Genomic DNA, 56,687 nt, shown 5'->3' with positions numbered 1-56,687 from the left:
GGGTCACCCCGCCGGGCAACAGACCGAGGCCCTTGGTCACCACCCCGTGCTCCTCGCCGTACTCGAAGAGCACCTGCATGCCCACACAGATGCCGAGCACCGGCCGGCCCGCCGCGACCCGCTCGGCGATCACCGGGCCCGCGCCGAGCGCCTCGATGCCGGCCATGCACGCCGCGTACGCGCCCACGCCCGGCACCACCAGACCATCAGCGGCAGCCGCCGCGGCGAGGTCGTCGGTCACCCGCACGGCCGCCCCGGCCGCCGCCAACGCCCGCTCCGCCGACCGCAGGTTGCCCGAGCCGTAGTCCAGCACCACCACGTCACTCATCGTGCGCTCACCCGTCCCCCGGCAGCAGCCGCAGCACCCCGGCGACCGTGGCGAGCACCGCGAGCACAGCGGTGATCAGCACGGCGACCTTCGGCGCGCCCTGCCGGTACAACGACCAGGTGCCACCCACCAGCACCCCGGCCAGGATCAGCAACAACGTCGGCAACGCGCCACCCATTAGAGAGCACCCTTCGTGCTCGGAATCGCGCCCGCCGCCCGCGGGTCGATCGCGGTGGCCTCCCGCAGCGCCCGCGACACCGCCTTGAACTGCGCCTCCACCACGTGGTGCGCGTCCGGGTGACCACCCGGGCGGGCCGCCCGCAGCACGTCGACGTGCAGGGTGACCCGGGCCGCCTGACCGAACGACTCCCAGATGTGCCGGGTCATGCTTGTCGCGTACACCGGCCCGATGTACGGCGCGAGCAGCGGCTCGTCGTGCACCACGTACGGCCGGCCGGACAGGTCCACCGCGGCCCGCACCAGCACCTCGTCCATCGGCACCGTCGCCGACCCGTACCGCCGGATGCCCGCCTTGTCGCCCAGCGCCTGGTCGAACGCGGCGCCCAGAGCCAGCGCGGTGTCCTCCATCGTGTGGTGCGCGTCAATCTCCAGGTCACCCACGGTCTGCACGGTCAGGTCGAAGCCGCCGTGCCGGGCGATCTGGTGCAGCATGTGGTCGTAGAAGCCCACGCCGGTGCTGATCTCGGCCGTCCCGGTGCCGTCAAGGTCGATCTCGACGAGGACCTTGGTCTCCTTGGTGATCCGCTCCACCCGGGCGGTCCTGCTCATGTGTTGCCTTTCGGTCGCGACTGCGGGGCGCGCAAGCTCACAGTCTCCATCGCGCTAAGGAAAGCATCGGTCTCGGCGGGGGTGCCGGCTGTCACGCGCAGCCAGCCCGGCAGGCCGACGTCGCGGACCAGCACCCCCTGTTCCAGCAGGGCACGCCAGGCGGTCGCCTGGTCGCCACCCACCTCGAACAGCACGAAGTTGGCGTCGCTGTCGGCCACCCGAAGACCGCGCCCGCGCAGCGTCGTCACGATCCGGTCCCGCTGCACCATGATCGCGCTCACCGTACCGAGCAGGGCGTCGCGGTACGCGAGCGCCGCGCGGGCGGCGGCCTGGGTCAGCGCGGACAGGTGGTACGGCAACCGGACCAACTGCACCGCCTGGACCACCGCCGCGTCGGCCGCCAGGTAACCCAGCCGGCCGCCGGCGAACCCGAACGCCTTGCTCATCGTCCGGGTGACCACCAGCCGCGGATGCCCGGGCAGCACCGCGAGGGCGCTGACCGTGCCGGGCCGGGCGAACTCGGCGTACGCCTCGTCGACCACCACCATGCCCGGTGCCGCGTCGAGCACCGCGGCGACCACCGCGGGGTCCAGTGCGGTGCCGGTGGGGTTGTTCGGCGAGCAGAGGAAGACCACGTCGGGCCGGTGCTCGCGGACCTGGGCCACCGCCTCGTCGGCGGTCAGCCCGAAATCGACGCCGCGCCGCGCCGGCACCCACCGGGTGCCGGTGCCGAGCGCCAACAGCGGGTGCATCGAGTACGCCGGCACGAAGCCGAGCGCGGTGCGACCCGGGCCACCGAACGCCTGGAGCAGCTGCTGCTGGATCTCGTTGGAGCCGTTGGCCGCCCACACCTGCTCGACGGTGAGGTCGTGCCCGAGATAGTCGGCCAGGTCGGCGCGCAGCGCCACGGCGTCCCGGTCCGGATAGCGGTTCAGCTCGCGCAACTCGGCCGCGAGGGCCTTGCCGATCGCGTCGACCACCGGCTCCGGCACCGGGTAGGAGTTCTCATTGGTGTTGAGCCGCACCGGCACGTCCAGCTGCGGCGCCCCGTACGGGGTCAGCCCGCGCAGGTCGTCACGGATCGGCAGGTCGTCGAGGCTCGTCACGCCGGCCCTCCCGGGAAGCGGGCCTGAACGGCCTGGCCGTGCGCGGGCAGGTCCTCCACGTTGGCCAGGGTGACCACGTGCGGGGCCACCTCGCGCAGGGCGGCCTCGGTGTACTCGATCAGGTGCACACCGCGCAGGAAGGACTGCACCGACAGACCCGAGGAGTGCCGGGCACAGCCGCCGGTGGGCAGCACGTGGTTGGAGCCGGCGCAGTAGTCGCCGAGCGACACCGGCGACCAGGCGCCCACGAAGATCGCCCCGGCGTTACGCACCCGCAGCGCCCACTCCCGCGCGTCGGCCGTCTGGATCTCCAGGTGCTCGGCCGCGTACGCGTCGACCACCCGCAGCCCCGCCTCAAGATCGTCGACCAGCACGACGCCGCTCTGCTCACCGGTCAGCGCGGTGGTCACCCGCTCGGTGTGCTTGGTGGCCGGCACCTGCCGGGCCAGCTCCCGCTCGACCGCCTCGACCAGCGCCAGCGACGGGGTGACCAGCACGCTCGCGGCGAGCGGGTCGTGCTCGGCCTGGCTGATCAGGTCGGCGGCGACGTGCGCCGCCTCGGCGGTGTCGTCGGCCAGGATGGCGATCTCGGTGGGCCCGGCCTCGGCGTCGATGCCGACCACGCCGCGCAGCAGCCGCTTGGCGGCGGTCACCCAGATGTTGCCCGGGCCGGTGATCAGGTCGACCGGCTCGCACCGCAGCTCACCGGCCGGGTCGACCGCCGAGCCGTAGGCCAGCATCGCCACCGCCTGGGCGCCGCCCACCGCGTAGACCTCGTCGACGCCGAGCAGCGCGCACGCGGCGAGCACCCGGGGGTCGGGCAGGCCGTCGTTGTCCTTCTGCGGCGGGCTGACCACCACCAGCGAGCGCACACCGGCCGCCTGGGCCGGCACCACGTTCATCACGACGGTCGACGGGTACATGGCCAGCCCGCCGGGGACGTAGAGGCCGACCCGGTCGACGGGCAGCCACCGCTCGGTGACCGTGCCGCCCGGCACCACCTGGGTGGTGTGGTCGGTGCGCCGCTGGTCGTCGTGCACGCGACGGGCCCGGCTGATCGACTCCAGCAGGGCGGCGCGTACGGCCGGGTCGAGCACCCCCTCGGCCTCGGCGATCGCCTCGACCGGCACCCGCAGCACCTCCGGCGAGACACCGTCGAACCGTTCGCTTGCCTCCCGGATCGCCGGGTACCCATGCTCGCGGACCGCCTCCACGAGCGGCTTGATCCGCTCGACGGCCACGGACACGTCGAGCTGGGCACGGGGCAGCAGGCGGCGCGGGTCACCGAGGCCACCGCGCAGGTCGATCCGATTCAGCACGCTTGCGAGTCTAGGCGGCGGGCCGGCCGCCCACCCGAGCTGCCCGGTCGGCGGGACGGTGAGCCGGACCACGCCGTCGCGGGCGGTATTGGTTAGGCTCGACCACGTGACCGCACGGCTGCCGGTGTTTCCGCTCGCAACGGTGCTCTTTCCCGGGTTGGTGCTGCCACTGCACATCTTCGAGGAGCGCTACCGCGCCCTGGTCCGGCATCTGGTCGACCTGCCGGAGGGCGCGCCGCGCGAGTTCGGGGTGGTCGCCATCCAGGCCGGGTGGGAGGTCGCGGCCACCGGGCCCGGTGGCCGCCCGACGCCCGGCGTGGGCGAGGTCACCCTGCACGAGGTGGGCTGCACCGCCGAGCTGCGCCAGGTGACCGAGTTGGACGACGGCGGCTTCGACATCGTCACGGTGGGCCGACGCCGGTTTCGGATCGCCGAGGTCGACGAGGCCGCCGCGCCCTACCTGACCGCCGAGGTCGAGTGGCTGCCCGAGCCGGCCGGGCCGGACGAGGTGGCCGACCTGCTGGCGGCGCGGGTGATCTCGGTGTTCCGGCAGTATCTCGGGCTGATCCGCGCCGACCCGGAGGAGATCTCCGAGCAGCTGCCGGAGGACCCGACCGTGCTCTCCCACCTGGTGGCGGCCACCGCGGCACTGACCGTGGACGACCGGCAGCGGCTGCTGGCGATCGACGACACCGCGGCCCGGCTCCGCGCCGAACTGCGGCTGCTCAACCGCGAGGCGGCTCTGCTGCGCCAGGTGCGGGCGGTTCCGGTGCCGCTGGCGGAACTGGCGTCCCCGCCGACGCCCAACTGAGGGCCGCCGGGTCGGGCTCGGGCCGCAGCGACGGCCAGCGTGACCATCCGGCCAGCAGCGTGTACGTGACGGCGGCGCCGAACGCCGGCAGCAGCAGGTTGCCGTGCGGCACCGGCAGCACCCCGAGCAGCCAGTCGACCCCACCGGCGCGCAGATCGGCGGGTTTGGTGAAGGCCTGCCCGGCGGGGGCGGTGTCCAGCAGCCGGTCGTAGGTCCCCAGGCCGATCCGACGCCCCACCTGCCAGGCCACGGGCGCGGCGGCCAGCGAACCCAGCACCGCGCCGAGCAGCCCGACGGGGCCGCGCCAGCGCCGCAGCAGAAACCACACGGCAAGCGCCGCGAGCACCCCGAAGGCCAGCCCGACGAGGCTGAACCAGCCGTCCGCGGCGATCGGCTGCTCCGGCTGGGGCTCGGCGTAGATGGCGCCTCCGGCGGTCTTGAGCACCGGAGTGTCCGGCGCGAGCGCCGCCCAGAGCAGCCCGAGGGGCGCACCCAGCACGGCCAGCGCGAGCGCGGCGCCGAGCACCGTCGCCCCGATCCGGCCCGGTCGGCGCGGCGGGCCCACCGGGAGGGGGCCGATGAGCCCGTCGGTGTCCGGCGGCGTACCGCTCAGGCTCTGGTCCTGGGCGAGCGGTTCCGCGGACGCCGCGGGTACGGACGGCTCGTCGCCGGGCGGCGCGGGCCGATCGGATTCGGGACTGTCGGGGTTCACCCGATGATCCTCTCAGCTCGCCGCCTGGGCCGTGCACGGTCGTCGGCGCTCCCGCCGATGACGTGACCGGTCACCGGGCGAACGGCTCCGCCATGATCGCGGCGGCGCGCAGCCACGCCTGTCGGGTCTCCGGCTGGAGCTGGTGGTATTCGATCGACGACCCGGTCTCCAGCGCGGGGTCGTACGGCACCACGGCCACCGCCCGGGTGCGGGTGGCGAAGTGCCGTTCCAGGTCGTCCTGTAGGGGCGAGCGCCCCGGCGTCGGGCAGGAGATGAGGGTGACGGCGTTGTCGGCCAACTCGCCCATGCCCACCTCGTGCAGCAGGTCGAGCATCCAGTCGGCGCTGAACGCCGCGTCCTCCCGCGGCACGGTGGTCACCACCAGTTGGTCGGCGGCCTGCATCACGGTGCGCCAGTTGGGACTCTCCACGTTGTTGCCGGTGTCCACACAGACCACGTCGTGGGTACGCCGCAGCAACTCCAGCACCCGCTTGACGGTGAACTGGTCCAGCCGCTGGGCGAAGCGTGGGCTCTCCTCGCCGGCCAGCACGTCGTACGAGCCGTCGGAGGCGTGCCGCAGGTAGTCGTCCAGCCGCTCCAGCAGGGTCGAGCCCTCCAGGATCTCGATCTGGGCCAGGTCGCTGATCAGATGCCGGATGGTGCGGGCGTGTCGGGCGCTGCCGGCGCGCAGCCCGAGGGTGCCCCGCAGTTCGTTGTCGTCCCAGGCCAGCACGCCGCGCCCGCGAACGCTGCCGACGGTGGCGGCGGCGAGAACGGTGGCCGTGGTCTTGTGCACCCCGCCCTTGGGGTTGGCGAACGCGAACACCCGGGGCGTGCCCAGGTCGCGGCGGAGCACCCCGGTGGCGCGCTCCACCTCCTGGTCGACGCCCTGCGGGCGCCACTCGATGCGGGCCGGGTAACCGCGCTCGGCGAGCGCCGAGCCGACCGGCGGCGGGGTCACCGGCGGGGCAGGCGGCGGGACCGGCGCGGCGGGTGCCGGCGGGACCGGCGCCGACGCCGGATAGCCGGTGTCCGGCCGGTAACCGGTCTCCAGCAGCGCGTACCGGGACTCTGGTGGAGGCCCGCCCTGCCGGTAGCCGTTGTCCAGTAGCGCGTACCGCGACTCGACCGGCGCGTCCCGGCGCGGCTCCGGCTCAGCCGGGTAGTCCGGCTCGGTGCGGTAGCCCGGCTCGGCCCGGTAGGCGGGATCGGCCCGAAAGTCCGGCTCCGACCGGTAGGCGGGCTCGGACCGGTACGCCGGGTCGGACCGATAGGCGGGCTCGGCGCGGTAGTCCGGCTCCGCGCGGTAGCCGGGCTCGGGTCGGTAGGCGGGCTCGGCGCGATAGTCCGGCTCCGACCGGTAGGCGGGGTCCACCCGGTAGGTCGCCTCGGCCCGGTAACCGGGGTCCTGGCCGTACGTCAGCTCGGCCGGATGCCCGATGGCCGGTGCCCGCCCGGCGTAGCCGTTGGGTGCCGCGCGCCGCGGCAGGGGGTCCGGCGGCGGCTCGTCGGCCCGGCGGTCGGGCTCGGCCTGTTCCGCGGCGCGGCCACCCAGCCGGGCGCGGTCCAACAATGCCCGCCACCTCGGTGCTGGTTCGGCCGGCCGGCCCCAGCCGGTCTCACTGCCCTCCACGGCCCGCCCTCCCAGCGCCATCGATCTCCGTCTGACAGGCTACGAACGAAACCCTATTCGGACCACACCGGAGTACGCACACCACCCGACTCGGATCACGACGGGGAGGGCTCCAGCGGCCCGGCGCCGGTGACGTCCGGGGAGGTGGTGACGCTCGTGGGAGCCTGTTCGGTGGGCGCGACCGAGGACCGCTCCGGTGACGGAATCGTTACGACCGGTGCGGGTTCCGACGATTCGCCCACCGGCACCGGGAGCGCCGGCGTGATCGACTCGCCCGTCGGGGCCGGGGTCGGTGCCGGCCCGGTGTCGGCCGGCGGACGGACCACGTCGCGCTGCTCGGGCAGCGGCGCGGTGAAGACCGTGCGGTCCAGTCGGTACACCTCGGGGGCAGGGTCGACGGCCCGCACGGCCGGCCGGGACGCCACACCCCGCAGCACCTGCGGCGCCGCGCGCACCACCGCCGCGTAGACGCAGGCGCAGCCGGTGCGGTACGCCGACGCCTCGGCGCTCGCCACCTCGGCACTCGTGTGGTACCACTCGCGCAGTTCGCGGTCGGCGGCGTCGCCGTCGAGCGCGGCGGCCCTGGCCCGGTAGTCGGCGGCCTCGCCGTCCTTACGGGCGGCCACCTGCGCCATCCCGACCACCACGTCGTCCGGCACCCGCAGCGCGGGGATCTTGACGATCTCGGTCTGCCGGCCCGGCAGCGGCACCCGCCCGAAGACCGCCGAGACTCCGACGTCGCCGAGCACCTCGGCCAGTCGCTGCGGTGGCAGGTACGCGTCCAGCGTCACCAGGGCGTACGTCCCGTCGCCGGCGGCCGGTGCGGCCGAGGGCAGGGCCGCCAGGTCGGCCGCGGCGGAGCGCAGGTAGCCGGGGACGGAGTCGCCGTCGGACACCCCGACCCGGGTCACCTCGCCCACCGTCCGATCGCCCACCGGTCGATCGTCGGCAGCCCAGACGGCGGTGCCCAGCACCGCCGCCACGGACAGGACGGCGGCCCAGGTGAGCACGCTGGACCGCGCCGACCGGTCGGCCAGCCGGGCCACCGCACGGGTCAGCGGCGGCAGCAGCCGTTGGTCCAACTGCCGCAGCAGGTCGCCGGCGCGCACGGGCTGGATCCCCTCGTCGGGTGGGTGTCGGGCGGTCGCCGCTCAGTCACGAAGGATCTCAAGCGCACGTTCCAGGTCGTCAGGGTAGTCGCTGACGAACCGGACCTCGTCCCCCGTTCGGGGGTGCGAAAAGCTCAATTCGCGAGCGTGCAGCCACTGTCGGGCCAGACCCAGACGGGCCGAGAGGGTGGGATCGGCACCGTACGTGAGGTCACCCACGCACGGGTGCCGCAGGGTGGAGAAGTGCACCCGGATCTGGTGGGTCCGGCCGGTCTCCAACCGGACGTCGACGAGGCTGGCAGCCGGGAACGCCTCCAGCGTGTCGTAGTGGGTGATGCTCGGCTTGCCACCGGAGACCACCGCCCAGCGGTAGTCGTGGGTGGGGTGCCGGTCGATCGGCGCGTCGACGGTGCCCCGCAGCGGGTCCAGGTGGCCCTGCACCACCGCGTGGTAACCCTTGTCCACCTCGCGGTACTTGAAGGCCCGCTTCAACGACGTGTACGCCTGCTCGCTCTTGGCCACCACCATGATGCCGGTGGTGCCCACGTCGAGCCGGTGCACCACACCCTGCCGTTCGGCGGCACCGCTGGTGGAGATGCGGTGGCCGATCGCGGCGAGCGCGCCGATCACCGTCGGGCCGGTCCAGCCGGGGCTGGGGTGCGCGGCCACGCCGACCGGCTTGTCCACCACGACGATGTCGTCGTCGGCGTACACCACGCGCAGGCCGGGCACCGCCTGCGGCACCACGGTGGGCGGGGCGACCGGCGCGGGCAGCGTGACGTCCAGCCAGGAGCCGGCCTTGACCTTGTGCGAGTTGGGTCGGGCGGCGCCGTCGACCAGGGCATCCCCCGCGTCGACCAGGGCCGCGGCGGCGGTGCGGGACAGGCCGAACAACCGCGCCACCGCCTGGTCCAGGCGCATTCCGTCGAGGCCGTCGGGCACGGGCAGGGAACGGTGGTCGCCGCCAGCGGCGAACGCGGAGGTCATGCCCGCTCCTTCTGGTCGGCGCCCTCGGTGGCGGCGCTCGCATCGATCGGCTTGCCGTCCCGGCCGAGCCGCCGACCGTCGCGCTGACGGCCGGTCACCTCCAGCAGCACGGCCAGCACCACACCGCAGAACAACGAACTGTCAGCCACGTTGAACACCGGGAAGTACTCGCCGTATGGCCCGAAGACACTCACGAAGTCGACGACGTGCCCGTGCAGCGGTGCGGGCGCCCGGAAGATCCGGTCCGTGAGGTTGCCCAGCGCGCCGCCGAGCACGAGGCCCAGGGAGATCGCCCACGGCAGTGAGCGCAGCCGCAGCGCCATGAAGACGATCCAGCCGACCACGCCGATGGTGATCAGCGGAAACACCCAGGTGTAGTCCGAGCCGATGCTCCACGCGGCGCCGCTGTTGCGGGTCAGGCTCAGGTAGACCAGCCCGCCGAGCACCCGGACCGGCTCCCGGTCGGTCAACCCTGCCAGCGCGAGGTGCTTGGTGAGCAGATCGGTCAGCAGGGACACCAGGGCGACCCCGGTGAGGATCACGACGGCCCGGCGCCGGGCTCTGCCGCCACCCGGGTCGGTACGGCCGGGTTCCTCGGACGGTGCTGCGGTCATGCGCTCCCCATCGACAGTCTCGGCGGTGATCGCTCACCGTCTCATCGCAGATGGGGAACGGGGTCTCAGCGCCGCTCCGCCAACTGCTTGCACGTCACGCACAGGGTCGCCGACGGGAAGGCGGCGAGGCGCTCGACCGGGATCGGGTTGCCGCACCGCTCGCACCAGCCGTAACCACCCTCGTCGAGGCGCTCCAGGGCGCGCTCGACCTGTGTGATCCGTTCCAGGATGCTGTTGGCGAGAGAGATCTCCTGCTCCCGCTCGAACGTCTTGGTGCCGGTGTCGGCCTGGTCGTCCCCGGCCGAGTCGGTCAGCCGATCGCGCTGCAGCTCGGTGATCTCGCTCAGCGTCTGATCGTACTCGGCGCGAAGCTCGTCCCGCCGCGCCGCCAACGCCCCACGGATCTTCTCGGTCTCCGCCGCGCTGCGGGTGGCCTTGGCCACCGGCTTGCGGCCGGCGGTCCTGGTGTCGGCTGGCTTCGCCATGGGTCGCTCCCTCGGCCGCGGCGCCGCGTGGTCCGCAGCGCCTGGTCAGGGGGCGCCGACCAAGGCGTCCCCTATGTAGGAAAAGGGGCGCACGGCCACACTCGGCCGCGCACTCCGGAGGTTCGCAAGAATACGGAACGTACAGGCGTCCGACAACGTGCCGCACCGTCGCACCGCTCAACTGCCCCGAGCACTGCTTAACTGGGACAAAGGGAACGCTAGCAGATCAACGGACGGCCTCATCTCCGTACTCGCCAAACCACCGGGCCAACCGACCCCGCCGACTGACCGCCCGCAGCCGCTGTTCGGTGGCGTCGCGCACTCCACCGATGGCGACGATCAGCAGGCTGTCGCCGGTCTTGAGCCGGGTGTCCGGGCCGGGCACGAAACCCACCCCGTCGCGCAGCACCAGGGTGACCGAAGCGCCCACCGGCAGCCGCAGCTCGTCGACGTGCACGCCGGCCAGCCGCGACCCCGGCGGCACCTCTAGTTGCAGCAGATCCGCCCGCATCCGCTCCAGCGGCGCGGTCTCCACGTGGATCTCGGTGGCCTCGGCCGGCGCGGTGGTCCCCAGCCAGCGGGCGAACGGCCCCAGCGTGCTGGCCTGCACCAAGGTGAAGATCACCACCAGCACGAAGACCGCGTCGAAGAGGCGATCCGCGCCGGGCACCCGTTCGGAGAGCGGAATGGTGGCCAGCACGATCGGCACCGCACCCCGCAGCCCGGCCCAGGACAGGAAGGCCTGCTCGTGCAGGCCGACCCGGAACGGCAACGCCGACACGGCCACCGACAGCGGCCGGGCCAGCAGCACCAGCGCCAGCCCGGCGACCACCGCCGGCAGCACCGCCGCGTCCAACCGGCCCGGCGAGACCAGCAACCCGAGCAGCACGAACAGCCCGATCTGGGCCAGCCACGCCAACCCGTCGGCGAAGCCGAGAATCGCCTGCCGGTGCGAGAGCCGGGCATTGCCCAGCAGCACCCCGGCCACGTAGACGGCGAGGAACCCCGAGGCGTGCAGCACCGCGCCGGCGGCGTACGCCAGCACGGTGATTCCCACCGCCGCGATCGGGTACAGCCCGGCCGAGGGCAGGGCCGCCCGGCGCAGCGCCCAGGCGCCGGCGAGGCCCACCCCCACGCCCACCGCCGCACCGACAACCAGCTCGTAGCTGACCAGCCCGACCTCGTACCACCACGGATGCGCCCAGCCCTCGTGGGACAGCAGCACCACCAGCAGCACCACCGGAGCGTCGTTCATGCCGGACTCGGCCTCCAGCGTGGCCACCAGCCGGGGCGGCAGCCGCAGCCGACGCAGGGTGGCGAAGACGGCCGCCGCGTCGGTGGAGGACAGCACCGCGCCGTAGAGCAACGCCAGCCGCCAGTCCAACCCCAACAACAGGTGTACGGCGACACCGACCACCACGATGCTGACGACCACTCCGACCGTGGAGAGCGCGGAGGCCAAGCCGAGCACCGGCCGCAGCGTGCTCCACCGGGCGGTCAGGCCGCCCTCGGCGATGATGACGATGAGCGCGCAGAAACCGAGGGTCCGGGTCAGCTCGACGTCGTCGAAGCGGATGCCCAGCCCGCCCTCGCCGATCGCCACGCCGATCGCCAGATAGACGAGCAGGCTGGGCACCCCGAAGCGACTGGAGAGCCGGACCGCGCCAACGGCCACCAGCAGCACGGCCGCCCCGAGCAGCAGCGCGACATCCAGCCCGGGCGTCATGATTGCCTCGCCCGGGCGTTCCTCACCCGGCGGATCCGTCCCGCAGTCGGCGTAGCGCCTCGGACAGCTCCGGGCCGGGCCGGTCGACGAGGAAGAGCTTGTCCCGGCTGGCCGCGCCGGCACGCAGCGACACCGTGGCCTGCCGGACACCCAACGCGGTGGCGAGGGCACGGCGGGCCGCCTCGGTGGCCCGGCCGTCCACGGCCGGCGCGTGCACCGCGATCACCAGGGCGGGGCCGTGCGGGCCGTCGAAGCGGCCACCGACCCGGTCCCGGGAGGCGCCGGGCTTCACCCGCACCGCCACTGTGAGCGTGTCCTGCGGGGGCACCGGCGCGGCTTTCAGATCGGCCGGGCGTCGGCGAGCAGGGCGGTGGCCGGCGCGCAGTCCGCGCACGGCGTGAAGCCGAGCTCGACGGCCTCGGCGACCGGGAGAGTCTCCGGCAGTCGGCCGACGAGGTGCGGGCAGCCGGCAAGGTGATAGCGGGGGCGCCCGTCCACCACGTCGACGGGGCTGGGCAGCCGGGCCACCCGGGCCGCTTCGGCGGGGGTGATCGGTTGCTCGGCCGGCTCGTCGGCCAGCGAGTCGGCGACCGGAGCACCGGGCGTCTCGGCGGTGCGCGCCGTGAAGGGCGACGCCGGGCTGACGGGCGAGGAGCGCGACGGCGTGCCGTCGGCCGCGGGGCCGAACGGCGACTCGCGCTCGAACGGCGACGTGGGCTCGAACGGCGGGGCCGTGTCGAACGGCGCGTCGGGGTCGAACGGCGGCTCGGGTGGTTGCCGCCACCCGGTGCCGCCGTTACCGACCGTCGAAGGTACGTGCTGAACCGGCACGTCCGGCTCGACCAGCGGCGTCCCGTACGCGACACCCCGCCCGGACCGGCTGGCCGGGCGAGAGGTCGGGGGGATTCGCGGGCCGGGCCGACCCGGGTCCACCGTCGCGCGGTTGGCGGCAGCCTGGCGGGCGCCCACCACCAACGCCACGGCGGCCAGCAGGCTGGCCCCGATGGAGATGGTCAACATAATGCTGGAGCCACCGGCCAGGCCGAGCACCAGCAGCACCACAGCGACGAGGATGAGCAGAAGACTCGCAACTATCACGGCTCACCCCCGCCGCGTCGGACCCGTGAAGCAGGGCCGGCGACCGTCACCATCTGCGGACAGCGATCGCCGGCCGGTGCTCAGCGTCCAGATTCGAGGGCGCCGGAGCGCCCCCCGCCGTACGAACCGGCGAGACCCGCCGCGGCCAGCCCGTTGCCACCGGCGACCCGGCCCGCCTCGGAGCGGGTCATCTCGGCTTCGAGGCCCTGCCCGCGACCGTCGAGGTCCCGCAGCTGGCTCTCCAGGTACGCCTTGAGCCGGGTGCGGTACTCGCGCTCGAACTGCTTGAGCTCCTCGATGTGCTTCTGCAGCGCCGTGCGCTTGGCGTCCAGGCCGCCCATGGCCTCCTGGTGCCGCTGGCGGGCGTCCCGCTCCAGTGCGTCGGCCTTCGCGCGAGCCTCGCGGGTCACCTCCTCGGCCTTGCTGCGGGCCTCGGACAGGAGCTGGTCGGCCTCGCGACGCGCGTCGGACACGTGGTCGTCGGCGGTGCGCTGGGCCATCATCAGCACGCGCAGGGCCTGCTGCTCACCGTCACCGGTGACCGCGCCGGGACCGCCGGTCGCGCGGACCTGCTCCAGCTCGGCCTGCATCGCGCGGGCGGCCTGCTCGGCAGCGGACTTGTCGCGCTGCACCCGGTCCAGTTGGGCCTTGACGTCGTTGAGCTCCGCCGCCAGTCGGGCGTCGCCGCCGGGGCCGGCGGGGGCACCGCCACGGCCACCGCGCTCCACCTGGGCGCGCAGCTCGTTGTTCTCCTCGATGAGACGGGCGAGCTCGCGCTCGACCTCGTCCAGGAAGGCGTCGACCTCCTCCTCGTCATACCCCCGCTTGCCGATCGGCGGCTTTTTGAAGGCGACGTTGTGTACGTCGGCCGGGGTCAGCGGCATCGAAACTCCTCGGGTCAGTTGCGGCCGCGAAAGCGCGTCGGTCATCAGGCAGATGCCCTGATCGACGGCCCTAACACGAACTCCATCAGCACGAACAGGATAACCAGGAGCACAAGGGAGGCCAGGTCGATGCTCACGGTACCAATTCGCAGCGGAGGGATCACACGCCTCAACGCGTTGAGAGGGGGATCAGTGACGCTCCACACGGATTCCAGTCCGGCCGATGCGCCACGGCCCGGCTGCCATCGACGGCCGTACTGCAAGACGGCGCTCAACACGAACCGGGACAGAAGAACAAGCAGGAAGACATAAAGGACCAGATACAACACTTGCAGCAAGATCGACAACACGGTCAGCGACGTCCCTCGGGTCGGGCGGGGTCAACTCAGGCTGAAAAAACCGCCCTCAGCGATCTTGGCCTTGTCCTCCGCGGTGACCTGGACATTGGCCGGTGAGAGCAGGAACACCCGATTGGTCACGCGCTCGATCGTACCGCGCAGCCCGAAGGCCAGACCGGCGGCGAAGTCAACCAGACGGCGGGCATCGGCCTCATCCATCTCGGTGAGGTTGATGATCACCGGCACGCCATCGCGGAAGTGCTCACCGATGGTGCGCGCCTCCCGGTAGGTGGTCGGGTGCAGCGTGGTGATCTGGTAGCGCTGCTCCTCCTCGGGCGCGACGGCACGCTCGCGCGTCGTGGCCTGCGGCGCGAGAGCCAGATTGTCGCGCGTGTGGTAGGTCAGCGCGCCGGAACTCTCACCGGCCGACGACCGGGTGATCGACCGTACGCTGGACCGCTCGAGGCGCTCGGGACGCTCACCGTCACCACGGTCGGACTCGCCGGCCCGCCCGTTCGCCCGCTCGGAGAACCGACCCCGCTCGCTCGCCCGCGGCCGGGGAGCCGGTGGCTCCTCGGTGTCGTCGTCGTCCTCGTCGGCGAACTCCTCGGCGTACCGGCTCTGCCGGTACCGCGAATCACGGTAGCCACCCTTGTCGTAGCCACCGTCGTCGTAGGCCCGCTCGTCGTCTTCCTCGACCAGACCGAGCCAGACCCCCGCCTTGCGCAGTGCACCCATCCCGCGCCCTTCCGTCCGCCGTGCGGCACTCGCCCCCGTGCCATGTCGCCGGTCGCGAGTGGACAACCATGCCCATCGGACCGGAACGGCAATCCCCTGGCGCGCGATTCGCGTCGCACGCCACAACCCCCGACAAGGGGACGCCGTCCCTGAAACAACACTGATGTAATTTGCATGTCTCGCGGTCAGGCTACCGCAGCGTGGGACGCATTCCGAGCAACGCGCTACCGACGCGGACATGTGTCGCGCCATATCGGATCGCGATTTCCAGGTCGCCGCTCATTCCCGCGGACAACGCTGTCGCCCCTGGATGGACCGTCCGAAACGCCTCGGCCACCTCGGCCAGCCGGGCAAAGGCCCGCTCCGGCTGCCAGCCCAGCGGCGCGACCGCCATCAGGCCGGCCAGCCGCAGCGCCGGCGCGTCGGCCACCGCCTCGGCCACCGCCTCCAGCCCGACGCCCGGGTCGTCCGACCCGGGCAGTGCCCCACCGCGGGCCGGGTCGCCGTCGATGCTCACCTGCACCAGAGCGTCCAGCGGCCGTTCCCGGTCCGCCGCCGCCGAGGCCAGCGCCCGGGCCAGCCGCGCGCTGTCCACCGAATGCACGACGTCGGCGTACCGGACCACCGAGCGGGCCTTGTTCCGCTGCAGCTGGCCGATGAAGTGCCAGCGCGGGCTCACCCCGGCGGCGGCCACCTCGGCGGCCTTGCCGGCCGCCTCCTGGTCGCGGTTCTCCCCCATGTCGGTCACCCCGAGCCCGGCCAACGCCAGCACGTCGTCGGCCGGGTACGTCTTGGTCACCGCGATCATCGTGACCTCGGCGCGGTCCCGGCCCGCGTCCGCGCAGGCGTCGGCGATCCGGGCCCTCACCTGGGCCAGGCCGGCCGCGAGTTCGGCGCGCCGGTCCGGTCGTGCCATGGCTGAGCTGTCAGTCATCGGCGGTGCTCAGGACCCGTTCTTGAGGAAGTCGGGCACGTCCACGTCGTCGAAGAGCACGCGGCGCGGCGACTGGGTCGGCGCCGGCAGGGTGGCCGGCGGGGGCACCGGAGTGCTCTGCGGCGCCGGCTGGTTGGTGTTGGTCTTGCGGGTCGGCTCGGCCGCCTTGTACGCCGGCGTACCGCCGTCGAAGCCCGCCGCGATGACCGTCACACGGACCTCGTCGCCGAGCGCGTCGTCGATCACCGCACCGAAGATGATGTTGGCGTCCGGGTGGGCCGCGTCGGTGACCAGCTGGGCCGCGTCGTTGATCTCGAACAGGCCCAGGTCGGAGCCGCCGGCGATGGAGAGCAGCACGCCACGCGCGCCGTCCATGCTCTGCTCCAGCAGCGGGCTGGAGATGGCCGCCTCGGCCGCCTCGACCGCCCGGTTCTCCCCACGGGCGCTGCCGATGCCCATCAACGCGCTGCCCGCGCCGCTCATCACGCTCTTGACGTCGGCGAAGTCCAGGTTGATCAGACCCGGGGTGGTGATCAGGTCGGTGATGCCCTGCACACCGGAGAGCAGCACCTGGTCGGCGGTGCGGAACGCGTCCATCATGCTGATGCCGCGATCGCCGAGTGCCAACAGCCGGTCGTTCGGGATGACGATCAGGGTGTCGCACTGGTTGCGCAGCTCGTCTATCCCCGTCTCGGCCTGCACCTGGCGACGCTTGCCCTCGAAGGAGAACGGCCGGGTCACCACGCCGATGGTCAGCGCGCCGAGCTTGCGGGCGATGTTGGCCACCACGGGCGCGCCGCCGGTGCCGGTGCCGCCGCCCTCGCCGCAGGTCACGAAGACCATGTCGGCGCCCTTGAGCACCTCCTCGATCTCGTCGCGGTGGTCCTCGGCGGCGTTCTTGCCCACGTCCGGATTGGCCCCGGCGCCCAGCCCACGGGTCAGCTCCCGGCCGACGTCGAGTTTGACGTCGGCGTCACTCATCAGCAGCGCCTGGGCATCGGTGTTGATCGCGATGAACTCGACGCCCTTGAGCCCAACCTCGATCATCCGGTTGACGGCGTTGACCCCGCCGCCCCCGATGCCGACGACCTTGATGACCGCCAGGTAGTTGTGCGGAGGTGTCATCTCCGGTCCTTTCCCTTCGAGATTGGCTTCGGCCGACCGGGTACGGCGTGGCCAGCCCAGCGGCCGACGACAGCTGTCACCAGCGAGGGCCAGAGGTGAACCCTAACCCTCTACTAGAGGCTTACAGTTATGTCAACCACTGATCCTCTTCGGGGCAACGTAAGCGCCACCGCCCGATGAGCCAAGGACCTGACCGGCGTGTCGCCGCCGGAGCGCGACTCATCACGTCCCCGGATGCTCTCCGATCAGCGGAAGGTCACCACGTCCGGCGCGCTCACGTCGATCCGGTCGGCGTCCTCGTCGAGCAGCGCGGTAGCCACCCGGGCCTTGTCCGTACCCCTCGTCGCGTCACCCCAGACCACCGTGCGGTCCCCGCGCAGCCGCAGGCTGATCCGGGCCAGGCTCTCCACACTCACATCCACCAGTTCGGCGCGCAGCTGCGGGGTCAACGCCACCAGCACCTCCAGCGCGGCCCGGGTGCCCGGGTCGTCGGCGGCGGGCCGGGTCACCCGCACCAGCGGCAGGTCGGCAGGTCGGCGGGCCGCCGTCTGGAACGCCACGCCGCTGCGGTCGATCAGGGCGAACGCCTCCCCCTGCGGCACCGCCGCCACCGGGGTCCGTTCGGTCACCCGGACCACCAGCGCGCCCGGCCAGTCCCGGGTCACCGTGGCCCGCTCCACCGGCGCCAGCGCGCCGACCCGGCGCTCGGCGGCGGCCAGGTCAACCCGGGCCAGCGGCACCCCGTCGGGCACCCCCACCGCGTCGCGCACCTGCACCGCGGTGACCAGCTTCGCGCCCTCCACCGTCACCTCGCGGACCCCGAACAACCCGGTGCCGAGCACCGTCCAGGCGACCAGCCCGAGCAGCGCCAGCACCCCAGCGGCCACCGCCCACGGCAGCGCCGCGCGCATCCGGCGCTGCCGGGCGCGGGCCATGAACCGGCGGGTCGACGGCGGCACCGCGTCGCTGCCGGCCCGGACCAGCTGCCACCGCCGCACCGGCCCACGTCGCGGGGTGCCGCCCTCGGCGGCGCTGGTCCGCCCGCGGGCGGGGCCGGGGCTCATCCGGCCGGGGGCGCCGCGCCGTCCGGTGCGACGGTGCCGAGAGCCGCACCATCGCCACCGGCGGTGGACCCGCCGGGCACCGGCTGGCCGATCGCCACCGGATCGACTGTCGCCCTCGACGCGGAGCCGGAACTCCGCGCGCCCAGGGCGGCCAGCAACTCGTCACCCATCAGCGAGATCGGCGGGGCGCCCATGGTCACCACGACGTCCCCGGATCGGGCCCGGCGGGCCACCTCGACCGGCGCCGCCTCCCACGAGTCGACGAACACCTTCCGCTCGGCGGGCAACGCCACCGCCTCGATCAGCGCCGCCGACCCCTCACCGGGCTGACGCAGCTCGCCCGGCCCGAAGACCTCCAGCAGCACCACCTCGTCGGCAATGGCCAGCGCCTCGGCGATCTCCGCCTGCGAGTCCCGGGTCCGGTACAGCCGGTACGGCTGGAAGACCACGATCAGCCGCCCGTCCCCGGCCACCTCGCGCAGCGTCTGCATCGCCAGCGTCATCGAGGTCGGGTGGTAGGCGTACTCGTCGTAGACCAGCACGCCGTCCGCGACGCCCTTGCGCTCGAAGCGCCGCCGCACGCCGGGGAAGACCGCCAGCGCCGCCTCCGCGGCCTCCAGCGGCAGCTCCAGCAGGTACGCGGCCAGCACCGCCGAGGCGCTGTTCAGCCCCATGTGCCGGCCCGGCACCGGCAGCCGGAACTCGCCCAGCGACCGGCCGTCGATCGCGGCCAGGTAGCGCACTCCCCGCGCCGAGGAGACGATCTCGGTCAGCCGCAGGTCGGCGTCGTCGGCCGCGCCGTACGTGTGGACCCGGCGCCCCTCGGCGCGCAGCGTCGCGGCCAGCCGCCGACCACCCGGGTCGTCGGCACACGTGATGATGAACCCGTCCGGGTCGGTGAGCCGGGCGAACTCGACGAACGCCGCCTCCAGCGTCGCGTAGTCGCCGTAGGTGTTCAGGTGGTCCGCCTCGACGTTCGTGATGATCGAGACGTACGGGCGGTAGATGAGGAACGAGCGGTCACTCTCGTCCGCCTCGACCACGAAGTGCTCGCCGGTGCCGTGGTGGGCGCCCGAGCCGACCTCGGAGATCTCCCCGCCGATCACGAACGACGGGTCCACGCCGGCCTGCTGGAGCACCATCGTCACCATCGACGTGGTGGTGGTCTTGCCGTGCGTACCGGCCACCGCGATCGCACGGCGGCCCGTCATCGCCGCGGCGAGGGCTTCTGAGCGGTGCAGCACCCGCAGGCCGCGCCGACGCGCCTCGACCAGCTCCAGGTGGTCCTGCGGGATGGCCGAGGAGTAGACCACGGTGTCCACGCCGTCGAGGTTGGTCGCCTCGTGCGTCATGTGGATCGTCCCGCCCAGCGCCCGCAGGCCGGCCAGCGACGGCCACTCACGCAGCTCGCTGCCGGAGGTCGGGATGCCCCGGGTGAGGAAGAGCCGGGCCAGCCCGCTCATGCCGACGCCACCCACCCCGATCAGGTGGATGGTGCCCAGGTCCTCGGCGGTGAGTGTGCCGGCCGGGGTGAACTGCGCGGTCATCGGGCCACCGCCTCGACGACGAAGGAGCGCAGCGCCTCGTCACCGTCGCGCCGCCCGTACGCCGACGCGGCGGCGCCCATCGCGTACAGCCGCTGCGGGTCGCGGATCAGCGGAATGACGGCCCGCTCCAGCCAGTCCGGGGTGAGCTCGGCGTCGTCGACCAGCAGCCCTCCGCCGGCCTCGACCACCGGCAGCGCGTTGCGCTTCTGCTCCTGGTTGCTGTGCGGGTACGGCACGAAGATCGTGGGCAGCCCGATCGCGGCCACCTCGGCGACGGTCATCGCCCCGCCCCGGGCCAGCATCAGGTCGGCGGCGGCGTAACCCAGCTCCATCTCCGACAGGTAGGGCAGCGTCACGTACGGCACCGGCAGGTCGGTGGGGATCGGCACCGGCTCGTTGCGGGCGCCCATCACGTGCAGCACCTGCACGCCGTTGCGGGCCAGCTCCTTGGCCGCCCCGGAGACCGCCAGGTTGACCGAGCGGGCGCCCGACGAGCCGCCGGCGACGAAGAGCACCGGCAGGTCCGGGCGGAGCCCGAAGTGGGCGCGGGCGGCGTCGCGCAGCGCGTACCGGTCCAGTGAGGCGATGGAGCGGCGCAGCGGCACCCCGACCACTGTGGCGTGGCGCAGCGCCTCGGCCTGGCTCGGCTGATGGGGAAAGCCGACCGCGATGTTCTTGGTGAACTTCATGCCCAGCCGGTTGGCCACCCCCGGCGGCACGTTCACCTCGTGGATCACCATGGGCAGCTCACGCCGCCAGGCGGCCAGGTAGGCCGGCACCGAGACGTACCCGCCGAAGCCGACGACCACGTCGGCCCGCACCTCGTCGATCACCTTGCCCGCCGCGCGGGCCGCGGTCCACATCCGGCCCGGGGTGCGGACCAGGTTCATGTTGACCGACCGGGGCAGCTGGTATGCGGGGATCTGCCGCAGCTCGTAACCGTGCGGCGGGATCAGCTCGTTCTCCATGCCCTTCGGTGTGCCGAGGCAGGTGATTCGGACGCCCGGGTCGTGTCGGCGCAGGCAGTCGGCGAAGGCGAGCAGCGGGTAGATGTGCCCCCCGGTGCCACCTCCCGCGAGCACCACCGAACGCAGCGGACCCATCAGCGTCTCCTCTCGCTCGCCGAACCCGCGCGACTCCGGCCCTGCCCGGCGCCGCGCGGTGCGGCCTGGTCGTCCTGTCGCCGCTCACGGGACCGGGGCACGGACCCTCGGCCAGCCGGCGGCGTCGCCGGCCGGCGACGCCGGCCGGGAAGCGGCGGCAACGGGGCCCAGAGTAGTCGGACCCACCGGGCCGGCGGACGGGCATGCAGTGCTCTGGCCGCATCGGGTTCGGCGCGGGCGAAGGACGCCAGCATGCCGATCCCGGCCAACGTCACGACCAGGGCACTTCCGCCGTCGGAGATGAACGGCAGCGGCAGACCAGTGATCGGCAGCAGCCCGACCACCCCACCGATATTGATCACCGCCTGGCTCACCAGCCAGGTGGTGACGGCGGCTGCGGCGAGCCGCCGGAACGGGTCGTCGACCCGTCGGGCGATCCGCAGCCCGGTGTACGCGAGCACCGAGAACAGGCTCAGCACCACCGCGCAACCGATCACCCCGAGCTCCTCGGCGATGATCGCGAAGATGAAGTCGTTGTGCGCCTCGGGCAGCCAGTCCCACTTGAGGCTGCTCTTGCCCAGCCCGACGCCGAACCAGCCGCCGTGCTCGATGGCCAGTCGTCCCTGGTAGAACTGGTAGCAGGGGTCCCCGCACTGGTCCGGTGGCGGCGGGTTGAGAAACAGGGTGAGCCGCGCCAGCCGGTAGTTCTCCGCGCCGCGCTGACCGGAGCCGGCACCCAGCGAGGCCACCGCGATGAGCAGGCCGACGCCGAGCAGACCGATCACGGTCAGCGCGCCGAACACCCGCATCCGCACCCCGGCGGCCCAGAGCAGGCCGACCACCAGGGCCAGCAGGCAGAGCATGGTGCCCACGTCGTTGTAGCCGACCAGCACGAAGAGCAGCCCCATCACCGGGAAGAGCGGGGTGGCCAGCTCGCGCCACCAGCCCAGCGCGGCGCCCTTGCGGGCGACCAGGTGCGCGCCCCACAACACCAGCGCGAACTTGGCCAACTCGGAGGGCTGCACCTGGATCCCGCCGATGAACAGCCAGAGCAGCCGCGCCTCGATCGGGCCGATCCGGGCCGAGTCCTGGTCGGTCAGCCGGGCGTACGCGAGCAGCAGGTTGAGCAGCAGCAGCAGCCCGATCGCGGTGAACAGCAGCGGCCGACCCAGGGACCGGTAGGTGCTCGCGGGCAGTCGCTGGCAGACCCAGAACGCCCCGATGCCGATCACGGCGAAGATGGCCTGCTTGGTCACCGACGCCGAGGCGTTGCCACCCTCGGCGTAGTCGCGCACGCTGGTCGCCGAGAAGACCATGGTCAACCCGATCAGCAGCAGCAGGCCGGCGCTGGACAGCAGCAGGTAGTAGGAGGCCAGCGGCCGGTCCAGCAGGCCGCGCAGCGCGGCCAGCCCACCGGCCGCGTCCAGCGCGCTCAGCGGCACCGGCGCGGCGGCCTCCGGCTCCCGTGGCGCCGCACCCGGCACCGCCCCACGGGACCTGTCCGCCCCCCGCTTGTCGCCGGCCCCGTGCGAGCCGTCCGAACCGAGCGAGCCGTCCGAACCAAGCGTGTCGTCCGAGCCGCGCGGGCTGTCCGTGCCGCGCCTGGGATCCGGCCCACGCCTGCCGTCCGGGCCGCGCCTGGGGTCCGGCCCGCCCTCGTCGTCTGGCCCTGGCGCGTCGTCCGGCCCGGGCGGCGCCACCGGAGCCGCAGCGGTACGCCGCGCACCCGGTGATCGTCGCGGCCGGCCGCCTGTCCTGCCCTCGGTGCCTCGTTCCTCCCCCACCCCGACATCATCACCGCTACGCGCGTCGGGCGAGCCCAAACGACACCCCCGGCGTGTCGGCCACTCCACCCCGTCGATCTTGCACTTTCTGCCCGGACGCAAGCCGCAGAACGGGGCATTCGGGGGACCGAAAGTGCAAGATCGCGGGGAACGGGCGGGATCAGGTCATGTTGGCCAGGAACTCGCTGTAGAACAGGCCCAGCGCGATGGCCACGCCGATGCCGGCGATGATCCAGAACCGGACCACGATGTTGACCTCGCTCCAACCGGCCAACTCGAAGTGGTGCTGGAGCGGCGACATCCGGAAGACACGTTTACCGGTGGTCCGGAAGGAGATGATCTGGATCACCACGGACATCGTGATGATCACGAAGAGGCCACCGATGATCGGCAGCAGCAGGATGGTCCGGGTGGACATCGCCATGCCGGCGATCAGGCCGCCCAGCCCCAACGCCCCGGTGTCACCCATGAAGATCCGCGCCGGGGACGTGTTCCACCACAGGAAGCCCACACAGGCCCCGGCCGCGGCCCCGGCTATCAGCGCGATCTCCAACGGATCGCGCACCTCGTAGCAGTAGGGCTGGGTGTAGTTCGGGTCGGCGCACCAGTGCCGGTACTGCCAGAACGCGATCAACGCGTACGCGGCGAGGACCATCACCGAGGCGCCGGTGGCCAGACCGTCCAGACCGTCGGTGAGGTTCACCCCGTTCGTCGCGCCCATCACCACGAAGATGAAGATGATCACCGCGCCGACCTTGCTGACTTCCAGGGCGTCGATGTCCCGGATGAAGCTCAGCGTGGTGCTGCCCACCGTCTCGGTGTTGGTCACCGCGCCCGACGCGTCGGTCATCGTGCTCGGGAAGTACAACGCGACCACGCCGAAGACCGCGCCGACCAGAATCTGGCCGAGCAGCTTGCCGCGCTTGTTCAGCCCGGCGCTGTTGCGCTTGCGCACCTTGAGGAAGTCGTCGAGGAAGCCGACCGCACCGGAGAAGACCATCAGCCCCAGCAGCACCAGCGCGGTGATGGTCGGCTCCACCTGCGCGATCTGCTGATCCGGCAGGGTGGTCAGCGCCAGGTGTCCGGCCACGTACGCGATCACCGTGGCCAGGATGAAGACCACGCCGCCCATCGTGGGCGTGCCCTTCTTGGTCTGGTGCATGGCCGGGCCGTCGGTGCGGATCGGCTGACCGGCCTTGAGCCGGGTGAACACCTTGATGGCGATCGGGGTGCAGAAGAGCGAGACGAGGAAGGCCACCCCGATGGCGACGATGACCGCCCTCATCGGGTGGATTCCCCGGCGTCGGCGCGCAGCGCGTCGACAACCTCCCAGGTCCGGTACCGGGAGCCCTTGACCAGGACGACATCGTCCGGCCGTAGCTCGCCCCGCAGCACCTCGACGGCCGCCGCCTGATCGGTGAGCAGCACCGACTCTCCTCCCCAGTTCGCTACCGCTGTCGCGCCGTCGTGGATCGGCGCGGCCGGCTCACCCACCACGAGCAGCCGGTCGACACCCAGCTCGGCCGCGAGTTGGCCGACCTCACGGTGGCCGTCCCGCTCGAACGGGCCCAGCTCGGCCATGTAACCGAGCACCGCGACGGTACGCCGCCCCTCTCCGAGGCTGGCAAGCGCCCGCAGCGCGACCGCCATCGAGGCCGGGTTGGCGTTGTACGAGTCGTCGATGACCGTGACCCCGTCGGGCCGGTCGAAGACGTCCATCCGCCGGGTGGAGACCAGCCGCAGCTCGCCGAGCGCCGTGGCCAGCTCGGCCAGCGGCATGCCCAGCTCCCGGGCGACCGCGGCGGCGGCGAGGGTGTTGCCGACCTGGTGGCGGCCGGTCAACGCGAGCCGCACCGGCGTGCGCCCCTCCGGGGTGACCAGGGTGTACGACGGGTGCCCGCGCTCGTCGAGCGTGACGTCCTCGGCGCGTACGTCGGCGTCCGACGCCTCGCCGTAGCGGACCACCCGGGCCACGGTGCGGCTCGCCATCGCGTCCACCCGCGGGTCGTCGGCGTTCAGCACGGCCAGCCCGTCGGACGGCAGCGCCTCCACGAGTTCGCCCTTGGCCTGGGCGATCGCCTCCTGCGAGCCGAACTCGCCGATGTGCGACGTCCCGACGTTGAGCACCACCGAGATCCGGGGCGGCACCAGCTCGCAGAGGTAGCGCACGTGCCCCACCCCGCGGGCGCCCTTCTCCATCACCAGGTAGCGGGTGTCCGGCCCGGCCCGCAACGCGGTGTACGGGTGCCCCAGCTCGTTGTTGAACGAGCCGGGCGGTGCCACCGTGGCCCCGAGCCGGGAGGTGAGCTGACCGATCAGATCCTTCGTGGTGGTCTTGCCCGAGGAACCGGTCACGCCGATCACGGTCAGCTCGGGCAGCCGGTCCACCGCGGCGCGGGCCAGCCGGCCCATCGCGGCCAGGGCGTCGTCGACCAGCACCATCGGCACCCCGGGCACCTCGCGGCTGCCGAGCACCGCCACCGCGCCGGCCGCCACCGCCGTCGCCGCGTAGTCGTGCCCGTCGACCTTCTCCCCGGGGAAGGCCACGAAGAGCGAACCGGGCCCCACCTTGCGCGAGTCGAACTCGACCGAGCCGGTGACAGTGACGGTCGGGTCGGCGGCCACGAGCCGCCCGTCGACCGCCTCGGCCACCTCGGCCAGGCTCAGCGCGATCACCGCTGACCCGCCGGGTCGCCGAACCGGGCCCGCAGCGCGTCGGCCAACTCGACGCTGTCGTCGAACGGGAGCACCTCGCCGGCCACCTCCTGGCCCCGCTCGTGGCCCTTGCCGAGCAGCGCGACCACGTCACCCGGCCCGGCCAGCCGGACCGCCTCGTCGATCGCGGCCCGACGACCGGCCACCTCGATGATCCGGGCGGCCGCGCCGGCCTGGTACGCCCCGGCGAGCACCTCGGCGCGGATCTCCGCCGGATCCTCGGTACGCGGATTGTCGTCGGTCACCAGCACCACGTCGGCTCCCTCCGCCGCGGCGGCGCCCATCACCGGCCGCTTACCCCGGTCCCGGTCTCCACCGGCACCGATCACACAGATCAACCGGCCGGCGCTCAGCTCGCGCAGCGCCGCCAGCGCCGCCACGATCGCGTCGGCCTTGTGCGCGTAGTCGACGACCCCGCGCACCGGCCCGACGACGTCGACCAACTGGAGGCGGCCGGGTACGCCACCGCAGGCGGCCACGCCGGTCGCCGCGGTCGCCGGGTCCACCCCGGCGCCCACCAGCGTGGCGATGGCCAGCAGCGCGTTGGCCACGTTGTGCCGGCCGGGCAGCGCCACCCCGGCGGCCAGCGTGACGCCGTCCGGGCCGTGCGCGGCGAACCGCTGCGCGTACCCCTCGCCGTCGACGCCGTCGGCCCACCACGTCGCGCTCGGGTCGCCGGCCGCCGAGTAGGTGACAGTCGCCGGCTTGTACAACGGCTTGAGCGCCGGGTCGTCCTGGTTGAGCACCTCGACCGCGCACCGACCGTCGAAGAGCTGCGCCTTGGCGGCGAAGTAGTCGGCGCTGTCGGCGTGGAAGTCCAGGTGATCGGAGCCGAAGTTGGTGTAGCCGCCCACGGCGAAGCGGACCCCGCCCACCCGGCCCATGGCCAGCGCGTGGCTGGAGACCTCCATGACGACGGCCGTCACCCCCCGCTCCCGGGCGGTCGCCAGCATCGCGTGCAGGTCCGTCGCCTCGGGGGTGGTACGCACGCTGTCGATCACCAGGTCGCCGAGCCGGGTCTCCACGGTGCCGATCAGCCCGGTGGTGTGCCCAGCCGCGCGCAGCCCCGACTCGATCAGGTACGCGGTGGAGGTCTTGCCCGCCGTGCCGGTCACACCGATCACGGTGAGCGCGGCGGTCGGGTCGCCGTAGACGGCCGAGGCCAGCTCGCCGAGCACCGCACGCGGGTCGGGCACCACCAGGGCGGGCAGGCCGGTCCCCGCCGCCAGCTCCGCGCCGGCCGGGTCGGTCAGCAGGGCCACGGCGCCCGCCTCGGCGGCGCCGGCGGCGAACTCCGCGCCGTGCCGGCGGGCGCCGGGCAACGCCGCGTACAGGTCGCCGGGGCGGACCTCCTGGCTGGCGTGGGTCGCCCCGGTGACGACCACGTCGGCGGCGTCCGCCGGGAGGTCGACAGCGAGCCGGACGGCGAGATCACCGAGCCGAATTCCGGTCACGGTACGTGGACGTGGATTGCCGGGCACGGCGTCAGACCCTACCCGGTCGTCCGGTTCCGGCCGCACAGCCGCCCCGGTGGTTCGTCGGCACTCACCGATGATGTCCCGCCATTGCTGCTCAGCGCGGATAGACCACGAACTTGGGTGCCGAACCACTGGCGGAAGGCGGAATCCGGTTGTGACGCAGCGTGAACTGCATCATGTCCCGGAAGGCCGGTTGAGCGATCGCCGCGCCCCCGCCGCCCGGCGCGTACACGAAGACGGCGATCACGTACCGGGGCTTCTCGGCGGGTGCCATGCCGATGAAGGAGGACACCTCGCCGGGCTGCTTCTTGCCGTCCACCAGCCGCCAGCCGGTGCCGGTCTTGCCCGCGACCCGGTAGCCGGGGACCGCGGCGGCGAGACCGGTGGCGCCGTCGACCGTGGTGACCGCCTCCAGCATGGTGCGCAGGGCTGCCGCGTTCTGCGGGCTGAGCACCGAGCGGGTCACCGGGGTCGGTCCGGGGGTGCGCTTGCCGTCCGGGTCGATGGTCTCCTTGACCAGGTGCGGCTGCACGTACGTGCCGTCGTTGGCGATGGCGGCGTACGCGGCGGCCATCTGCAGTGGCGTCGCGTCGACGCTGTGCCCGATCGGCACCGACCCGCGCGACGATTCGCTCCACTCGTCGGCGGGCAGGAGCCGCCCGCTGGCCTCGCCGGGCAGGCCCTCGCGGGTGGGCTGGCCCAGCCCGAACCGCTTCTGGTAGTCGATCAGCCGGTCCGGGCCGAGCCGGTCGGCGATGGTGATGGTGCCGACGTTCGACGAGTAGGCGAGCATCCCCGGGACGCTCATCTGCCGGCCGTTGGCCCGGTGGGTGTCCGAGAACCAGGTGTCGCCCTTCTTGATGCTGTTCGCGATGGGCAGCGTCGTGTCCGCGGTGATCACCCCCTCCTGGAGCGCCGCGCCGTAGGTGATCGCCTTGTGCACCGAGCCGGGGTCGACCACGAAGCTGGTCGCGGCGTCCTCCCGGGCGACCGGGTCGCTCGGGATCGGCTTCGCGGCGTCGTAGGTGGGATGGCTCGCCTGGGCCAGCACCTCGCCGGTGGGCACGTCGATGACCACCGCGGCGGCGGTGCCACCGTGCTGCCGCGCCATCCCCGCGCTGAGAATCTGCTGCGTCTTGAACTGCAGGTCACGGTCGATGGTCAGGCACAGCGAGCTGCCCGGGTTGGCCGGCGTGGTCCTGCTGTAGCCGCCCGGGATGGGCGCGGCGAGATCGCCCAGGCCGGCCTCGTACACCCGCTTGCCGTCCTGACCGGCGAGCTGCTCGTTGTAGCGGGCCTCCAGACCCTCCAACCCGACCATGTCCTGGCTGGTGAAGCCGATCAGGTTGGCCGCCAGGTCACCGCCGGGGACCTCGCGGCGCTCGTCGCGGTGCACCCCGATGCCGGGCAGCTCCAGCGCCAACACCTGCTTGGCGGTCGGGATCTCGACCCCCCGGGCCAGGTACTCGAACCGGGACGGGTTGCCGTTCTCCAGCTTGCGGGGCTTCATCAGCGCGGTGAGCTTCGACGCCGGGATGCCGAGCAGCGGGGAGAGCGCCTTCGCGGTGGCGGCCTCGTCTGTGATCTCGGTCGGGTCGGCGAAGACGTACCGCGCCTCGACGCTGTGCGCGAGCGGCTCGCCGGTGCGGTCGTAGATCGCGCCGCGCGGCGCGGGCAGCTCGACCGTGCGGGTCCGGTCGGCGACGCCGCCGCCTGCGTACGCCGGGGCGTCGACGGCCTGCAGGAAGATCAGCCGGATCCCGATGGTGACGAACAGGGCCAGGGTGAGCACGGTGCCCAGCCGCAGCCGCAGGCGCGGGTCGGCCAGCTTCGGCGGGCGCGGCGGCTTGCGGGACGGCCGCCGGGCCGCCGGGCGGTCGGCACGGCTGGCGCGGCCGGGCGTCCTCGGCGTGGTCCGGCGGCGCGGCGGCGGCTCGTCGCCGGCCGGGCCGCGCGGGGTACGCGGCGCGACGGTTCGCACGACGCCGCCGCGACCGGCCGCCGGGGCGGCCCGCCGGCCGGAACGGGCCGCGGCGCGACCGCCGTCGAGCACCTGCAACGCCGGCCGGAACGGGTCGCCGGACCGGGTGCTGCGCGGGGTACGCCGCTGCTCGGCACCCCCGCTGCGCGCCGGCGTGCCGCGCTCCTCGCGGACCGTCCGACCCCTCGGGGTGTACGCCCGTGCGCCGGAGATGCCCCCGATGCCCGGCTCGCCGGCCCGAGGCTCCTCGTCGGCGGGTGTGGCGTCACGCGAAGAGCCGCGCCGGGACCCCTTGGGATCCCGGCGCGGCTCGTCCGACCTTGGTGGCACCGGTCAGCCTCCCGCACCCTGACTGGTCACCGACGGCTCGCCGGTCGCCGGCCTCGGCACGCCGATGGGCTTGCCGTCCGGCATCCGGATGTACGCCGGCTCGCCAGCGTCCACCAGGCCCAGCCGCCGCGCCTCGGCGGTCAGGTTGCCGGGCGCCTTCGCCTCGGCGATCTGCTTGTCCAGCTGCTGCTTCTCCAGATCCAGCCGGGCCTGCTGCTGCTGCAGCTTCTCCAGCCGGAACGCGTTCTCATTGATCTTGGTGTTGACCGCCAGGATGCCGAGCACCCCGCCGACGACCAGCACCACGATCAGCGCCGCGAACGGAGCGCGCGGCACCGACACCGGCGGCGGTGGCGCCACCCGCAGCCGGGGCGGGCGGGCGCTGGACGCGGCGGCGGCCTTCTCGGCCGGTCGCAGCGCGGCGCTGCCCTGCGTCGGGAACTCGCGCGCCCCCCGGGCGCGAGCCTCCCCCTGCCGGTTGACTCGATCGATGCGTGGCGTAGCGTTCTCCACGCGCGTGGCTCGCTCCGCCGCGGTCCGGCCCCCCGACCGCGGTGCGCGCTGCCCGCCGCCGGTGATGCCCCGGCGGTCGCGCTTGTCAATGCTCATGTCCCCTCCCCCTCAACATCCGTCCCTCTGCGGGTCGTCGTCTGCGGACCCCCCACGGATCACGCAGACCCCGTCCCCGGTTGGTGCATCCCCTTCACCCGTCGGCGGGACCGTTCGCGGTCGGTCCGCCCTTGCTCTGTCGCGTTCGGATCGAGTCGTTCCGCTGCCCGCAGCCGCACCGAGGCGGCGCGCGGGTTCGCGGCGACCTCCGCCTCCCCGGGAAGCTCGGCGCCCCGGCTGAGCAGCCGGAACGTCGGACCGGACCCGGGCAGCTCGACCGGGAGGTCGATCGGGCCCTTACTGCGGACCCGGTCCGCGAGCGCCGCCTTGGTGAGCCGGTCCTCCAGCGAGTGGTAGGACAGGACCACCATGCGACCGCCCACGGTCAGTGCGTCGAGCGCGGACGGCAGCGCTGCCTCCAGCGCTGCCAGCTCTCTGTTTACCTCGATCCGTAAAGCCTGAAACGTTCTCTTTGCCGGGTGTCCACCCGTTCGTCGCGCTGGTGCCGGAATGGAGTCCCGAACCAGCTCCGCCAGCAGCGCGGACGAGGTGATCCGGGCGCGTTCCCGCTGCCGGATGATCGCCGAGGCGATCCGGCCGGCGAACTTCTCCTCGCCGTAGACCCGCAACACCCGGGCCAGGTCCGGATGCGCGTAGGTGTTGACCACCTCCTCGGCGGTCACCCCCCGCGTCTGGTCCATCCGCATGTCCAGTGGCGCGTCCTGGGCGTAGGCGAACCCGCGGTCGGGCGCGTCCAACTGCAACGACGAGACACCCAGGTCGAACAGGATCCCGTCGATGCCCGGATAACCCAGCCGGGCCAGCACGTCGGGCAACTCGTCGTAGACGGCGTGCTCCAGGTGGATGCGGTCGGCGAAACGTGCCAACCGGACCCGCGCGTGAGCGAGTGCCTCGGTGTCCCGGTCGAGCCCGATCAGGACCGTCTCCGGATGCGCCTCGAGCACCGCCTCCGCGTGCCCGGCCAAGCCGAGCGTCGCGTCGACGTGAACAGTCCGGCCGCCTCGACCCAGCGCGGGGGCCAGCAGCTCGAGGCACCGCTCGAGCAGCACCGGCACGTGCGTGCCGCGTAGCTCCCCCATGTTGACCCCCACTGGTTGATACGTCCGTTCTTCTCCTGCGTCTGTCGTCGGACGGCGCTGCCGTCGTACCGCCAGATCCCCATCCGCTCCCGCCGTCCACCGGGCGAACCCGATGACTGGATCGTGCGCCTGGCACCGGGGAAGGGATGCCAGGAACTCGAAAGCGGCTGGAGATCTCGCAGTACGTCGGGCGCCGATCCGCCCTACAGTCCGCCGGGCAGCACCCCCTCCTCGATGTCGGCGAAGTCGTCTTCGCTCTCGGCGAGGTAGGTCTCCCAGGCGGCCTTGTCCCAGATCTCCACCCGCGTGCTCGCGCCGATCACGACCAGGTCCCGGTCGAGTGCGGCGTACTCCCGCAGGTGGGCCGGAATGGTCACCCGGCCCTGCTTGTCCGGCACCTCGTCGTGCGCGCTGGCGAAGAAGACCCGGCTGTAGGCCCGGGCCGCCTTGTGCGTCATCGGCTGCGCCCGCAACTGCTCCGCGATGCGCTGGAACTCGGGTGTCGGAAAGACATAGAGACAGCGATCCTGCCCTTTGGTGACCACGACACCCCCCGCCAGCTCATCCCGAAACTTGGCCGGAAGGATCAACCGGCCTTTGTCGTCCAGGCGCGGAGTATGGGTGCCGAGGAACATCGGCCCAACCCCCTCGCCCTTTGAGCGGCGTTCGCGGCGCCGCTGACCCCCCGGGCCGGTGAGCCCTCCCGGCCTCACCATTGGGCCCCACTCTACTCCACTTCCCTCCACCTGCAACCAGAATCGCCCGCGTGGCGCGGCCGATCGGCGAGCAAAACCGCACGTCACACGGGGTGGAGCGGAGTGGAGGGCCCGAGCGCCCACCCGGCGTGGTCCGCTTTCCGACATAGATCGACTCCGTCCGGTGGAGGCCGACCCGGCCGCCCACACACCCGCCACGGCCGAACGGTTCGGCGTCGGCGGCGATCTGGCGGGGCGGTCGGTCCGGTAACCTCGCTCGCGTGACGGACGCGAAAATGCCCCTACGGGCGAAGGTGGCCAGCTCCGTGTCACGGACGGCCGCGGCGCTCTCCCGGGCGGCCGGGCGTGGCGACGGTTCGGTGATCGGCGGGTGGATCGGGCTGAAGATCGACCCGGATCTGCTGGCGCACCTGTCGGCCGGGCGCGCCATCGCGCTCGTCTCCGGCACCAACGGCAAGACCACCACCACCCGGTTGACCGCCGCCGCGGTCGGCGTGCTCGGGCGGGTCGCCACCAACTCCTTCGGCGCGAACATGCCCACCGGGCACACCTCGGCGCTGGCCAAGGCCGGCAGCACCCCGTACGCGGTGCTGGAGGTCGACGAGCACTACCTCGCCCAGGTGCTGGAGGCGACCGAGCCGCACGTGGTCGCGCTGCTCAACCTCTCCCGCGACCAGCTCGACCGCGCCAAGGAGGTCGCCATGATGGCGCAGCTCTGGCGTGCGGCGCTGGTCCGGCACACCGACGTACGGGTGGTGGCCAACGCCGACGACCCGATGGTGGTGTGGGCCGCCACCCCGCCGGCCGACCCGGCCCGCGGCATCAACCCGCCGCACGTGACCTGGTTCAGCGCCGGCCAGCGCTGGCACGACGACTCCTGGGTCTGCCCCGAGTGCGGCTCCACCATCCAGCGCTCCGGCGACCAGTGGTGGTGCACCGGCTGCGCGCTGCGCCGACCGGAGCCGCAGTGGGTCGTCGAGGACGAGGGCGTGCTCGACCCCACCGGCGCCTGGCACAAGGTCTCCCTCCAGCTACCCGGCAAGGTCAACCTCGGCAACGCGGCGACCGCGCTGGCTGTGGCCGCCGAGTTCGGCGTACGCCCCGTCGACGCGGTGTCCCGCCTCGGCATCGTCACGTCGGTGGCCGGCCGCTACGCGCAGGTCGACAAGGACGGGCGCAACATCCGGCTGCTGCTGGCCAAGAACCCGGCCAGCTGGCTGGAGGCGTTCGACATGGCCGACGACGCGCCGACCCTGCTCTCCATCAACGCCCGCGACCCCGACGGCCTGGACACCTCCTGGCTCTTCGACGTCGACTTCGCCCCGCTGCGCGGACGGCAGGTGCTGATCACCGGCGACCGGGCGTACGACCTGGCGGTCCGTCTGGACGTCAACGACGTGCCGTTCCAGCACGTGCGCACCTTCGACGACGCGATCCGGTCGGTCCCGCCGGGGCGGCTGGAGGTCATCGCGAACTACACCGCGTTCCAGGACATCCGAGCGGAGTTGGACCGTGTCAACTGAGAGCCTGCGCATCGTCTGGATCTACCCCGACCTGCTCTCCACCTACGGCGACCGGGGCAACGCGCTGATCCTGGCCCGGCGGGCCCGCCAGCGCGGCATGCCGGTCGAGGTGCTGGAGGTCCGCTCCGACCAGCAACTGCCCGCGACCGCCGACATCTACCTCGTCGGCGGCGGCGAGGACGGCCCGCAGGCGCTGGGCGCGCAGCGGCTGATCGCCGATGGTGGCCTGCACCGGGCGGTCTCCCAGGGCGCCGTGGTGTTCGGCGTCTGCGCCGGCTACCAGCTGCTCGGCACCTCGTTCTTCGCCAAGGGCGTGCAGTGCCGCGGCCTGGAGCTGCTGGACCTGCAGTCCGACCGTGGCTCCAGCCGGGCCGTCGGCGAGCTGGCCGGTGAGATCGATCCACGCCTGGGGCTTCCCGCGTTGACCGGTTTCGAGAACCACGGTGGTCGCACCCACCTCGGCCCCGAGGTCTCCCCGCTGGCCCGGGTCACCGCCGGCGTGGGCAACGACGGCAACACCGAGGGCGCCTGGCGCGGCAAGCTGCTCGGCACCTACTCGCACGGCCCGGCGCTGGCCCGCAACCCGGCCCTGGCCGACCTGCTGCTGCGCTGGGCCACCGGGGCGCACCAACTGCCGCCGCTGGACGACACCTGGTCCGACCGGCTGCGCAACGAGCGCCGCTCCGCAGTGGCCGCCGCTCGGGCATGATCCGTGCCGTCCGGCGGCTGCTGCGGCAGCCGTCGGCCGCCCGGTTCGCCCTGCTCATCCTGCTGATCGGCGGCTGCGGCCTGCTGCTGCTCCTGGTGCCCCGACCCGATCCGGCGCAGCTTCCCCAGCTGGACGATCGGCTCGGGGCCCTCGCCCCCGTGGCGGCGATCCTCGGCGGAGCGCTGCTGCTGGTCGCGCTGGTCCCCCGGACCTTCATCACGCTCGCCGCGGGCGCGATCTTCGGTCCCCTCGAAGGCGCCGCCTACGCCCTGAGCGCCGCGTTGGTGGCGGCGGCGATCGGCTTCACGGTCGGCCGGCTGCTCGGCCGGGAGTTCGTCGCCGAGCGGGTCCGTGGCCGGCTGGCCCGCCTCGACCGGTGGTTCGCGCGGCAGAGCGTGTTCGGCGTGGTCACCGTCCGGCTGCTGCCGATCGCCGGCTTCGGGCTGGTCAGCTACGGCTACGGCACCACCGCCGCCCGGCTGGCGCCGTTCCTGACCGGCAGCGTGATCGCGTCCGCGCCGACCGCGTTCGGCTACGCCGCGATCGGCGCGGCGGTCAGCTCCCCCGGCCACGTCAACTGGTACGCCGCCGCCCCGGCCAGCCTCGGCCTGATCGCCAGCCTGGTGCTGGTCCGCCAGTGGTGGCGCGCCCAACGACGGAGCGCTGCGAGCCCGACCGGCTGACCCGCGGAACCCGTTTTACGCCTAAACGACGCCGCGATAGACGGCGACCCGGGCGGCCCAACGAAACGGCTCGGGTCGAACCGGCGGTGGCTTCGTCTGGACCAGGTGCCACTGCTGCTGGGTGTCTCCGTCGCCGGGAGGTCCGGACCGGTCGATGCCGGCGCGCGGCGGCCGGCGCACCAATGAGCGTGATGTCTCACAGACATATATATGTCTGTGAGACATCACGCTCATCTCGACGTCCCGCCTCGGCAGACGTCGCGATGTCTATCGTTCACGCCGGCCCGCCCGCCGGGGCGGCGAAGGCGTTAGGCGACTACGGAGACCATTCGGCCCGGGACCACGATGACCTTGCGGGGTTCCTTGCCGGCCAGGGAGGACGCCACCGCGTCCAGGGCTGCCGCGCGTACGGCCTCCTCGGGCGAGTCGGCTGGGACCTCGATGCGGCCACGGACCTTGCCGTTGACCTGCACCGGATAGGTCACCGTGTCGGCCACCAGCAGTGCCGGGTCGGCGGTCGGGAAGTCCGCGTACGTCAGCGAGGTCTCGTGACCCAGCCGGCGCCACAGCTCCTCGGCCACGTGCGGGGCGAACGGCGCCACCATCAGCACCAGCGGCTCGGCCACCTCACGGGGCGTCGCCGCCAGCCCGGTCAGCCCGTTGGTCAGCTGGATCAGCTTGGCGATCGCCGTGTTGAACCGGATGCCGTCCATGTCGCCCCGGACGCCGTCGATCACCTTGTGCAGCAGCCGGCGGGTCGCCTCGTCGGCAGGGTCGTCGGTGATCCGCAGCGCGCCGGTCTGCTCGTCGATGACGGCCCGCCAGACCCGCTGCAGGAACCGGTACGAGCCGACCACGGCCCGGGTCTCCCAGGGGCGGGACACCTCCAGCGGGCCCATCGACATCTCGTACACCCGGAAGGTGTCCGCGCCGTACGCGGCGCACATGTCGTCCGGGGTGACCACGTTCTTCAGGGACTTGCCCATCTTGCCGTACTCGCGGTTGACCACCTCGTCATCCAGGAAGTAGGCGCCGTCGCGCTCGACGACCTCCTCGGCCTGCACGTAGCTGCCACGCGAGTCGGTGTACGCGTACGCCTGGATCATGCCCTGGTTGAACAGCTTGCGGAACGGCTCGAACGACGACACGTGCCCCAGGTCGAACAGCACCTTGTGCCAGAACCGCGCGTACAGCAGGTGCAGCACGGCGTGCTCGGCGCCGCCGACGTACAGGTCGGTGCCCCCGCAGTCGCCGTCGGCGCGCGGGCCCATCCAGTACCGCTCGTTCTCGGCGTCGACGAACCGCTCCGAGTTGGTCGGGTCCAGGTAGCGCATCTCGTACCAGCAGGAGCCGGCCCACTGCGGCATCACGTTGGTCTCGCGGGTGTAGCGCTTCGGCCCGTCACCCAGGTCCAGTTCCACCTCGACCCAGTCGCGGCGACGCGACAGCGGGGTCTCCGGGTTGGAGTCCGCGTCGTTCGGGTCGAACGTCTTCGGCGAGAAGTCGTCCACCTCCGGCAGCTCGACCGGCAGCATCTCCTCCGGCAGGGCGATGGCCGCGCCGGTGGAGTCGTAGACGATCGGGAACGGCTCACCCCAGTAGCGCTGCCGGGAGAACAGCCAGTCGCGCAGCCGGTAGGTCACCGCGCCCGTACCGTGGCCGTTCGCCTCCAGCCAGGCGATGGTCGCCGCCTTGGCGTCGGTGACCCCCAGGCCGTTCAGGTCCAGGCCGCGCTCGGGCGCGGCGCTGTTGATGGCCGGGCCGTCACCGGTGTACGCCTTGCCGTCGAAGCCCTCCGCCGGCTGCACGGTACGCACGATCGGCAGCTCGAAGACCTCGGCGAACGCCCAGTCCCGCTCGTCCTGTGCGGGCACCGCCATGATCGCGCCGGTGCCGTAGCCGGCCAGCACGTAGTCGGCGATGAAGATCGGGATCTGCCCGCCGGTGACCGGGTTGGTGGCGTACGCGCCGATGAAGACGCCGGTCTTCTCCTTGGTGTCGGACTGCCGCTCGACGTCGGTCTTGGCCGCCGCGGCCTTGCGGTACGCCTCGACGGCCGCCCGAGGGCTGGCGTGCCCGCCGGCCCAGACGTCCCTGGTGCCCTGCGGCCAGGCGGCCGGCACCAGCGCGTCGACCAGCTCGTGCTCGGGAGCCAGCACCATGTAGGTGGCCCCGAAGACGGTGTCCGGTCGGGTCGTGAACACCCGCACCGGCGCCTGCGCGGTCGGGAAGTCGATGTGCGCGCCGGTGGAGCGACCGATCCAGTTGCGCTGCATCAGCTTGATCGGCTCGGGCCAGTCCAGGCTGTCCAGGTCGTCCAGCAGCCGGTCACCGTACGCGGTGATCCGCATCATCCACTGCTTCAGGTTGCGCTTGAAGACCGGGAAGTTGCCCCGGTCGGAGCGCCCGTCGGCGGTGACCTCCTCGTTGGCCAGCACGGTGCCCAGCCCGGGGCACCAGTTGACCGGGGCCTGCGAGACGTACGCCAGCCGGTGGTCGTCGACGACCTGGCGGCGCTCGGCGACGCTCAGCTCGGCCCAGGGCCGGCCGTCCGGGGTCGGCCGGTTACCGCCCTCGAATTCGGCGATCAGCTCGGCGATCGGCCGGGCCTTCGCGGCGTCACGGTCGTACCAGGAGTTGAAGATCTGCAGGAAGATCCACTGGGTCCAGCGGTAGAAGTCGGTGTCGATGGTCGCCACCGAGCGCCGCTCGTCGTGCGCCAGCCCCAGCCGGCGCAGCTGCGCCTTGTACCGCTCGATGTTCGCGACGGTCGTGGTCCTGGGGTGGGTGCCGGTCTGCACCGCGTACTGCTCGGCGGGCAGGCCGAACGCGTCGAAGCCCATCGCGTGCAGCACGTTGCGGCCGGCCATCCGCTGGTAGCGGGCGTAGCAGTCGGTGCCGATGTAGCCCAGCGGGTGGCCCACGTGCAGGCCGGCGCCGGACGGGTACGGGAACATGTCCAGCACGTACAGCTTCTCCGCGCCGGCGCGGGGGTGGGTCGGGTCGGCCAGCGGGCCGGTCGGGTTCGGTGCGTGGAAGGTGCCCTCGCGCGCCCAGATGTCCTGCCAACGAATCTCGATCTCGTCGGCCAGGGCCGCGGTGTACCGGAACGGGGGAATGTCGCCCGCCGGTGCGGCTGCCTCACTCATCGTCTCTCCTCGCTTGCTTCGCTTCGTCTCGGCACCGCCGGGCCGGTCCTCTCGGCGCCGCCGGGTACGAGCCGGCGGCGGGCACGAAAAAGCCCCTCGCGCAGGAGGGGCCGCCGTGCTGTCGCGCCTTCAGCGCATCAGCACGGCCCGGTAAGAAGCAGGAAGACTCCGGCCATGTCCGGCAGTGTACCCCGTCGCCCGGCCGGCCGACCGTGACCCGCGATGCCCGGGATCGGTCCCCCGACTCGGCGAATATCCGTACGTAACCGACCGACTACCTGCGGGGGTCGGCGATAACGACAAACATGGTTAGCCTGAGAGGCCAGTGAGAATCCTGCGGCAAACGAGGCTCGACGTCGCGAACCCAACGGCGGGTCCAGGTGCTCTCTACAGAGCTGCCGTGACGGCGACGAGGAGGAGGCCCGTGACACAACAGACCTGGGACGAGGTGGGCGGCCTACTGCCGCACGACGAGTTCCGTGCCGCCAGCGAGGCCATCGTGTCCAACATCGAGCAGGTCATCGAGGGCAAGACCGCCACCGTGCGGCTGGCCCTGGCTGTCCTCCTCGCCGAGGGGCACCTCCTCATCGAGGACGTTCCCGGCGTCGGCAAGACCAAGCTGGCCAAGGCCCTCGCTCGGTCCATCGACTGCACGGTGCGGCGCATCCAGTTCACCCCCGACCTGCTGCCCAGCGACGTCACCGGCGTCAGCGTCTACAACCAGGAGACGCACGACTTCGAGTTCCGTCCGGGTGCCGTCTTCGCCAACCTGGTCGTCGGCGACGAGATCAACCGGGCGTCGCCGAAGACCCAGTCGGCGTTGCTGGAGTGCATGGAGGAACGCCAGGTCACCGTCGACGGCGTGACCTACCAGCTGCAGACCCCCTTCATGGTCATCGCCACCCAGAACCCGATCGAGATGGAGGGGACGTACCCGCTGCCCGAGGCGCAGCGCGACCGGTTCACCGCCCGGATCGCGATGGGTTACCCGGACGTGAACGCCGAGCTGGCCATGCTCGACGGGCACGGCGCCACCGACCCGCTGCACGAGCTGCGCCCGGTCTCCGACGCGAACATCGTTCGGCAGCTCATCTCCACCGTCCGGCAGGTGCACGTCGCGGACGCCGTCAAGCAGTACGCGATCGACCTGGTCACCGCCACCCGCGAGGCCCCCGACCTGCGCCTCGGCGCGTCCCCCCGGGCGACCCTGCAACTGCTGCGCACCGCCCGGGCGGTCGCCGCCCTGGAGGGCCGCGACTACGTCCTGCCCGACGACCTGCAGGCCCTGGCGGTGCCGGTGCTGGCGCACCGGATCATCCCGACGGCCGACGCGCAGCTCGCCCGGCGCACCACCGACGCGATCGTCTCCGAGTTGGTGCACCGACTGCCGCTGCCGCACGACCGGCAGCGCAACCCCTACGACACCCGGCCCGCCACCGGCAACGGTCGCGCGCCCTACGAGCCGCGGAGGCCGTGACGTGCGTGCCGGGCTGCGCGGGCTGACCACCCGCGGGCGCTCGTTCCTGGCCGCCGCGGTCGCGGCGGCCCTCTCGGCCGTCATCCTCGGCGAGAAGGACCTGCTCCGGGTGGCCGTGCTGCTGGCCATCCTTCCGCTGCTGGCCGCCGCCTACGTGGGGCGCAGCCGCTACAAGCTGGCCTGCAACCGCTCGCTGGACCCACACCGGGTGCCGGTCGGGGCCAACTCGCGGGTGGTGCTGCGCCTGCAGAACCTGTCCCGGCTGCCCACCGGCACGCTGCTGCTGGAGGATCGGCTGCCCTACGCGCTGGGCAGCCGGCCACGGGTCGTCCTGGAGCGGCTCGGCGCACACCAGGCCAGCTCGGTGGCGTACACGGTGCGCGCCGACGTGCGCGGCCGCTACGACGTGGGCCCGCTGGTGGTCCGGATGACCGACCCGTTCGGTCTCTGCGAGCTGACCCGGGCCTTCCCCAGCACCGACCACCTGACGGTCATCCCGCAGGTCACCCCGCTGCCGTCGGTCCGGCTCCCCGGGGAGTACGCGGGCAGCGGCGACAGCCGGGCCCGGTCGGTGGCGGTGCACGGGGAGGACGACGCGGCGACCCGGGAGTACCGGCGCGGCGACGACCTGCGCCGGGTGCACTGGAAGTCGACGGCGCGCACCGGGGAGCTGATGGTGCGCCGCGAGGAGCAGCCGTGGGAGAGCCGGGCCACGGTCGTGCTGGACACCCGCGCGTACGGCCACCGCGGCGACGGCCCGACGGCGAGTTTCGAGTGGGCGGTCTCCGCCGCCGCGAGCATCGCCGTGCACCTGCGCCAGGCCGGCTACAAGCTGCGCCTGGTCACCGGCTCGGGGGTGGACGTGGACGCCTCGGAGGGCGGCGGCGACGGTGTGTTGCTCGATCATCTGGCCGAGGTCCGGCTGGACCAGCGGGCCGAGCTGGCCGGTCTGGTGCAGCGGGTCCGGCAGCGCTCCGACGGCGGTCTGATCATCGGATTGTTCGGTGCGGTGAGCGTGGCCGAGGCCGAGCTGCTGGCCGGGCTGCGCGGCAACGGCGCGACCTGCGTCGGGTTCCTGTTGAACAGCTCCGCGTGGCTCAGCCTGCCGGAGAAGGCCCGCGCCGAGGCGGAGCACGCGCACGGCGCCGCCGTGCTCGCCATGGTGCAGAGCGGTTGGCGGGTGGTCGGCGTCGACCACGGCAGCCGGCTGCCGGTGCTCTGGCCACAGGCGGGCCGGGGTTCCCAGGGCTTCGCCATGCGCGCCGCGCTGGCCGAGACGGTCGCCGGCGGCGTGCGATGAACGGAAGGTCCCCCTCATGATCGCCAGTCGGAACATCGGCGCGGTGGCGGCCGCCGCCACGCTGCTCGCCGCCGCGCCGTTGTCGGCCATCTTCCAGAGCTGGACATGGCTGATGCAGTCCGCCATCGCGGTCGCCGTGGTGGCCGGGGTCGCCGCCCTGACGCGGCTGGTCCGGGCACCGCTCTGGGGTCAGGTGCTCGGCATGCTGGCCGCACTGGTGCTCGCCCTGACCTGGCTGTTCCCCAGTGGCAGCGAGCTGCTCGCCATCCTGCCCACGCCGGCCACGTTCGGGCACTTCGCCGACCTGCTCGGCGGCTCGATGGAGGACATGCGCTCGTACGGCGTCAAGGTTCCGGACACCGACCCGTTGCTGTTCATCACCGTGCTCGGTGTCGGCGGGGTGGCCGTGCTCGTGGACGTGCTGGCCGTGGGTCTGCGCCGGCCCGCGCTGGCCGGGCTGCCGATGCTCGCCATCTACTCGGTGCCGGTCGCCGTCTACGTGGACAGCGTCCCCCCGCTGCCGTTCGTGGTGGGCGCCGCCGGCTACCTGTGGCTGCTGGTCACCGACAACGTCGACCGGGTCCGACGGTTCGGCCGCCGGTTCACCGGCGACGGCCGCGACGTCGACGTGTGGGAGGCCTCGCCGCTGGCCTCGGCCGGCCGCCGGCTCGCGGTGGTCGGGGTGGTGTTGGCGGTGGCGCTGCCGCTGGCGGTGCCGGGCATGACCGGTGGGCTGCTCGACCGGCTCGGTGGCGGCACGGGCAACGGCAACGGCCGGGCCGGGTCGGGCGTGTCGTCGGGTCGGATCGACCTGTTCGCCTCGCTCGCCGGCCAGCTCAACCAGTCCGAGGTGGCCGACCTGGTCAGGGTGACCACCTCCGAGCCGAACCCGTTCTACCTGCGCTACGCGGTCGCCGACGAGCTGCGCCCGAGTGGTTTCCAGGCCCGCAACCCGAGCGGCCGTCCGGCCAACCGGGACCTGCCGGACCCGACCGAGCGGGCCGGCCGAGGAGTGCAGCAGACCCCGTACCGAGCGACCGTCGAGGTCACCAAGAGCCTCAGCATGTCCCTCATGCCGGTGTACGCCGAGCCGGTCCGCACCGAGGACCTGAACAGCAACTGGCTCTACGACCCCAACCAGCAGGTCGTCTTCTCCAACCGGGAGAACTCCCGGGGCCGCGAGTACTCCTTCGACTACATCCGTTCGACGTACACGCCGGCCGCGCTGCGGGCCGCCCAACCGCTGGCGGCCGACCACCCGGTGCGCCGCCAGCTCACCGCCACCCCCGGCTCGGTGCCCGAGGTGGAGGAGCTGGTCAAAGGGCTGATCCAGGGCAAGCGCACCGACTACGACCGGGTGCTGGCGATCTACCAGCACTTCTCGTCGGACAACGGGTTCAGCTACCGGCTCAGCACCGAGAGCGGCAGCAGCGGCCAGGACATCGTCAACTTCCTGACCAACAAGGTCGGCTACTGCCAGCAGTACGCGGCGGCCATGGCCTGGCTGGTCCGCTCGGCGGGCATCCCGGCCCGGGTGGCGTTCGGGTTCACCAACGGCAACAAGCGCGATGGCAACACGTACACGCTGACCAACCTCAACCTGCATGCCTGGACCGAGGTGTACTTCGACGGGATCGGCTGGGTGCCGTTCGACGCGACCCCGGCGTACGGCGTGCCGGGCTCCACCCGGTCGGCCTGGGCGCCGGACACGGACGCTCCGGAGCCGTCCACGCCGGAGACCGGCACCACGGACACCCCGACGGGCCCCGACGCGTCGGCCGGGCCGGCCGGCCCGGACAACGCCGACCGGGACACCGACTCCGGGATCTCCCTCGCCGGTGAGAGGCCGGCCGAGCAGGCACCGGTGTGGCCGTGGTGGGCGGCCAGCCTGCTGGCCCTGATGGCGTTGTTGGCGACGCCGGCTCTGCGCCGACTGGCGTTGCGCCGGCGGCGGAGTGGCCGGGCCGGTGCGACGGTGGCCGGCACCACGGGCGAGGTTCAGCCGGCCGACGGGACACGTGTGGTGGTGGTCGGCCCGGATGCCAGCCGTGCCCGCGCGGACGCGCACGCCGCCTGGGCGGAGCTACTCGACACACTGGTGGACTTCAAGGTCCAGGTCGACCGGACCGAGACTCCCCGGGCGACCGCGGACCGGCTGGTCCGGGACGCCCTCGCCGACGACACGGCGGCGGTCGGGGCGGCGCGGCTGCTCGGCCGGGCGGAGGAGCGGGCCCGGTACGCGCGGGACCCGCTGACCGGTGAGCCGCTGCTGCCGGCGGTGCGCGCGGTCCGTGGCGCGCTCGCCACCCGGGCGGACCGGCGGACCCGACTGCTCGCCGCCGTGCTGCCGCCGTCGGTGCTGCTGCGCTGGCGGATCGGCCTGGCGGACACGTCCGGGCGCCTGGTGGCGCTGACCGGGCGGGTCCGCTACCGGCTCCTGCGCTGGAGCCCGCGTCGGATCCTGGCCGGCCGCGCGGCCCGCTGAGCTGCGCCCGTCGAGTTCGGGGCGGCGGTCGACCGACCGTCGCCCCGACCGGGGCGCACCTGTCGGCAACTCCTGACCCGGTGTAACCGGGGCATCGCACGGGTCGCCAGGCAGAGGGCGCACGGATATGACAGCGGTCGCCGGGGCTGTCCCCCGGTGACCCGCTCGTCGCGGCGCACGGCCCGCCTCAGTGGCGGGACGGGCTCAGCGGTGGCCCTCCGGGCGCTGCCGCCACCTGTCTTCCATCCGGTCCAGGATCGACGACCGGCGGCCGGATCGGCCACCGCGGGGACGACGACGACTCGTCGTGCCACCCACCACGTGCAGGTCAGGTGACTGCGCCCGCCGGTGCGACTGCACCGCGAACGCGGCCGACGCCAGCATGACGACAAAGCCCGCCACCGCCAGCGGCGGGGTCTTGATCACCGCGCCATAGACCAGTAGAGCCAAGCCAGCGATGATCACGCCAGCAGCGACGAGCAGGCGACGCCGCGCGTGGAAGCGCGGATCGCTGGCGCGCACGGCCGAGGCGAATTTGGGGTCCTCGGCAAGCGACTGCTCGATCTGCTCGAACAGCCGCTGCTCGTGCTCAGAGAGCGGCACGGCACTCCTCCCCGGTCACGTTGGTCAGGCCCACTCGGGCCGACAGACCGTGGCAGCCAACCGGCTGCTTACCCGCAAGTCTACGAGGGGGGTCGCGCCTCGGAAAGCGGGACGACCTACGGGTGGGGTGGATTTTCCTTTCTGCGGGCGTCAGGGTCGCCTAACAGACTGGCCGGACCTATGACGGACCGCCCGAATCGGGCAGCAGCGGCGTCCGCGGCAGCTTCCGCCTCACGCCAGCCGCGCTCGGGCGCGCCGAGGGTGAGTTGCCGGGGCGCGCCCTGCGCCGGGCTGAGCCCCTCCACCCGGACACCGACGAGCCGAACCCGCTCACCGGGGTCGAGCGCGGTGTACAACGCCCAGACCGTGTCGAACATCTCGCGGGCGGTGTCGGTGGCCGCGCCGAGAGTGCGGGAGCGGCTGACGGTGCGGAAGTCGGCCAGCCGCACCTTGAGCGACACGGTGCGCCCCATCTGCCCGGAACCGCGCAACCGGACACCGACCTTCGCGCTGAGCGCCAGCAGGGCGCGGCGGATCTCCACCGGGTCGGCCACGTCGGCGTCGAAGGTCACCTCGGCGCCGATCGACTTGTCGACCTGCTCGGGGCTGACCCGACGCGGGTCACGCCCCCAGGCCAGCTCGTGCAGGTGCGCCGCCGACGCGGCGCCCACCGCCCGGCGGAGCATGCCCACCGGGGCCTCGGCGAGGTCGCCGACGGTGGCCAGGCCGAGCCGGCGCAGCGCCTCGGCGGCCCGCTCCCCCACCCCCCACAGCGCGTCGACCGGCAGCGGGTGCAGGAAGTCGAGGACCTGCCCGGGCGGCACGACCAGCAGGCCGTCGGGTTTGGCCCGGGTAGAGCCCAGCTTGGCCACGAACTTGCTCGGCGCCACCCCGACCGAGCAGGTCAGCGCCTGCTCGTCGACGACCCGGCGGCGGATCAGCCGGGCGATGGTCGCCGGGGAGCCGAACAGTCGGCGGGCCCCGGTCACGTCGAGGAACGCCTCGTCGAGGGAGAGCGGCTCGACCAGCGGGGTGACGTCCCGGAAGATCTGCATGACCGCGCGGGAGGCGGCCGTGTAGGCGCTGAAATCCGGGGGCAGGTAGACCGCGTGCGGGCAGCGGGCACGGGCCTGACTGGTCGGCATGGCGCTGCGGACGCCGTAGCGGCGGGCCTCGTAACTGGCCGAGCTGACCACGCCGCGCGGCCCGACGCCGCCGACCACCACCGGCCGGCCCCGCAGGTCGGGGCGGCGGCGCACCTCGACGGCGGCGAAGAAGGCATCCATGTCGACGTGCAGGATCGGGCTGTCGGAGTCGTCGGCGTCCGGCCCGAAGCGCGGATCGTCGCCCCGGGGCAACGACTGGCTGCGGCCCATCCCGGCAGGTTAACCCGGGGGTACGACAGCACCAGCCGCCGACCGGCCGGACCGTGGGCCGGTCAGCCCCGCACGACCAGCAGCGGGACGGTCAGCTCGGCGGCGGTGTCCGCCCCGTGGTACGCCACCAACCGGGACGCCATCGGCCGCTCGGTGCGGGTGGCCATGACGGCGTACGTGTCGTTGCAGGTCACCACCACGTCGCCGATCCGATCGAGGTGCTCCTCGGGCACCGGCCCGAACCACCCGCTGGCCACCACCTCGTCCCGAGTGTGCACCCGCGCCGCGGCACCCAGCACCTCGGACCAGGCGGCCACCACGTCGTCGACCGCGCCCGGCTCGACGTGCAGGTAACGCACCCGGGCCTCACCGGCCACCAGCCGCACACCGGCGCGCAGTCGCGGATCGGTGTCCAGGTCGAAGCGGTGCGCGGCGGGAATGTCGAGCTGGCCGTGGTCGGCGGTCACCAGCAGCGCCGCGTCCGACGGCAGCCCGTCGACCAACCGGGCGAGCAGAGTGTCCACCTCGGTGGCGGCGATCCGCCAGGGCGCCGAGTCGACGCCGCTGAGGTGGCCGTGCCGGTCCAGGTCGGCGTGGTAGCCGGAGACCAGGGTCGGCCCCGGGCCGGCGGCCAGCGCGGCCAGCATGGTGGCGGCCACCGCGTCCGCACCGGCGGCGCCCCGGAAGTCACCACCCCGGTTGGCGGCCAGGGTCAACCCGCTGCCGCCGAACTCCGGCCGGCTCACCACGCTCACCGCCACCCCGGCGGCGCGAGCCCGCTCCAGCTGGGTGGGCACCGGCTGCCAGCGCAGCGGCGACGGGTCGGCAGCCCAGTCGGTGTGGGTGAGCACCCGGTCGGTGCCGGGCACCCGCACGGTGAAGCCGAGCACCCCGTGCGCGCCCGGCGCGACGCCGGTGCCCAGCGACACCAGGCTGGTCGGGGTGGTGGACGGGAAGCCGGCGATGAGTGGCCGGGCCACCGTCGCCGCCAGCCCGGCGAGGGTCGGCGCGTGCGGCGCGGCGGTCGGCAGCTGGTACCAGCCGAGCCCGTCGACGAGCAGCACGGCGACCCGGCGTACCCCGGCCAGCGCGGGGACCAGCCCGAGCGGATCGGGCGAGCCGGGCACGCCCAGCACGGCGAGCGCGCTGGGCAGCACATCGGCGAGGCGGTCGCCGCCGTGGTCCGGGCCGAGGACGGTCAGCGGCGCCGGCGTGACGGTCATGCCGGCCGGCGGGCGAACAGGTGCAGCTGGGCCGCCAGGTCCCGGTACGGCGGCTGGGCGGCCAGCGCTCCTTCCAGCTCGACCAGGGCGGCGGACTGCCCGTCGGCGACCGTGGCCGGCAGCAGGTCGGCGAGCACGCGTACCCCGTGGATCTCCTCGACCACGAGCCCGGCGGCGGTGAGCAGCGCGGCGGCGCCCGGGGCGTCGTAGCGTCGGCGCAGGGTGTCCCGCGCACCGGCGGTGCCGTCCGGATCGGCGGCCAGCGCCGCCGCGACGTCCAGATGCCCGTTCATCGCGCGGGCCAGCACGGCGGCGGCCCGGCCGGCCACCAGCACACTGGCAGCGCCGCCGGGGCGCAGCGCGGTGGCCAGCGCGGTCACCACCGGCGTCGGGTCGTCGACAACCTCCAGCACGGCGTGGCAGAGCACCAGGTCGACGCCGGCCGGCTCGACCAGCCCCGCGAGGGCGTCCCCGTCGCCCTGTACGGCGGCGATCCGGTCCGCCACGCCGGCCTCGGCGGCCCGGCGGGTGAGCGCGGCCAGCGCGTCGGGGCTGGCGTCGACCACCGTGACGCGGTGCCCGGCCCGGGCCAGCGGGACGGCGAAACCGCCGGTGCCGCCGCCCACGTCCAGCACGGTGAGCTCGGCGTCGCCGCGCCGGTCCAGCTCGGCGCGGAGCACCGACCAGATCACGGCGGTACGGGGGGTCAGCGGCGGCCCGGCGAACCGGCCTCGGGTCTGCTCCACTCGGTCGAGCCTAGTCACCCGGTCCAGTCACCATCGCGGCCGTGTGGCAGGCGGGACGCGGCGCGTCGGCGGGTCAGGACTCGGTGCCCTCGACCTCGTCCTCCGCGCGGGACCGCCGCTCGTTGGCGACCGGGCCGTTGGTCACCTCGTACTCGCGAGGATCGGCGAGGTGCGACGGCATCCAACCCGCGCCGAGCCGGGTCCGTCGGGAGTTGGCGATGCCACCGGTGTACGCGTGATTCCCCAGCACTGTTCATTCCCCTCATGGATCACGGGCGGCTCTGCCCGCTCAGGACGAGTCTCCCGCTCAACGGCATCGGAAACCGTAATGTGGATCACTGGATCAGCGAAAGTCACGGGATGCGGGGCTGACCGGAGGCTCAATGGCGTCCAACCGGTCGGCGACCAGGTTGGTCACGCCCTCGTGCCGTTGCAGCCGCCCCCGGACCACCAGCGCGGCGCTGGTCCGGGCCACCCGCCGGTAGCGCTGCCACAGCCCCGGCGAGCAGGTGACGTTGAGCATCCCGGTCTCGTCCTCCAGGTTGAGGAAGGTGACCCCGCCCGCGGTCGCCGGGCGCTGCCGGTGGGTGACGATGCCGCCGACCCGGATCCGCTGGCCCGGCTCCACCCGACCGAGCCGGGCGATCGGCACCGCGCCGAGCACGTCGAGCTGACCCCGGATGAACCGGGCCGGATGGCTCTCCGGCGACAACCCGGTGGCCCACACGTCGGCGACCAGCCGGTCCACCGCCTCCATCCCGGGCAGCGTGGGCGCCGCCGCGCCGGTCACCGTGCCGGGCAGCCGGCCCGGCCGATCCTGGGCCGCCGCGCCGGCGGCCCAGAGCGCCTCCCGCCGGGTCAGCCCGAAACAGGCGAAGGCGTCCGCGGTGGCCAGCGCCTCCAACTGCGTGGCGGTGAGACCGACCCGCCGGGCCAGATCGGGCATGTCCCGGTACGGCCCGTGCGCCGCCCGCTCGGCCTCGATCCGCTCGGCCACGTCAGCCCCGAGGGTACGCACGCTGGACAGCCCGAGCCGGACCGCCGGACCGCCCAGCCCCCAGGCGTGCGGCGGCTCGCCCGGCCCGCTGCCCCACCGGGTGTCCGGGGTGGACTCCAGCACCGCCTTCGCGCCGCTGGCGTTGATGTCGGGGCGGCGGACCTCCACCCCGTGCCGGCGGGCGTCGTCGACCAGGGTCTGTGGAGAGTAGAAGCCCATCGGCTGGGCGTTGAGCAGCGCGGCCAGGAACGGCGCCGGGTGGTAGCGCTTGAGCCAGGAACTGGCATAGACCAGGTAGGCGAAGCTCATCGCGTGGCTCTCCGGGAAGCCGTAGCTGGCGAACGCGGTGAGCTTGCGGTAGACGTCGTCGGCCAACTCGCCGGTGATGCCCCGCTCGGCCATCCCGGCGTAGAGCCGGTCGGCGATCCGGGTCATCCGCTCGACCGAACGCTTCGCGCCCATCGCCCGGCGCAACTGGTCGGCCTCGGCCGCGTCGAAACCCGCCAGGTCGATGGCGAGCTGCATCAACTGCTCCTGGAACAGCGGCACACCCAGGGTCTTCTCCAGGGCGTTGCGCATCAACGGGTGCGCGAACGTCACCGGCTCCTGGCCGTTCTTGCGTCGGATGAACGGGTGCACCGAGCCGCCCTGGATCGGGCCGGGCCGGATCAGCGCCACCTCGACCACCAGGTCGTAGAACTCGCGGGGCTTGAGCCGGGGCAGGGTGGCCATCTGGGCGCGGCTCTCCACCTGGAACACCCCGACCGAGTCGGCCCGGCAGAGCATGTCGTAGACCTCCGGGTCGTCCAGCGTCATGTCACCGAGGTCCAGCCGGGACCCGATCATGTCGTAGCCGTAGTGCAGGGCGGAGAGCATGCCGAGGCCGAGCAGGTCGAACTTCACCAGGCCCACCGCGGCGCAGTCGTCCTTGTCCCACTGGAGCACGCTGCGCCCGGGCATCCGCCCCCACTCCACCGGGCAGACCTCGATCACCGGCCGGTCGCAGATCACCATGCCGCCGGAGTGGATGCCCAGGTGCCGGGGGAACGTCTGCAACTCGTTGGCGTACTCCACCACCTGCTCCGGGATGCCCTCGACGTCGACCGTGGCGACCGAGCCCCACCGGTCGATCTGCTTGCTCCAGGCGTCCTGCTGCCCGGGTGAGAAGCCGAACGCCTTGGCCACGTCCCGCACCGCCGACCGGGGCCGGTAGGAGATGACGTTGGCGACCTGGGCGGCGTGCTCCCGGCCGTACCGGGTGTAGACGTGCTGGATCACCTCCTCCCGACGGTCGGACTCGATGTCCACGTCGATGTCCGGTGGGCCGTCCCGCTCGGGGGCGAGGAACCGCTCGAAGAGCAGCCGGTGCCGGACGGCGTCCACGTTGGTGATCCGCAGCGCGTAGCAGACCGCCGAGTTGGCCGCCGAGCCCCGACCTTGGCAGTAGATGTCCTGCTCGCGGCAGAACGCGACGATGTCGTAGACCACCAGGAAGTAGCCGGGGAAGCCCAACTCCTCGATCATGTTCAGCTCGTGGTCGAGTTGCGCGTACGCGGCCGGATGCGCCTGCGGTGGCCCGTAGCGCTCCCGCGCGCCGTCGGCGGTCAGCTTGCGCAACCAGCTCATCTCCGTGTGCCCCGGCGGCACCGGGTACGCCGGCAGCCGCGGCGCGACCAGTTGGAGGTCGAAGGCCAACTCGGCGCCGAACTCCGCCGCTCGGGCCACCGCGCCCGGGTACGCGGCGAACCGGGCCGCCATCTCCGCGCCGCTGCGCAGGTGAGCGGTGGCCGCCGCGGGCAGCCACCCGTCGATCTCGTCCAGGCTGCGCCGCGCCCGCACGGCGGCGACGGTGGTGGCCAGCCGACGTCGGCCCGGCGTGGCGTAGTGCACGTTGTTGCTGGCCACCGTCGGCAGCCCCGCCGCGGCGGCCAACTCGGCGAGCGCGTCGTTGCGGTCGGCGTCGACGGGGTGACCGTGGTCGGTCAGCTCCACCGCCACCGTCTCCGCGCCGAACAACGCGGTCAGCCGGTCCAGCTCACGGGCCGCCGCGTCCACACCCTCGGTGAGCAGCGCCGCCGGCACGTGCCCCTTGCGGCAGCCGGTCAGCACCAACACGTGGTCGCGCAGCTCGGCGGCGACCTCTTCCAGCTCCCCGTAGACCGGGCGACCCTTCTCCCCGCCGCGCAGCTGGGCGCGGGCGATGGTGGTGGCCAGCCGGGCGTACCCCTCGTGGCCGTGCGCGAGCACCAGCAGGTGCGCGCCGTGCGGGTCGGGCTCGCCGTTCTGCGGGCCGGGCAGCCCCAGGGACAGCTCCGCGCCGAAGATGGTCGGCAGGCCCAACGTACGAGCCGCCTCGGCGAACCGGACCACCCCGTAGAAGCCGTCGTGGTCGGTGACGGCGAGCGCGGTGAGCCCCAGCCGGGCCGCCTCCTCGGCCAACTCCTCCGGGTGGCTGGCGCCGTCGAGGAAGCTGAAGTTGGTGTGCGCGTGCAGCTCCGCATAGGGCACCACACCGTCGGGGCGGGTCAGCTCCGGCGGCTGGTACTGCTCGCGGCGGCGACTCCAGGCCGGGGAGTCCCCACCGTCGGCGTCCACGGCGAGCGGGTCCACCACGTGCAGGTGCCGCTCCTCGCGCGGCCGCCCGCCGCCCGACCTACCACCGGCCCGCCCGTCGTCGACCAGCCCGTCGCCAGCCCGCCCGTCGCCAGCCCGCCCGGAGAGCACCCGCTCCAGCTCCGACCAGGGCATCTTCGGGTTGTGGAAGCTCATCCCCGCCACTCCCGGCTGATCCCGAGCATGATCGGCTCCACATCGCCGAAGTGGGGGTGTCCCACCCATTCGGACAGCCCCACTTCGGCGATGTGGAGTCGATCAAGGCTGGAGGGCTTCCGGCCGGCCGGACCCACGGCCCGGCACTCAGTCATAGATCGCCTCCACCAGCCACTGCCCGGCCTCGACGGCGAGCAGCAGAGCGGTGCCGTCGGCCAGACAGACCTGGAACCGGGCCCGCCGCCGCGCCTCGGCCGGCGCCCACCACCGCTCGTCCACCGGCCACGGGCCGGCCCAGCCGACGATCTCCGCCGGTCGACCGGTGCCGACCACCAGCCGGGCGGGCGGAGCGCTCACCGCCAGCCGCGCGCTGATCACCACCGCCTCGCCGGCGGCGTCGTGCACGGTCGCCGCGAGTGGGCTCGGCAGCACCACCGCCGGCGAGGGCCGCGGCAGCCGACCGGGCCACGGCGGCACTCCGCCCCCACCGCGGCCAGCAGCCCGACCAACGCCCGCAGCCCGACCTGCACCGACGGCCCGACCAGCCTCCGCAACCCCGCCGGCACCAGCAACGCTGTCAGCGCCCGCAACACGACCAGCGCCCGCAACCCCGCCGACGCCCGCAGCACGACCAACACCCGCAACCCCGCCAGCGTCCGCAGCACGGCCAGCGGCGGTAGCGAACGGCTCGTCCGGCGGCGACGGTGGTGGGCCGGGACGGTCGGGGAGCCGCTCGTCGCCCCAGGGCACCAGTCGCACCTGGTCGGCCGGGGAGCGCCCGCCGCCGAGCACCGCGGTGACCACCGCTTCCGGGCCGAGGATGCCCTGCACCCGGCTCAACGCCCGGTGCGCGCGCTCCCGCTCCTCGCCGGTCTCCCCCCAGAGGCCGGCCTGGAGGCCGGCCTGGGCGATCACCCCGTCCGGGACCAGTCGCAGCCGGATGATGCCGGCCGTCGGCCGGGCCGGTCGGGCGCCGACGCGGCCGTTGCTGCCGGAAAGCCAACCGTCCAACTGCCAGCGCACCCGGTCGGCGATGGCCGCGGCGGTGAGCAGACCGTCGTGCCGCCACACCCGGTGCAACTCCTGCCCGTGCGCGGTGACCGCCTCGATGCCGAGTCGGGTGCAGGCCAGCCCGTGCCCGGCGAGCCGGTCGTGCAACCGCTCGGCGAGCGCGCGGGCGGCGAACGCCGCCGCGTCGACCCGGTCGATCGGCTCGTCGTGCTCGGCGGTCACCGTCAGGTCGGTCGGCGGCTGCCGGACAGCGAGCGGGCGGTGATCCCGCCCGGCGGCCAGCCGGTGGGCCAGTGCGCCGTCGAACCCGAACCGTGCCAGCACGTCGCCGGCCGGCAGTGCGGCGAAGTCACCGAGGGTCCGTACCCCCAGCCGGCGCAGCAGATCGGCCAGTGCCGACCGGCCGAGCGCCTCGACCGGCAGCCCGGCCAGGAACGCCGGCGTCCCACCCGGCGGCACCACCCGGCCCGCGCGGGCGGCCAACCCCGCGGCGAACACCCCGTCGGCGATGCCCACCTGGCTCTCCACCAGACACGACTGGGCGACGTGCTCGATGAGTCGTTCGGCGGCCGCCTCCTCGCCGCCGAGGTAACGGCTCGGACCCCGGGCGGCCACCGCGCAGGCACCCGGACGGACCACCTCGACGCCGGCGACCACCTCCTCCACGGCGGCGACCACCGGCTCGAACGCCCGGGCGTCCCGACCCGGGTCGTACTCCACGACGGTGAGCTGTGGGCAACGGCCCTGCGCCTCCCGCTTGCGCAGCCCTCGGCGCACCCCCTCGGCGCGGGCCCGCTCGGAGCAGGCGACGACCCGATTGGCGTGCAGCACGGCGACCGGCCCGGTGGCCGGCACCCCGTCGATGATCTCGGCGGCGAGCACCGGCCAGTCCGGGCACCACAGCAGCAGGGTCCGGACCGGCGAGCCGGTCATCCCCGCCCGACCAGGGCGAGCGGCACGGCTGGTCGGCCCACGGTCGACCGCACCGTCCGGGGGATCACCCGGGTCAGCTCGTCACCGGGGAGCCAGACCTTGATCTCCTTGGGTCGGGCGGCCGCTCCGCGCCCCCGCGCCGAGACCGTGACCTCCCGGCGACGCAGCCGCCCCCGACCCTGACCGAGCCCTTCCCAGAACCCGCGGACCACCTGCAACGTCACGTCCGCGCCGTCCCACCGGCCGTACGGGACGAGCACGCTGCCGCGCTGCCGAGCCCGGGCGGCCAGCCGGGTGGCGACCGAGGCGGAGACGGCAGCCGGTACGGCGGTGACCACGACATCCACCCCGTCGATCAGCGCGGCGACTACGGTGGCCCACTCGGGACCGGGATTCGGCACCAGGGCCAGCCGGTCCAGGGCGATGCCGAGCTCGGCGGCCGCGCCCGCGCCGAACGTCGGCACGCCGACCACGGCGCACCACGAGCCAGCCCGGGATGCCTCGGCGAGCAGGGCCAGCACCAGCGAGGTGCCACCGCTGTGCCGGGGTTGACCGACGGCGACCGCGATGGTGCTGCCCCGGCGCAGACCTCGGTTGGGCAGGAGGCCGGTCAGCTCGGGCGCCACCGGTAGCACCCGGTGGCCGCCGACCGGATCGGGTGCGCTCGCCGGACGGACCAGATCGGCCAGAGCGGCGGAACCGACCACCATGCGGCCCGCCATCGGACCAACCCCCCGTCGTTGCTGTGGAACAGATCAGGACCGGCACGTCGTGACGCCGGCCGCCGGACGGCCGACGTCACGACGGGGTCAGGCGACGAGGCCGTCCAGGGCCGGCTGGTGGGCCACGCCGAGCGCGGTCTCCACCACCGTGACGAACTGTTCGGCCGCGCGGAGCAGGTCGTCGGCCTCCCGGGCGCTGACCACCCGCGGAATGCCGGCCTCGGCGGCGGCCCGCTTGCTGGCCCCGGCGGCGAAGAAGCGCGCCCACTCGTCGAGCTCGGGGGCGACGGCGCAGAGCAGGACCCAGACGCTGGTGATCCGATTGCGCCGGCTCGGCGCGGGCCGGGCCCGGGCGGCGAGCAGGGCGGCCGCCGCGCGCAGCGCGGCCAGGTGGGCGGCCGCGTAGCGCAGACCGTCGGGGCGGGTCTGGCCGGCCTCGACCAGCCCGCGACGGGCCAACGTGAGGAGCTGGGTGGGGGTGCGGTGCGGCAACACGTGCGCCGGCACCGCCGGTGCCTGAGCCGGGTTGGTCGGCATGGACTGTCTCCTCCACGTGGCCGGGGCGTCGACCGGCGCAGAGGTGCCGCCGGCGAGACGCCGAGGTCGGGTGGTGCGGAGGAAGACGCACCGGGGATGGCCGGCCGGGTGTGGATGCTTCCCCACACCACACCCGGCCGGCGTACCGGCGGGTTCGTCGCCCGCCGCCCGGGGGTCGTGGGCGGCGGGCGACGCTCCTGCCTGTCGGGACCGGGCTCGCGACTGCCCGGAAACCCAGGTGCGGCCCGCGGAGCCGCACCGCCCGGAGCTGGCGCCGCGAAACACCGCGCTCCGGCTGGTTGGAACGAGCGTGCGAGGCAATCGAACACTCGTTCTAACTGCTGTTGACAGTACACCTCCCCTCCGACGAAAACGCAACGTGTGACGCGCCGGCTGAACCGTTCGCGGACGGACCGTGAAGAATGGCGACATGCAGCCACACCCGAACGTACGGGCGGTGCAGGACGCACTCGACGGCGCCGGTGCGCTCGACGGCGCCGGCCGACCCAGCACGGTCCGCCTGCTGCCCGACGCGGTGCACACCGCGGTGGCGGCCGCCGAGGCGCTCGGCGTCGAGGTCGGCCAGATCGCCAACTCGCTGATCTTCGACGCGGACGGCGAGCCGCTGCTCGTGCTCACCTCCGGCGCGCACCGGGTGGACACCGCCGGCCTTGCCGCGTCGATCGGGGTCACCCGGTTGCGCCGGGCCACCCCGGAGTTCGTCCGGGCGCACACCGGGCAGCCGATCGGCGGGGTCGCCCCGCTCGGGCACCCGCAGGCGCTGCGCACCCTGGTGGACCAGGCGTTGGCGGCGTACCCGGAGATCTGGGCCGCGGGCGGCGTACCGCAGGCGGTCTTCCCGACCACCTACGCCGAGCTGCTGCGGGTCACCGCCGGCACACCGGCCGAGGTGGCGTGAGCGAGCGGACCAGCAACGCCGTACCGGAGCTGGTCACCCTGCACGTGTGGCGGACCGCCCGGGGCGCGCTGCCCCGGGCGCTGACCAGGATGGCGGTGGACCCGCGCCGGCTGCGGGCCCTGCCCGGCGTCCGGTTCGGCAAGCTGCTGGGCACCGGGACCGGCACCGGCTTCGGGCCGGCGGACGCCGACCTGACCCGGTGGGCGGCGCTGACCGTGTGGGACTCCCCCGCCGCGGCGGCCGGCTTCGACGACTCGCCGGTCGGGCGCGCCTGGGCGCGGATCGCCCTCGCCCAGGCCCGGGTCGACCTGCGCCCGCTGAGCAGCCGGGGCGAGTGGTCCGGCCAGCGGCCGTTCGGCGAGCCGCCGGGCGGCCGGGCCACCGGCCCGGTCCTGGCGCTGACCCGGGCCCGGTTGCGTGCCCGCCGGGCGGCCACCTTCTGGCGGGCGATCCCGCCGGTGGCCGCCGCCCTGCGCGACGCGCCCGGGCTGCTGGCCCGGTTCGGCGTCGGTGAGGCTCCGCTGGGTTGGCAGGGCACGGTCAGCGTGTGGCGCGACCCGACGGACCTGGTGGCGTTCGCGTACCGTCACCCGGAGCATCGGGCGGCGATCATGCGAACCCCCACCGCGGGCTGGTACGCCGAGGAGCTGTTCGCCCGGTTCGAGGTACGCGACGTGGTCGGCGACCGGACGGTGCTCGGGTGGGTCGTCGACGGCGACCCCGCAACGGTGAAGGATGGACGGGCATGAGGTTGGTGCGCTGGACGCCGGACGATCTCGTCCGACGGCTGGACGACGTGGTGGCCGTCTACGGCGAGGCGATGGGATACCGCACCGACCTGCTGGAGGCCCGGCGCGGCTACATCGCCACCCACGTCCGCCGGCCCGGTTTCCGGGCCGTGGCCAGCCTGACCAGCGAGGGGCACCTCGCCGGCTTCGGCTACGGCTATCTGGGCGGCCCCGGCCAGTGGTGGCACGACCAGGTGCACCGGGCACTGGACGCCCCGACCCGGCAGCGCTGGCTCATCCACTGCTTCGAGGTGGTCGAGCTGCACGTCCGGCCGCCGGCGCAGGGGCACGGGCTGGGCGCCGGCCAACTGCGGGCGCTGCTCACGATGGCCGAGGGCGACACCACGCTGCTGTCCACCCCGGAGGCCGAGGAGCAGACCTCGCGGGCCTGGCGGCTGTACCGGCGGTTCGGCTTCGTCGACGTGCTGCGCGACTTCCACTTCCCCGGCGACGACCGGCCGTTCGGCGTGCTCGGGCGGGACCTGCCGCTCGATCCACCGGCGTCATGACCCGGCGGATCTCCTGGACGCTGCTCGGCGTCCTGGTGCTCGCCCAGATCTGCTACCCGCTCACCACCGGCGACACCCGGGCCGGGCTGACCGTGGCCACCGTCGTGCTCGGCTGGCTGCTCTCGGTCGGCCACGCGCTGCTCAGTCGAGGGCCCCGGGTCGCGGCCGCGCTGGTCGCGGTGGCCACCGGCGGAGGGTTCGCGATCGAGGCGATCGGGGTGGCCACCGGTGTGCCGTTCGGCAGCTACGACTACTCCGGTGAGCTCGGCCCCAAGCTGGCCGGGGTGCCGCTGATCATCCCGCTGGCCTGGACCTGGATGGCCTGGCCGGCCTGGCTCGCCGCAGTCCGCCTGACCGGCGGCAGCGGCCCGACGGCCGGCGGCAACACCTCGACGGCCAGCGGTTCGACGGCCAGCGGCAACGCCTCGACGGCCGGCGCCAGCACCTCGACGGCCGGCCGGTGGGTGGGGCGGATCGCGCTGGCCACGGTGGGGCTGGCCGCCTGGGATCTCTTCCTCGACCCGCAGATGGTCGCCGAGGGCTACTGGGTCTGGCGCAACGCCACCCCGGCGCTGCCCGGCCTGCCCGGCATCCCGGTCAGCAACTACCTGGGCTGGCTGCTCTTCGCGGTGCTGATGATGAGCGCGTTGCGCCCGCTGGCCGGCCCGACCGTCGAACGCACCGACCAGCGCGATCACCCGATGTTCGCGCTCTACCTGTGGACGTACTTCTCCAGCATCCTGGCCCACGCGGTCTTCCTCGACCTGCCCGCCTCGGCGCTCTGGGGCGCGGCCGGGATGGCGGTGACCGCCGTACCGCTGGCGGTGACCCTGCTGCGCGCCCGCCGGGCCGGCGACACGCTCCGGGACGACCACCAGCCGGCCCGCCCCGGCGTCGACGCGACCCGATGACCGTCCTGCTGGTCCTGCTGGTCGCCGTTGCCGCGCTGACCGGGCACACCTGGCTCAACGCCGCCCGCTGGCTGCGCCGGCCCACCGACCGGCCGGACGAGATCGACGAGCCGGTGGCCGTGCTGCTGCCGCTGCGCGACGAGGCGGCCCGGGT

Annotated in this window: 52 protein-coding genes (2 of these 52 running past the window's edge); 12 read left to right on the top strand and 40 right to left on the bottom strand. The window is 73.5% G+C overall.

Annotated features, from left to right (window positions below; genetic code table 11):
• The 5 genes in view from hisH to hisD are tightly spaced (at most 7 nt apart) and all read right to left on the bottom strand, a layout consistent with a single transcriptional unit that may run on beyond the window.
• Positions 1-328 carry the 5' portion of an imidazole glycerol phosphate synthase subunit HisH gene (gene hisH / locus ABZ808_RS25260; protein ID WP_357011033.1) on the bottom strand. Its footprint begins 305 nt before the window's first position, so the window shows 328 of its 633 coding nt (coding positions 1-328); it begins with the start codon at positions 326-328; the stop codon falls past the left edge of the window.
• A gap of 7 nt (positions 329-335) precedes the next feature.
• Positions 336-506 (bottom strand): hypothetical protein, encoded by a 171-nt coding sequence (locus tag ABZ808_RS25255; protein WP_357011031.1) that lies wholly within the window; start codon positions 504-506, stop codon positions 336-338.
• A complete protein-coding gene (gene hisB / locus ABZ808_RS25250) occupies positions 506-1,117 on the bottom strand; it encodes an imidazoleglycerol-phosphate dehydratase HisB (protein WP_357011029.1) in 612 nt (203 codons plus the stop codon). The genes ABZ808_RS25255 and hisB overlap by 1 nt, the downstream gene beginning before the upstream one ends.
• Positions 1,114-2,223, bottom strand: a complete 1,110-nt coding sequence (locus ABZ808_RS25245) for a histidinol-phosphate transaminase (protein WP_357011027.1) — start codon at positions 2,221-2,223, stop codon at positions 1,114-1,116. The genes hisB and ABZ808_RS25245 overlap by 4 nt, the downstream gene beginning before the upstream one ends.
• Positions 2,220-3,542, bottom strand: coding sequence for a histidinol dehydrogenase (gene hisD / locus ABZ808_RS25240; RefSeq protein WP_357011025.1), 1,323 nt, complete (start codon positions 3,540-3,542; stop codon positions 2,220-2,222). Before hisD ends, ABZ808_RS25245 begins: the two co-directional genes overlap by 4 nt.
• 106 nt (positions 3,543-3,648) lie before the next feature.
• Here hisD and ABZ808_RS25235 point away from each other — a divergent pair, with 106 nt between their 5' ends.
• Positions 3,649-4,353, top strand: coding sequence for an LON peptidase substrate-binding domain-containing protein (locus ABZ808_RS25235; protein ID WP_357011023.1), 705 nt, complete (start codon positions 3,649-3,651; stop codon positions 4,351-4,353).
• Here the strand turns inward: ABZ808_RS25235 and ABZ808_RS25230 are convergent.
• The 25 genes from ABZ808_RS25230 to mraZ form a co-directional block, all read right to left on the bottom strand.
• The gene (locus ABZ808_RS25230) at positions 4,268-5,065 is read right to left on the bottom strand and encodes a DUF2567 domain-containing protein (protein WP_357011021.1); all 798 of its coding nucleotides are present in this window, start codon (positions 5,063-5,065) and stop codon (positions 4,268-4,270) included. The genes ABZ808_RS25235 and ABZ808_RS25230 overlap by 86 nt on opposite strands.
• A gap of 70 nt (positions 5,066-5,135) precedes the next feature.
• Complete coding sequence (locus tag ABZ808_RS25225) at positions 5,136-6,719, bottom strand: AAA family ATPase (protein ID WP_357011019.1); 1,584 nt, start codon at positions 6,717-6,719, stop codon at positions 5,136-5,138.
• Positions 6,720-6,793: 74 nt separating this feature from the next.
• Positions 6,794-7,807, bottom strand: coding sequence for a hypothetical protein (locus tag ABZ808_RS25220; protein WP_357011017.1), 1,014 nt, complete (start codon positions 7,805-7,807; stop codon positions 6,794-6,796).
• Positions 7,808-7,849: 42 nt separating this feature from the next.
• Positions 7,850-8,794, bottom strand: coding sequence for an RluA family pseudouridine synthase (locus tag ABZ808_RS25215; RefSeq protein WP_357011015.1), 945 nt, complete (start codon positions 8,792-8,794; stop codon positions 7,850-7,852).
• Positions 8,791-9,408, bottom strand: a complete 618-nt coding sequence (lspA, locus tag ABZ808_RS25210; protein ID WP_357011013.1) for a signal peptidase II — start codon at positions 9,406-9,408, stop codon at positions 8,791-8,793. Before lspA ends, ABZ808_RS25215 begins: the two co-directional genes overlap by 4 nt.
• 65 nt (positions 9,409-9,473) lie before the next feature.
• Entirely contained in the window at positions 9,474-9,893 is a 420-nt protein-coding gene (locus ABZ808_RS25205; RefSeq protein ID WP_357011011.1) for a TraR/DksA C4-type zinc finger protein, read from the bottom strand.
• Between the two features lie 226 nt (positions 9,894-10,119).
• Entirely contained in the window at positions 10,120-11,619 is a 1,500-nt protein-coding gene (locus tag ABZ808_RS25200) for a potassium/proton antiporter (protein WP_357011009.1), read from the bottom strand.
• Between the two features lie 22 nt (positions 11,620-11,641).
• Positions 11,642-11,947, bottom strand: coding sequence for a DUF167 domain-containing protein (locus ABZ808_RS25195; protein WP_357011007.1), 306 nt, complete (start codon positions 11,945-11,947; stop codon positions 11,642-11,644).
• A gap of 11 nt (positions 11,948-11,958) precedes the next feature.
• On the bottom strand, positions 11,959-12,717 hold the full coding sequence (locus ABZ808_RS25190) for a hypothetical protein (protein WP_357011005.1): 759 nt from the start codon (positions 12,715-12,717) through the stop codon (positions 11,959-11,961).
• 80 nt (positions 12,718-12,797) lie between these two features.
• The gene (locus ABZ808_RS25185) at positions 12,798-13,601 is read right to left on the bottom strand and encodes a DivIVA domain-containing protein (RefSeq protein WP_357011002.1); all 804 of its coding nucleotides are present in this window, start codon (positions 13,599-13,601) and stop codon (positions 12,798-12,800) included.
• Positions 13,602-13,645: 44 nt separating this feature from the next.
• Entirely contained in the window at positions 13,646-13,951 is a 306-nt protein-coding gene (locus tag ABZ808_RS25180; RefSeq protein WP_355593008.1) for a YggT family protein, read from the bottom strand.
• A gap of 30 nt (positions 13,952-13,981) precedes the next feature.
• The gene (sepF, locus tag ABZ808_RS25175; RefSeq protein ID WP_357011000.1) at positions 13,982-14,677 is read right to left on the bottom strand and encodes a cell division protein SepF; all 696 of its coding nucleotides are present in this window, start codon (positions 14,675-14,677) and stop codon (positions 13,982-13,984) included.
• Between the two features lie 190 nt (positions 14,678-14,867).
• Entirely contained in the window at positions 14,868-15,611 is a 744-nt protein-coding gene (locus tag ABZ808_RS25170; RefSeq protein WP_357010998.1) for a YggS family pyridoxal phosphate-dependent enzyme, read from the bottom strand.
• Between the two features lie 9 nt (positions 15,612-15,620).
• The gene (gene ftsZ, locus ABZ808_RS25165; RefSeq protein ID WP_357010996.1) at positions 15,621-16,736 is read right to left on the bottom strand and encodes a cell division protein FtsZ; all 1,116 of its coding nucleotides are present in this window, start codon (positions 16,734-16,736) and stop codon (positions 15,621-15,623) included.
• 245 nt (positions 16,737-16,981) lie between these two features.
• Positions 16,982-17,800, bottom strand: a complete 819-nt coding sequence (locus ABZ808_RS25160) for an FtsQ-type POTRA domain-containing protein (protein WP_357010994.1) — start codon at positions 17,798-17,800, stop codon at positions 16,982-16,984.
• Positions 17,797-19,347, bottom strand: coding sequence for a UDP-N-acetylmuramate--L-alanine ligase (gene murC / locus ABZ808_RS25155; protein WP_357010992.1), 1,551 nt, complete (start codon positions 19,345-19,347; stop codon positions 17,797-17,799). The genes ABZ808_RS25160 and murC overlap by 4 nt, the downstream gene beginning before the upstream one ends.
• Entirely contained in the window at positions 19,344-20,450 is a 1,107-nt protein-coding gene (gene murG, locus ABZ808_RS25150; RefSeq protein WP_357010990.1) for an undecaprenyldiphospho-muramoylpentapeptide beta-N-acetylglucosaminyltransferase, read from the bottom strand. Before murG ends, murC begins: the two co-directional genes overlap by 4 nt.
• The gene (locus tag ABZ808_RS25145; protein ID WP_357011233.1) at positions 20,450-21,859 is read right to left on the bottom strand and encodes a putative peptidoglycan glycosyltransferase FtsW; all 1,410 of its coding nucleotides are present in this window, start codon (positions 21,857-21,859) and stop codon (positions 20,450-20,452) included. The genes murG and ABZ808_RS25145 overlap by 1 nt, the downstream gene beginning before the upstream one ends.
• A 535-nt stretch (positions 21,860-22,394) precedes the next feature.
• Positions 22,395-23,519, bottom strand: a complete 1,125-nt coding sequence (mraY, locus tag ABZ808_RS25140; RefSeq protein WP_357010988.1) for a phospho-N-acetylmuramoyl-pentapeptide-transferase — start codon at positions 23,517-23,519, stop codon at positions 22,395-22,397.
• Positions 23,516-24,910 (bottom strand): UDP-N-acetylmuramoyl-tripeptide--D-alanyl-D-alanine ligase, encoded by a 1,395-nt coding sequence (gene murF / locus ABZ808_RS25135; RefSeq protein WP_357010986.1) that lies wholly within the window; start codon positions 24,908-24,910, stop codon positions 23,516-23,518. The genes mraY and murF overlap by 4 nt, the downstream gene beginning before the upstream one ends.
• Positions 24,907-26,469 carry a UDP-N-acetylmuramoyl-L-alanyl-D-glutamate--2,6-diaminopimelate ligase gene (locus ABZ808_RS25130; RefSeq protein WP_357010984.1) on the bottom strand — a complete coding sequence of 521 codons (1,563 nt, stop codon included), beginning with the start codon at positions 26,467-26,469 and terminating at the stop codon, positions 24,907-24,909. Before ABZ808_RS25130 ends, murF begins: the two co-directional genes overlap by 4 nt.
• Positions 26,470-26,521: 52 nt before the next feature.
• Positions 26,522-28,738 carry a penicillin-binding protein 2 gene (locus tag ABZ808_RS25125; protein ID WP_357010982.1) on the bottom strand — a complete coding sequence of 739 codons (2,217 nt, stop codon included), beginning with the start codon at positions 28,736-28,738 and terminating at the stop codon, positions 26,522-26,524.
• A gap of 3 nt (positions 28,739-28,741) precedes the next feature.
• Positions 28,742-29,347, bottom strand: coding sequence for a hypothetical protein (locus ABZ808_RS25120; protein WP_357010980.1), 606 nt, complete (start codon positions 29,345-29,347; stop codon positions 28,742-28,744).
• Positions 29,348-29,406: 59 nt separating this feature from the next.
• Complete coding sequence (gene rsmH / locus ABZ808_RS25115; RefSeq protein WP_357010978.1) at positions 29,407-30,447, bottom strand: 16S rRNA (cytosine(1402)-N(4))-methyltransferase RsmH; 1,041 nt, start codon at positions 30,445-30,447, stop codon at positions 29,407-29,409.
• 203 nt (positions 30,448-30,650) lie between these two features.
• On the bottom strand, positions 30,651-31,082 hold the full coding sequence (gene mraZ, locus ABZ808_RS25110) for a division/cell wall cluster transcriptional repressor MraZ (protein ID WP_357010975.1): 432 nt from the start codon (positions 31,080-31,082) through the stop codon (positions 30,651-30,653).
• A gap of 356 nt (positions 31,083-31,438) precedes the next feature.
• Between mraZ and ABZ808_RS25105 the strand changes: the two genes are divergently transcribed.
• From ABZ808_RS25105 to ABZ808_RS25095, 3 genes are read left to right on the top strand one after another with little or no spacing between them, the layout of a single operon-like run.
• Positions 31,439-32,686: a MurT ligase domain-containing protein gene (locus ABZ808_RS25105; protein WP_357011231.1), complete on the top strand. Its 1,248-nt coding sequence runs from the start codon at positions 31,439-31,441 to the stop codon at positions 32,684-32,686.
• Entirely contained in the window at positions 32,676-33,395 is a 720-nt protein-coding gene (locus ABZ808_RS25100; RefSeq protein ID WP_357010973.1) for a glutamine amidotransferase, read from the top strand. Before ABZ808_RS25105 ends, ABZ808_RS25100 begins: the two co-directional genes overlap by 11 nt.
• Positions 33,392-34,078, top strand: coding sequence for a VTT domain-containing protein (locus ABZ808_RS25095; protein ID WP_357010971.1), 687 nt, complete (start codon positions 33,392-33,394; stop codon positions 34,076-34,078). The genes ABZ808_RS25100 and ABZ808_RS25095 overlap by 4 nt, the downstream gene beginning before the upstream one ends.
• Positions 34,079-34,386: 308 nt before the next feature.
• Here the strand turns inward: ABZ808_RS25095 and leuS are convergent, their stop codons facing one another.
• Entirely contained in the window at positions 34,387-37,227 is a 2,841-nt protein-coding gene (leuS, locus tag ABZ808_RS25090) for a leucine--tRNA ligase (RefSeq protein WP_357010969.1), read from the bottom strand.
• A gap of 424 nt (positions 37,228-37,651) precedes the next feature.
• Here leuS and ABZ808_RS25085 point away from each other — a divergent pair, with 424 nt between their 5' ends.
• Genes ABZ808_RS25085 through ABZ808_RS25075 form a run of 3 tightly spaced genes read left to right on the top strand, consistent with a single transcriptional unit; the run spans position 37,652 to position 42,489 of the window.
• Positions 37,652-38,704: a MoxR family ATPase gene (locus tag ABZ808_RS25085; RefSeq protein ID WP_357010967.1), complete on the top strand. Its 1,053-nt coding sequence runs from the start codon at positions 37,652-37,654 to the stop codon at positions 38,702-38,704.
• Between the two features lies 1 nt (position 38,705).
• On the top strand, positions 38,706-40,004 hold the full coding sequence (locus ABZ808_RS25080; protein WP_357010965.1) for a DUF58 domain-containing protein: 1,299 nt from the start codon (positions 38,706-38,708) through the stop codon (positions 40,002-40,004).
• 16 nt (positions 40,005-40,020) lie between these two features.
• Positions 40,021-42,489, top strand: a complete 2,469-nt coding sequence (locus ABZ808_RS25075) for a DUF3488 and transglutaminase-like domain-containing protein (RefSeq protein WP_357010963.1) — start codon at positions 40,021-40,023, stop codon at positions 42,487-42,489.
• A 204-nt stretch (positions 42,490-42,693) separates the two neighbouring features.
• On the opposite strand, the gene ABZ808_RS25070 is transcribed toward ABZ808_RS25075, so the two are convergent.
• The 9 genes from ABZ808_RS25070 to ABZ808_RS25030 form a co-directional block, all read right to left on the bottom strand.
• Positions 42,694-43,092 (bottom strand): DUF3040 domain-containing protein, encoded by a 399-nt coding sequence (locus ABZ808_RS25070; protein WP_357010961.1) that lies wholly within the window; start codon positions 43,090-43,092, stop codon positions 42,694-42,696.
• A 116-nt stretch (positions 43,093-43,208) separates the two neighbouring features.
• Positions 43,209-44,468 carry a DNA polymerase IV gene (locus tag ABZ808_RS25065; RefSeq protein ID WP_357010959.1) on the bottom strand — a complete coding sequence of 420 codons (1,260 nt, stop codon included), beginning with the start codon at positions 44,466-44,468 and terminating at the stop codon, positions 43,209-43,211.
• A gap of 62 nt (positions 44,469-44,530) precedes the next feature.
• A complete protein-coding gene (locus ABZ808_RS25060) occupies positions 44,531-45,691 on the bottom strand; it encodes a nucleotide pyrophosphatase/phosphodiesterase family protein (protein ID WP_357010956.1) in 1,161 nt (386 codons plus the stop codon).
• Entirely contained in the window at positions 45,688-46,455 is a 768-nt protein-coding gene (locus ABZ808_RS25055) for a methyltransferase domain-containing protein (protein ID WP_357010954.1), read from the bottom strand. The genes ABZ808_RS25060 and ABZ808_RS25055 overlap by 4 nt, the downstream gene beginning before the upstream one ends.
• 55 nt (positions 46,456-46,510) lie before the next feature.
• On the bottom strand, positions 46,511-46,687 hold the full coding sequence (locus ABZ808_RS25050) for a hypothetical protein (RefSeq protein ID WP_357010952.1): 177 nt from the start codon (positions 46,685-46,687) through the stop codon (positions 46,511-46,513).
• 93 nt (positions 46,688-46,780) lie between these two features.
• Positions 46,781-50,203 (bottom strand): error-prone DNA polymerase, encoded by a 3,423-nt coding sequence (locus ABZ808_RS25045; RefSeq protein WP_357010950.1) that lies wholly within the window; start codon positions 50,201-50,203, stop codon positions 46,781-46,783.
• A gap of 147 nt (positions 50,204-50,350) precedes the next feature.
• Complete coding sequence (locus ABZ808_RS25040; RefSeq protein ID WP_357010948.1) at positions 50,351-52,147, bottom strand: DNA polymerase Y family protein; 1,797 nt, start codon at positions 52,145-52,147, stop codon at positions 50,351-50,353.
• Complete coding sequence (locus ABZ808_RS25035; RefSeq protein ID WP_357010946.1) at positions 52,144-52,869, bottom strand: hypothetical protein; 726 nt, start codon at positions 52,867-52,869, stop codon at positions 52,144-52,146. Before ABZ808_RS25035 ends, ABZ808_RS25040 begins: the two co-directional genes overlap by 4 nt.
• Positions 52,870-52,956: 87 nt before the next feature.
• On the bottom strand, positions 52,957-53,406 hold the full coding sequence (locus ABZ808_RS25030; RefSeq protein WP_357010944.1) for an SAV_6107 family HEPN domain-containing protein: 450 nt from the start codon (positions 53,404-53,406) through the stop codon (positions 52,957-52,959).
• A 430-nt stretch (positions 53,407-53,836) separates the two neighbouring features.
• Here ABZ808_RS25030 and ABZ808_RS25025 point away from each other — a divergent pair, with 430 nt between their 5' ends.
• The 5 genes in view from ABZ808_RS25025 to ABZ808_RS25005 are tightly spaced (each overlapping or abutting the next) and all read left to right on the top strand, a layout consistent with a single transcriptional unit that may run on beyond the window.
• Positions 53,837-54,325: a YbaK/EbsC family protein gene (locus tag ABZ808_RS25025; RefSeq protein ID WP_357010942.1), complete on the top strand. Its 489-nt coding sequence runs from the start codon at positions 53,837-53,839 to the stop codon at positions 54,323-54,325.
• Positions 54,322-55,074 carry a monooxygenase gene (locus tag ABZ808_RS25020; RefSeq protein ID WP_357010940.1) on the top strand — a complete coding sequence of 251 codons (753 nt, stop codon included), beginning with the start codon at positions 54,322-54,324 and terminating at the stop codon, positions 55,072-55,074. Before ABZ808_RS25025 ends, ABZ808_RS25020 begins: the two co-directional genes overlap by 4 nt.
• Entirely contained in the window at positions 55,071-55,622 is a 552-nt protein-coding gene (locus ABZ808_RS25015; protein WP_357010938.1) for a GNAT family N-acetyltransferase, read from the top strand. Before ABZ808_RS25020 ends, ABZ808_RS25015 begins: the two co-directional genes overlap by 4 nt.
• The gene (locus ABZ808_RS25010; protein WP_357010936.1) at positions 55,619-56,533 is read left to right on the top strand and encodes a carotenoid biosynthesis protein; all 915 of its coding nucleotides are present in this window, start codon (positions 55,619-55,621) and stop codon (positions 56,531-56,533) included. Before ABZ808_RS25015 ends, ABZ808_RS25010 begins: the two co-directional genes overlap by 4 nt.
• Positions 56,530-56,687, top strand: the start of a protein-coding gene (locus ABZ808_RS25005; protein WP_357010934.1) for a glycosyltransferase family 2 protein. 970 nt of this gene lie beyond the right edge of the window; only the first 158 of its 1,128 coding nucleotides appear in the window; the start codon lies at positions 56,530-56,532; its stop codon lies beyond the right edge, outside the window. The genes ABZ808_RS25010 and ABZ808_RS25005 overlap by 4 nt, the downstream gene beginning before the upstream one ends.

Origin of the sequence: Micromonospora sp. NPDC047527 (assembly GCF_040643015.1) — a bacterium.
Taxonomy (GTDB): domain Bacteria; phylum Actinomycetota; class Actinomycetes; order Mycobacteriales; family Micromonosporaceae; genus Micromonospora.
The sequence above is the reverse complement of the archived record's forward strand: the minus strand, read 5'-3'. Positions and strand labels throughout refer to the sequence as shown.

What these genes read in the sequence shown, in the direction of transcription:
- ABZ808_RS25255 (WP_357011031.1), bottom strand. Translation starts at nt 506, where the DNA reads ATGGGTGGCGCGTTGCCGACGTTGTTGCTGATCCTGGCCGGGGTGCTG.
- hisB (WP_357011029.1), bottom strand. Translation starts at nt 1,117, where the DNA reads ATGAGCAGGACCGCCCGGGTGGAGCGGATCACCAAGGAGACCAAGGTC.
- ABZ808_RS25225 (WP_357011019.1), bottom strand. Translation starts at nt 6,719, where the DNA reads ATGGCGCTGGGAGGGCGGGCCGTGGAGGGCAGTGAGACCGGCTGGGGC.
- ABZ808_RS25215 (WP_357011015.1), bottom strand. Translation starts at nt 8,794, where the DNA reads ATGACCTCCGCGTTCGCCGCTGGCGGCGACCACCGTTCCCTGCCCGTG.
- lspA (WP_357011013.1), bottom strand. Translation starts at nt 9,408, where the DNA reads ATGACCGCAGCACCGTCCGAGGAACCCGGCCGTACCGACCCGGGTGGC.
- ABZ808_RS25205 (WP_357011011.1), bottom strand. Translation starts at nt 9,893, where the DNA reads ATGGCGAAGCCAGCCGACACCAGGACCGCCGGCCGCAAGCCGGTGGCC.
- ABZ808_RS25200 (WP_357011009.1), bottom strand. Translation starts at nt 11,619, where the DNA reads ATGACGCCCGGGCTGGATGTCGCGCTGCTGCTCGGGGCGGCCGTGCTG.
- ABZ808_RS25185 (WP_357011002.1), bottom strand. Translation starts at nt 13,601, where the DNA reads ATGCCGCTGACCCCGGCCGACGTACACAACGTCGCCTTCAAAAAGCCG.
- sepF (WP_357011000.1), bottom strand. Translation starts at nt 14,677, where the DNA reads ATGGGTGCACTGCGCAAGGCGGGGGTCTGGCTCGGTCTGGTCGAGGAA.
- ABZ808_RS25170 (WP_357010998.1), bottom strand. Translation starts at nt 15,611, where the DNA reads ATGACTGACAGCTCAGCCATGGCACGACCGGACCGGCGCGCCGAACTC.
- ftsZ (WP_357010996.1), bottom strand. Translation starts at nt 16,736, where the DNA reads ATGACACCTCCGCACAACTACCTGGCGGTCATCAAGGTCGTCGGCATC.
- ABZ808_RS25160 (WP_357010994.1), bottom strand. Translation starts at nt 17,800, where the DNA reads ATGAGCCCCGGCCCCGCCCGCGGGCGGACCAGCGCCGCCGAGGGCGGC.
- murC (WP_357010992.1), bottom strand. Translation starts at nt 19,347, where the DNA reads ATGACCGCGCAGTTCACCCCGGCCGGCACACTCACCGCCGAGGACCTG.
- murG (WP_357010990.1), bottom strand. Translation starts at nt 20,450, where the DNA reads ATGGGTCCGCTGCGTTCGGTGGTGCTCGCGGGAGGTGGCACCGGGGGG.
- mraY (WP_357010988.1), bottom strand. Translation starts at nt 23,519, where the DNA reads ATGAGGGCGGTCATCGTCGCCATCGGGGTGGCCTTCCTCGTCTCGCTC.
- ABZ808_RS25120 (WP_357010980.1), bottom strand. Translation starts at nt 29,347, where the DNA reads ATGAGCATTGACAAGCGCGACCGCCGGGGCATCACCGGCGGCGGGCAG.
- rsmH (WP_357010978.1), bottom strand. Translation starts at nt 30,447, where the DNA reads ATGGGGGAGCTACGCGGCACGCACGTGCCGGTGCTGCTCGAGCGGTGC.
- mraZ (WP_357010975.1), bottom strand. Translation starts at nt 31,082, where the DNA reads ATGTTCCTCGGCACCCATACTCCGCGCCTGGACGACAAAGGCCGGTTG.
- ABZ808_RS25105 (WP_357011231.1), top strand. Translation starts at nt 31,439, where the DNA reads ATGCCCCTACGGGCGAAGGTGGCCAGCTCCGTGTCACGGACGGCCGCG.
- ABZ808_RS25095 (WP_357010971.1), top strand. Translation starts at nt 33,392, where the DNA reads ATGATCCGTGCCGTCCGGCGGCTGCTGCGGCAGCCGTCGGCCGCCCGG.
- leuS (WP_357010969.1), bottom strand. Translation starts at nt 37,227, where the DNA reads ATGAGTGAGGCAGCCGCACCGGCGGGCGACATTCCCCCGTTCCGGTAC.
- ABZ808_RS25075 (WP_357010963.1), top strand. Translation starts at nt 40,021, where the DNA reads ATGATCGCCAGTCGGAACATCGGCGCGGTGGCGGCCGCCGCCACGCTG.
- ABZ808_RS25065 (WP_357010959.1), bottom strand. Translation starts at nt 44,468, where the DNA reads ATGGGCCGCAGCCAGTCGTTGCCCCGGGGCGACGATCCGCGCTTCGGG.
- ABZ808_RS25060 (WP_357010956.1), bottom strand. Translation starts at nt 45,691, where the DNA reads ATGACCGTCACGCCGGCGCCGCTGACCGTCCTCGGCCCGGACCACGGC.
- ABZ808_RS25045 (WP_357010950.1), bottom strand. Translation starts at nt 50,203, where the DNA reads ATGAGCTTCCACAACCCGAAGATGCCCTGGTCGGAGCTGGAGCGGGTG.
- ABZ808_RS25040 (WP_357010948.1), bottom strand. Translation starts at nt 52,147, where the DNA reads ATGACCGGCTCGCCGGTCCGGACCCTGCTGCTGTGGTGCCCGGACTGG.
- ABZ808_RS25035 (WP_357010946.1), bottom strand. Translation starts at nt 52,869, where the DNA reads ATGGCGGGCCGCATGGTGGTCGGTTCCGCCGCTCTGGCCGATCTGGTC.
- ABZ808_RS25030 (WP_357010944.1), bottom strand. Translation starts at nt 53,406, where the DNA reads ATGCCGACCAACCCGGCTCAGGCACCGGCGGTGCCGGCGCACGTGTTG.
- ABZ808_RS25025 (WP_357010942.1), top strand. Translation starts at nt 53,837, where the DNA reads ATGCAGCCACACCCGAACGTACGGGCGGTGCAGGACGCACTCGACGGC.
- ABZ808_RS25015 (WP_357010938.1), top strand. Translation starts at nt 55,071, where the DNA reads ATGAGGTTGGTGCGCTGGACGCCGGACGATCTCGTCCGACGGCTGGAC.
- ABZ808_RS25010 (WP_357010936.1), top strand. Translation starts at nt 55,619, where the DNA reads ATGACCCGGCGGATCTCCTGGACGCTGCTCGGCGTCCTGGTGCTCGCC.